The 57,671-nt window shown below is 36.7% G+C and carries 56 protein-coding genes, 3 tRNA genes and 3 rRNA genes (1 of these 62 running past the window's edge); 13 read left to right on the top strand and 49 right to left on the bottom strand.

Annotated elements, in window-relative coordinates:
• The 4 genes from VMW81_03990 to VMW81_03975 all read left to right on the top strand — a co-directional run.
• Window positions 1-115: the 3' portion of an ABC transporter permease gene (locus VMW81_03990; protein HUU50096.1), read on the top strand. The gene continues 656 nt to the left of window position 1, outside the view; 115 of the gene's 771 nt are visible here — the last part of the coding sequence; its start codon lies beyond the left edge, outside the window; it ends in the stop codon at window positions 113-115.
• A gap of 5 nt (window positions 116-120) precedes the next feature.
• Complete coding sequence (locus VMW81_03985; protein HUU50095.1) at window positions 121-1,521, top strand: Gldg family protein; 1,401 nt, start codon at window positions 121-123, stop codon at window positions 1,519-1,521.
• Window position 1,522: 1 nt separating this feature from the next.
• Window positions 1,523-3,289 (top strand): DUF4340 domain-containing protein, encoded by a 1,767-nt coding sequence (locus VMW81_03980; protein HUU50094.1) that lies wholly within the window; start codon window positions 1,523-1,525, stop codon window positions 3,287-3,289.
• 327 nt (window positions 3,290-3,616) lie between these two features.
• A complete protein-coding gene (locus tag VMW81_03975; protein HUU50093.1) occupies window positions 3,617-3,898 on the top strand; it encodes an integration host factor subunit alpha in 282 nt (93 codons plus the stop codon).
• 14 nt (window positions 3,899-3,912) lie between these two features.
• Here VMW81_03975 and queA read toward each other — a convergent pair whose 3' ends face one another.
• The 17 genes from queA to galU all read right to left on the bottom strand — a co-directional run bounded on the left by queA (window position 3,913) and on the right by galU (window position 22,084).
• A complete protein-coding gene (queA, locus tag VMW81_03970) occupies window positions 3,913-4,965 on the bottom strand; it encodes a tRNA preQ1(34) S-adenosylmethionine ribosyltransferase-isomerase QueA (protein HUU50092.1) in 1,053 nt (350 codons plus the stop codon).
• A gap of 34 nt (window positions 4,966-4,999) precedes the next feature.
• Window positions 5,000-5,218, bottom strand: coding sequence for a DUF2905 family protein (locus VMW81_03965; GenBank protein HUU50091.1), 219 nt, complete (start codon window positions 5,216-5,218; stop codon window positions 5,000-5,002).
• A gap of 15 nt (window positions 5,219-5,233) precedes the next feature.
• Window positions 5,234-6,289, bottom strand: coding sequence for a Holliday junction branch migration DNA helicase RuvB (gene ruvB, locus VMW81_03960; GenBank protein HUU50090.1), 1,056 nt, complete (start codon window positions 6,287-6,289; stop codon window positions 5,234-5,236).
• 1 nt (window position 6,290) lies between these two features.
• The gene (gene ruvA, locus VMW81_03955; protein ID HUU50089.1) at window positions 6,291-6,893 is read right to left on the bottom strand and encodes a Holliday junction branch migration protein RuvA; all 603 of its coding nucleotides are present in this window, start codon (window positions 6,891-6,893) and stop codon (window positions 6,291-6,293) included.
• A 39-nt stretch (window positions 6,894-6,932) separates the two neighbouring features.
• Window positions 6,933-7,424: a crossover junction endodeoxyribonuclease RuvC gene (gene ruvC, locus VMW81_03950; GenBank protein HUU50088.1), complete on the bottom strand. Its 492-nt coding sequence runs from the start codon at window positions 7,422-7,424 to the stop codon at window positions 6,933-6,935.
• A gap of 21 nt (window positions 7,425-7,445) precedes the next feature.
• Window positions 7,446-8,195, bottom strand: a complete 750-nt coding sequence (locus VMW81_03945; GenBank protein ID HUU50087.1) for a YebC/PmpR family DNA-binding transcriptional regulator — start codon at window positions 8,193-8,195, stop codon at window positions 7,446-7,448.
• A gap of 148 nt (window positions 8,196-8,343) precedes the next feature.
• A 5S ribosomal RNA gene (gene rrf / locus VMW81_03940) occupies window positions 8,344-8,460 on the bottom strand.
• A gap of 44 nt (window positions 8,461-8,504) precedes the next feature.
• Window positions 8,505-11,561 (bottom strand): 23S ribosomal RNA (locus tag VMW81_03935).
• 150 nt (window positions 11,562-11,711) lie between these two features.
• A tRNA-Ala gene (locus VMW81_03930) sits at window positions 11,712-11,787 on the bottom strand.
• Window positions 11,788-11,825: 38 nt separating this feature from the next.
• Window positions 11,826-11,902 (bottom strand) — tRNA-Ile (locus VMW81_03925).
• A gap of 166 nt (window positions 11,903-12,068) precedes the next feature.
• Window positions 12,069-13,628, bottom strand: a 16S ribosomal RNA gene (locus VMW81_03920).
• Together the 16S, 23S and 5S rRNA genes with 2 tRNA genes alongside form the textbook arrangement of a ribosomal RNA operon.
• 237 nt (window positions 13,629-13,865) lie before the next feature.
• Entirely contained in the window at window positions 13,866-15,092 is a 1,227-nt protein-coding gene (tyrS, locus tag VMW81_03915) for a tyrosine--tRNA ligase (GenBank protein ID HUU50086.1), read from the bottom strand.
• A 35-nt stretch (window positions 15,093-15,127) separates the two neighbouring features.
• On the bottom strand, window positions 15,128-16,375 hold the full coding sequence (locus tag VMW81_03910; protein ID HUU50085.1) for a hemolysin family protein: 1,248 nt from the start codon (window positions 16,373-16,375) through the stop codon (window positions 15,128-15,130).
• A gap of 4 nt (window positions 16,376-16,379) precedes the next feature.
• Window positions 16,380-17,627: a hemolysin family protein gene (locus tag VMW81_03905; protein HUU50084.1), complete on the bottom strand. Its 1,248-nt coding sequence runs from the start codon at window positions 17,625-17,627 to the stop codon at window positions 16,380-16,382.
• A gap of 35 nt (window positions 17,628-17,662) precedes the next feature.
• Complete coding sequence (gene thiL / locus VMW81_03900) at window positions 17,663-18,682, bottom strand: thiamine-phosphate kinase (protein ID HUU50083.1); 1,020 nt, start codon at window positions 18,680-18,682, stop codon at window positions 17,663-17,665.
• 118 nt (window positions 18,683-18,800) lie between these two features.
• Window positions 18,801-21,173 carry an endopeptidase La gene (gene lon, locus VMW81_03895; protein ID HUU50082.1) on the bottom strand — a complete coding sequence of 791 codons (2,373 nt, stop codon included), beginning with the start codon at window positions 21,171-21,173 and terminating at the stop codon, window positions 18,801-18,803.
• A 47-nt stretch (window positions 21,174-21,220) separates the two neighbouring features.
• Window positions 21,221-22,084 (bottom strand): UTP--glucose-1-phosphate uridylyltransferase GalU, encoded by an 864-nt coding sequence (gene galU, locus VMW81_03890; GenBank protein HUU50081.1) that lies wholly within the window; start codon window positions 22,082-22,084, stop codon window positions 21,221-21,223.
• A 120-nt stretch (window positions 22,085-22,204) separates the two neighbouring features.
• On the opposite strand from galU, the gene anmK reads away from it, so the two are divergent.
• The gene (gene anmK, locus VMW81_03885; GenBank protein HUU50080.1) at window positions 22,205-23,401 is read left to right on the top strand and encodes an anhydro-N-acetylmuramic acid kinase AnmK; all 1,197 of its coding nucleotides are present in this window, start codon (window positions 22,205-22,207) and stop codon (window positions 23,399-23,401) included.
• 56 nt (window positions 23,402-23,457) lie between these two features.
• Here anmK and VMW81_03880 read toward each other — a convergent pair whose 3' ends face one another.
• The 32 genes from VMW81_03880 to VMW81_03725 form a co-directional block, all read right to left on the bottom strand.
• A complete protein-coding gene (locus VMW81_03880) occupies window positions 23,458-23,826 on the bottom strand; it encodes a TraR/DksA C4-type zinc finger protein (protein ID HUU50079.1) in 369 nt (122 codons plus the stop codon).
• Window positions 23,827-23,853: 27 nt separating this feature from the next.
• A complete protein-coding gene (gene speB, locus VMW81_03875) occupies window positions 23,854-24,693 on the bottom strand; it encodes an agmatinase (protein ID HUU50078.1) in 840 nt (279 codons plus the stop codon).
• 148 nt (window positions 24,694-24,841) lie between these two features.
• Entirely contained in the window at window positions 24,842-25,747 is a 906-nt protein-coding gene (gene secF, locus VMW81_03870) for a protein translocase subunit SecF (GenBank protein ID HUU50077.1), read from the bottom strand.
• A gap of 29 nt (window positions 25,748-25,776) precedes the next feature.
• Window positions 25,777-27,324 carry a protein translocase subunit SecD gene (gene secD / locus VMW81_03865; GenBank protein HUU50076.1) on the bottom strand — a complete coding sequence of 516 codons (1,548 nt, stop codon included), beginning with the start codon at window positions 27,322-27,324 and terminating at the stop codon, window positions 25,777-25,779.
• A 134-nt stretch (window positions 27,325-27,458) separates the two neighbouring features.
• On the bottom strand, window positions 27,459-27,776 hold the full coding sequence (yajC, locus tag VMW81_03860; protein ID HUU50075.1) for a preprotein translocase subunit YajC: 318 nt from the start codon (window positions 27,774-27,776) through the stop codon (window positions 27,459-27,461).
• A 102-nt stretch (window positions 27,777-27,878) separates the two neighbouring features.
• Window positions 27,879-29,006 carry a tRNA guanosine(34) transglycosylase Tgt gene (gene tgt / locus VMW81_03855; GenBank protein HUU50074.1) on the bottom strand — a complete coding sequence of 376 codons (1,128 nt, stop codon included), beginning with the start codon at window positions 29,004-29,006 and terminating at the stop codon, window positions 27,879-27,881.
• Between the two features lie 27 nt (window positions 29,007-29,033).
• Window positions 29,034-30,311 carry a TRAP transporter large permease gene (locus VMW81_03850; GenBank protein ID HUU50073.1) on the bottom strand — a complete coding sequence of 426 codons (1,278 nt, stop codon included), beginning with the start codon at window positions 30,309-30,311 and terminating at the stop codon, window positions 29,034-29,036.
• A complete protein-coding gene (locus VMW81_03845) occupies window positions 30,308-30,802 on the bottom strand; it encodes a TRAP transporter small permease (protein ID HUU50072.1) in 495 nt (164 codons plus the stop codon). The genes VMW81_03850 and VMW81_03845 overlap by 4 nt, the downstream gene beginning before the upstream one ends.
• A gap of 148 nt (window positions 30,803-30,950) precedes the next feature.
• The gene (gene dctP / locus VMW81_03840; protein HUU50071.1) at window positions 30,951-31,952 is read right to left on the bottom strand and encodes a TRAP transporter substrate-binding protein DctP; all 1,002 of its coding nucleotides are present in this window, start codon (window positions 31,950-31,952) and stop codon (window positions 30,951-30,953) included.
• Window positions 31,953-31,966: 14 nt separating this feature from the next.
• Window positions 31,967-32,836, bottom strand: a complete 870-nt coding sequence (locus tag VMW81_03835) for a TRAP transporter TatT component family protein (GenBank protein HUU50070.1) — start codon at window positions 32,834-32,836, stop codon at window positions 31,967-31,969.
• A 133-nt stretch (window positions 32,837-32,969) separates the two neighbouring features.
• Window positions 32,970-34,478, bottom strand: a complete 1,509-nt coding sequence (locus tag VMW81_03830) for a hypothetical protein (GenBank protein ID HUU50069.1) — start codon at window positions 34,476-34,478, stop codon at window positions 32,970-32,972.
• Between the two features lie 21 nt (window positions 34,479-34,499).
• Window positions 34,500-35,579 (bottom strand): MlaD family protein, encoded by a 1,080-nt coding sequence (locus VMW81_03825; protein ID HUU50068.1) that lies wholly within the window; start codon window positions 35,577-35,579, stop codon window positions 34,500-34,502.
• Window positions 35,580-35,620: 41 nt separating this feature from the next.
• Window positions 35,621-36,367 (bottom strand): ABC transporter ATP-binding protein, encoded by a 747-nt coding sequence (locus tag VMW81_03820; GenBank protein ID HUU50067.1) that lies wholly within the window; start codon window positions 36,365-36,367, stop codon window positions 35,621-35,623.
• Between the two features lie 20 nt (window positions 36,368-36,387).
• Window positions 36,388-37,158 carry an ABC transporter permease gene (locus VMW81_03815; protein HUU50066.1) on the bottom strand — a complete coding sequence of 257 codons (771 nt, stop codon included), beginning with the start codon at window positions 37,156-37,158 and terminating at the stop codon, window positions 36,388-36,390.
• The gene (alr, locus tag VMW81_03810; protein HUU50065.1) at window positions 37,142-38,284 is read right to left on the bottom strand and encodes an alanine racemase; all 1,143 of its coding nucleotides are present in this window, start codon (window positions 38,282-38,284) and stop codon (window positions 37,142-37,144) included. Before alr ends, VMW81_03815 begins: the two co-directional genes overlap by 17 nt.
• Before the next feature lie 7 nt (window positions 38,285-38,291).
• Complete coding sequence (gene dnaB, locus VMW81_03805) at window positions 38,292-39,650, bottom strand: replicative DNA helicase (GenBank protein HUU50064.1); 1,359 nt, start codon at window positions 39,648-39,650, stop codon at window positions 38,292-38,294.
• Window positions 39,651-39,656: 6 nt separating this feature from the next.
• A complete protein-coding gene (rplI, locus tag VMW81_03800; GenBank protein HUU50063.1) occupies window positions 39,657-40,100 on the bottom strand; it encodes a 50S ribosomal protein L9 in 444 nt (147 codons plus the stop codon).
• Window positions 40,101-40,111: 11 nt separating this feature from the next.
• Window positions 40,112-41,086 carry a DUF2232 domain-containing protein gene (locus tag VMW81_03795; GenBank protein HUU50062.1) on the bottom strand — a complete coding sequence of 325 codons (975 nt, stop codon included), beginning with the start codon at window positions 41,084-41,086 and terminating at the stop codon, window positions 40,112-40,114.
• 30 nt (window positions 41,087-41,116) lie between these two features.
• A complete protein-coding gene (rpsR, locus tag VMW81_03790; protein HUU50061.1) occupies window positions 41,117-41,365 on the bottom strand; it encodes a 30S ribosomal protein S18 in 249 nt (82 codons plus the stop codon).
• A gap of 30 nt (window positions 41,366-41,395) precedes the next feature.
• A complete protein-coding gene (locus tag VMW81_03785; protein ID HUU50060.1) occupies window positions 41,396-41,791 on the bottom strand; it encodes a single-stranded DNA-binding protein in 396 nt (131 codons plus the stop codon).
• A gap of 11 nt (window positions 41,792-41,802) precedes the next feature.
• Window positions 41,803-42,141, bottom strand: coding sequence for a 30S ribosomal protein S6 (gene rpsF, locus VMW81_03780; GenBank protein ID HUU50059.1), 339 nt, complete (start codon window positions 42,139-42,141; stop codon window positions 41,803-41,805).
• Window positions 42,142-42,246: 105 nt separating this feature from the next.
• A complete protein-coding gene (ychF, locus tag VMW81_03775; protein HUU50058.1) occupies window positions 42,247-43,341 on the bottom strand; it encodes a redox-regulated ATPase YchF in 1,095 nt (364 codons plus the stop codon).
• A gap of 102 nt (window positions 43,342-43,443) precedes the next feature.
• Complete coding sequence (locus tag VMW81_03770) at window positions 43,444-45,414, bottom strand: sodium-translocating pyrophosphatase (GenBank protein HUU50057.1); 1,971 nt, start codon at window positions 45,412-45,414, stop codon at window positions 43,444-43,446.
• A 24-nt stretch (window positions 45,415-45,438) separates the two neighbouring features.
• Window positions 45,439-45,993 carry an aminoacyl-tRNA hydrolase gene (gene pth, locus VMW81_03765; protein HUU50056.1) on the bottom strand — a complete coding sequence of 185 codons (555 nt, stop codon included), beginning with the start codon at window positions 45,991-45,993 and terminating at the stop codon, window positions 45,439-45,441.
• Window positions 45,994-46,014: 21 nt separating this feature from the next.
• Complete coding sequence (locus tag VMW81_03760; protein ID HUU50055.1) at window positions 46,015-46,743, bottom strand: 50S ribosomal protein L25; 729 nt, start codon at window positions 46,741-46,743, stop codon at window positions 46,015-46,017.
• Window positions 46,744-46,756: 13 nt separating this feature from the next.
• A complete protein-coding gene (locus VMW81_03755) occupies window positions 46,757-47,698 on the bottom strand; it encodes a ribose-phosphate pyrophosphokinase (GenBank protein ID HUU50054.1) in 942 nt (313 codons plus the stop codon).
• A 59-nt stretch (window positions 47,699-47,757) separates the two neighbouring features.
• Window positions 47,758-47,832 (bottom strand) — tRNA-Gln (locus VMW81_03750).
• A gap of 22 nt (window positions 47,833-47,854) precedes the next feature.
• Complete coding sequence (gene spoVG, locus VMW81_03745; GenBank protein HUU50053.1) at window positions 47,855-48,118, bottom strand: septation regulator SpoVG; 264 nt, start codon at window positions 48,116-48,118, stop codon at window positions 47,855-47,857.
• A 55-nt stretch (window positions 48,119-48,173) separates the two neighbouring features.
• A complete protein-coding gene (ispE, locus tag VMW81_03740) occupies window positions 48,174-49,040 on the bottom strand; it encodes a 4-(cytidine 5'-diphospho)-2-C-methyl-D-erythritol kinase (protein HUU50052.1) in 867 nt (288 codons plus the stop codon).
• On the bottom strand, window positions 49,021-49,881 hold the full coding sequence (locus VMW81_03735; protein HUU50051.1) for a DUF4292 domain-containing protein: 861 nt from the start codon (window positions 49,879-49,881) through the stop codon (window positions 49,021-49,023). The genes ispE and VMW81_03735 overlap by 20 nt, the downstream gene beginning before the upstream one ends.
• On the bottom strand, window positions 49,862-51,634 hold the full coding sequence (locus VMW81_03730; protein ID HUU50050.1) for a tetratricopeptide repeat protein: 1,773 nt from the start codon (window positions 51,632-51,634) through the stop codon (window positions 49,862-49,864). Before VMW81_03730 ends, VMW81_03735 begins: the two co-directional genes overlap by 20 nt.
• 8 nt (window positions 51,635-51,642) lie before the next feature.
• Window positions 51,643-51,942, bottom strand: coding sequence for a DUF721 domain-containing protein (locus tag VMW81_03725; GenBank protein ID HUU50049.1), 300 nt, complete (start codon window positions 51,940-51,942; stop codon window positions 51,643-51,645).
• Window positions 51,943-52,346: 404 nt separating this feature from the next.
• Between VMW81_03725 and VMW81_03720 the strand changes: the two genes are divergently transcribed.
• From VMW81_03720 to VMW81_03685, 8 genes are all read left to right on the top strand, one after another.
• Window positions 52,347-52,739 carry a carbonic anhydrase gene (locus tag VMW81_03720; GenBank protein ID HUU50048.1) on the top strand — a complete coding sequence of 131 codons (393 nt, stop codon included), beginning with the start codon at window positions 52,347-52,349 and terminating at the stop codon, window positions 52,737-52,739.
• Window positions 52,740-52,845: 106 nt separating this feature from the next.
• The gene (locus VMW81_03715) at window positions 52,846-53,088 is read left to right on the top strand and encodes a hypothetical protein (protein ID HUU50047.1); all 243 of its coding nucleotides are present in this window, start codon (window positions 52,846-52,848) and stop codon (window positions 53,086-53,088) included.
• A gap of 312 nt (window positions 53,089-53,400) precedes the next feature.
• A complete protein-coding gene (locus VMW81_03710; GenBank protein HUU50046.1) occupies window positions 53,401-53,865 on the top strand; it encodes a hypothetical protein in 465 nt (154 codons plus the stop codon).
• An 82-nt stretch (window positions 53,866-53,947) separates the two neighbouring features.
• Window positions 53,948-54,673: a hypothetical protein gene (locus VMW81_03705; GenBank protein ID HUU50045.1), complete on the top strand. Its 726-nt coding sequence runs from the start codon at window positions 53,948-53,950 to the stop codon at window positions 54,671-54,673.
• A 91-nt stretch (window positions 54,674-54,764) separates the two neighbouring features.
• The gene (locus VMW81_03700) at window positions 54,765-55,697 is read left to right on the top strand and encodes an FRG domain-containing protein (GenBank protein ID HUU50044.1); all 933 of its coding nucleotides are present in this window, start codon (window positions 54,765-54,767) and stop codon (window positions 55,695-55,697) included.
• 31 nt (window positions 55,698-55,728) lie between these two features.
• Entirely contained in the window at window positions 55,729-56,610 is an 882-nt protein-coding gene (locus VMW81_03695) for a hypothetical protein (protein ID HUU50043.1), read from the top strand.
• Between the two features lie 145 nt (window positions 56,611-56,755).
• Window positions 56,756-57,124 carry an STAS/SEC14 domain-containing protein gene (locus VMW81_03690; GenBank protein ID HUU50042.1) on the top strand — a complete coding sequence of 123 codons (369 nt, stop codon included), beginning with the start codon at window positions 56,756-56,758 and terminating at the stop codon, window positions 57,122-57,124.
• Between the two features lie 397 nt (window positions 57,125-57,521).
• A partial coding sequence (locus VMW81_03685; protein ID HUU50041.1) for an RNA-binding protein occupies window positions 57,522-57,671 on the top strand: 150 nt, incomplete at its 3' end.

Genomic DNA, 57,671 nt, shown 5'->3' with positions numbered 1-57,671 from the left:
GAATTTTTCTAAAGGAATAATCGATACCAAGGATATTATTTTCTATATCAATTTCACTATCTTCTCTCTCTTCCTCACCTCGAGATCTCTTGAATCTAAAAAATGGAGGGGTTAAAAAATATGAATCCCAAAAAGGGCCTACTGACAAATTTTCTCACAAAGCGTTCTACCAGATACGGTGTGAATATGTTATTGATGATACTTATCTTTTTGGGTATCATTATCTTTATCGAGGCTATCTCGGTAAGACATCATAAAAGAATTGATTTAACAGAAGATAGTAGATACTCACTGTCTCAACAATCCCGCCAAGTCCTCTCGTCTCTTCAAAAAGATGTTAAAGCAACCGCTTTTTATAAAGAGGGACAGAGAGATAAAGATTCAATCAGGGACCTTTTAGATCAGTTTGTGTATCATTCTAAACGATTCAAGTTTGAATTCATTGACCCTGATCGAAATCCTGTTAAAGCCAATAAATATAAGATTGATTCTTACGGAACGATAGTCGTGGAAAGCAACGGGAGACAAGAAAAGGTCTATATGGGAGATGAGGAAAAGATTACCAATGCTATTTTAAAGGCCACAAGCGATAAAAAAAAGACGATCCATTTTGTCAAAGGGCACGGAGAAAATGAAATATTAGATTTTGGCAAAGATGGTTATAGTGCTGCAAAAATGGCTTTAGAGGATGAAAACTACTATGTCAAAGAGTTATTCCTTCTAAGAGAAGAGATGCCTCATGATGCTTCTCTTTTGGTTATAAGCGGTCCTAAAAAAGACTTTTTCGAGCCAGAGATAGAGAAGATTGAGACTTACATAGAAAAAGGGGGAAGGGTTTTATTCATGATAGATCCTTATACCTCTTCTCGTATTAAAGAGTTTTTAAAAAAATACAGTGTTATATTAGGGGATGATATTATTGTTGATGTACTGAGTCGTTTGTTTGGGGCAGATTATCTGACACCTGTTGTTTCAAACTATAGATATCATCCTATCACCAAGGATTTTAACATAGCATCCTTTTTCCCTGTATCTCGTTCTGTAGAAGTAGATAAAGAAATAAAAGAAGGGATCTCAGCAGAAATTCTGGTCTCCACAGGTGATGGAAGCTGGTCTGAAACGGATAAAAAGAGTATAGAAGAAGGAAAACCTGCCTTTGATGACAAAAAGGATCGTAAGGGGCCTATACCTGTTGCTGCGGTGGTAACGATTGAAAACAAATCGAAAGGGGAAGATGATAAAAAAACTCGAAAGGCAAGCCTGGTTGTTTTTGGAGACTCAAATTTTGCAAACAATACTTATTTTAGGCTCTCAGGGAATGGAGATCTTTTTCTTAATACAATAGGCTGGTTGGCTGAAGAGGGAGAACTGATAGCAATCAGAAAAAAAAGAAAGAATATAAGCCCCGTTGTTTTAACCAGATTCCAAGGAAAAGTAGTATTTTGGTCCTCGGTAATTTTCCTCCCCTTGACCGTCCTTCTGATTGGAGCTGTTGTATTCCAAAAAAGGAGAAAGAAATGAAATGAGTTTCAAAAAGACTTTGCTCTTAGGCCTTTTATTAATAATAATAGGAAGTTATTTTTATCTTTATGAATTCAAAGGAGAAAAAGAAAAACAAATAAAAGAGGAACAGGCGAGAAAGGTTTTTCTCTTCTCTACAGAAAACATAGAAAAAATTAATTTAAAAAGAGCAAAAGAAAAGATTATTCTTAAAAAAAAAGGGTCTGACTGGGAATTAGAAAGCCCTGTTCAATATAAGGCTGATTTAAAAGAAATCAATACGATTATTGAAACATTACTGAATGCTGAGAAAGAGAGGACAATAGAAGAAAATCCATCAGATCTATCTCTCTTCGGTCTTAAAGATCCAAAAATAGAAATCCTTATAAAGTTAAAAGATAACCCAACCCTTAAAGGTATCTTATTTGGAAATAATAACCCCACCAATGAATTTATCTACGTAAAGACTACGGACAATCCCGAGGTTTTTCTTACCGATATCTCCATTGAAAAAATCATTGATAAGGGAAGTTATAATCTTAGAGACAAGTCCCTTGTTGATATAGATATAAATGAGATAAATAAAATCGATTTTATCTCTAAAAATTCTAAAAAGTTTACTGTTGAAAAAGAGTCTGTGGATAATTGGAATATCAAAAAACCTTTAGAAACAAAAGGAGATAAAAATAAGATAGAAAATCTATTAGTAAAATTTAAAAATGCCGCGGTCAAAGAATTTATTGATGAACCAAAAACTCTCTCTTCTTATGGACTGGACAAACCTAATTCTAAAATAGTTTTTTGGCTTGGAGATAAAGAAAAAACTCGATCACTTCTCATTGGTAATGAAGATAATGTTAAAAAACAATTCTTTGCCAAAAGAGAGGATATGCCAACTGTATTTCTGATTGAAAAAGACTTGATAAAAAACCTCCCAAAAGTAGCAAATGATTTGAGAGATAAGACAATCCTGGTCTTTAATAAAGAAGATGTTTTAAAAGTAGAATTTAAACAAGATAAAGAAAAACCTATTGTCCTTAAAAAAGAGAATGATATCTGGAATATCATCCAACCTATTGAAACAAAAGCAGATGAATTAGAAATTAATAATATCTTGTGGACATTGGAAAACAGCATGATAAAAGATTTTATAGATGATCATCCAAAAACTCTAAGCCCTTTTGGATTAGATGAACCGCTAAGAGAACTGAAATTATGGCAAAAAGGGGAAAAGAAACCAGGGGTGCTATTGTTTGGCTCAAACACCCCTAAAAAGGAAATATACTCAAAGCTTAAAAATAAAGACTCTGTATTCATGCTTGAATCAAATATTGTGGATAAAATTTTTAAATCACTGTTTCATCTTAGAGACAGAAGGCTTATAGTATTTAAAGACGAGGAATTAGAAGAAATTTCTATTAACTTAGAAACAAAGAATATATCTTTGAAAAAGAAAAAAGGGAAATGGGAGCTTAAAATTTCTGATAGGAAAAGAAAAAAGATTAATGAGATCAATGTAAAAGAAATATTATGGGGTTTAAACGACATTAAATTTCTTGACATTCAACATATTAAAGACCCCTCTCTTCTTAAACTGGGAAATTTTGAATTAAAGATCACATTGTTACAGAAAAAAGGAAAAGAACTAGACACAATGTTTTTTTATAAAGATATTTCTCAAGATCATTTTGCACTTGCTAAAGTTAAGTCTAAGAATATTGTTTATAGTATAAAAAGAGAATCGCTGGATAGCTTGAAAAACTCGATAAAGAAGCTTTCAGAACCCTAAGAATATAGAATCCATCTCTCTATTAAGTTTTCTTACTCTTAGCGTCTCCTTTTAAAAAACTTTTTTAAATTTCCCCTTTTGCTTCTCTTATTTTTATCTTCTCAATTTAGTTGTTAGCTTTTTATTTTAATGATAGAGAAAAATTTCATAAATTTTAAAAAATTTAGAATTTTTCACTTAAAAATACCCACTGAGAGAAATCATTAAATTTAAAAAAATATTTGATTTTACTTGACAAATATGTTATTTATTTCTTATCTTAAAAAAAAGATCATTAGTAATCTTTTTTAAAAACATCTATTATTCATTATTAAAGGGGAGATTGCTATGACAAAGATAGATGTAATAAACAAAGTAGCGGAACAGACTAGATTATCAAAGGTTAAGGCTGAAGAGGCTGTAGAATTGGTTCTCGATTTAATGAAAAAGACTTTAAAGAATGGAGAACCTATTATCCTAAGAAGATTCGGTTCCTTTCAGGTGAGACAAAAAAGGGAAAGGGTCGGACGAAATCCAAAGACAGGTCAAGAGGCAGGAATTCCGGCACGAAAGGTAGTAAGATTTAAATACGGGAAACACTTTAAAGAAGCTGTCAATAGCAATCCATAAAAAATCTTTTAATTTTAGAGTAATAACATAGCATCTCCATAGCTGTAGAATCTGTATTCTTTTTTTATTGCCTCTTTATAAGCCCGTAATATAAAATCTTTTCCACCAAAGGCACAAACGAGCATCAAAAGGGTTGATCTAGGTAGATGAAAATTCGTCAGGAGGGCATTGACGAGTTTAAACCTATACCCTGGATAAATAAAGAGATCCGTATAACCTGATGGTTTAATTACCCCCCCCTCCGAATTAACCGATGTTTCCAAAACCCTCAAACTAGTCGTGCCAACTGCAATTACTCTTTTACCATTTCTACTAGCCCTATTAATCCTTGATTTTGCAAACTCATCTATATTATAAAATTCTTTATCCATCCTATGATCCTCAACCTTTATAACTCTAATAGGTTCAAATGTCCCATAACCGATATGTAATGTAATGGTTATGATTTCAATTCCCCTCTCTCTTATATTGTTAAGAAGTCTTTTGGTAAAGTGTAAACCTGCTGTAGGCGCTGCCACTGATCCTTTTTGATTTGCGAAAACTGTCTGATAAGCTCTTTTGTCTAAAGCATAAAAAGGAGTATAGCCTGATTCACCATAATTTCTCTTGATATAAGGGGGAAGAGGAACAAAACCATATTTAGATAGAGTTTTATAGAAATCTTTATCATATTCAAACAGTATTACACCTCTATCAGGTTTCTTTTCAATGATCTTTCCTACTAATTCCCCCTTCCCAAATATGATTCTTGTCCCCTCTGAAACCCTCGCAAGGGGTTTTATCAAAACCTCCCAAATATCTTTTGATCTCTTATTAATCAATAAGACTTCAATTCTCCCTCCTGTATTTTCCTTTTTACCAAGAAGTCTGGCAGGTATGACCTTTGTATTATTCAAAACGATGATATCTGTCTCTTTCAGATAATCTATAATTCTGAAAAATAATGTATGTTCAATAGCTTTTTTTCTCCTATCTAATACCATAAGCCGTGATTTTTCCCTTTCTTTTATTGGGAACTGGGCAATACGGCTTTTAGGAAGAATATAATCGAATTCAGATACTTTCATTGATAAAGATAATTTAACGAAAAAACTAAATTAGTCATTTACCTCTAAAAAAGATTGAAAAGAGGAGGGTTAAAATAATACTGATTAGGATTGAAGTGGTTAAAGGAAAATAAATAGTAAAATTTTTTCTTTGGAGATATATATCACCAGGAAGTTTGCCAATAAAAGGAGTTCTGCCAATAAAAGCTAAAATAATTCCAATGATGATGAAAAGAAAACCTAATAAAATTAATATTTTACCGAAATAACTCACTTTTTAAGATTATATCTATAACAATTTTTCCTGTAAATTGTTGATAGAATTATCCTCTTGAGAACAGATTCCAAGATGCTTATAGGCCAGTGGAGTAGTTACTCTTCCCCTCTGTGTCCTACACATATACCCACATTGAATGAGAAAGGGTTCATATATATCTTCAATAGTATCCTTTTCTTCATTCAATGCTGTTGCTAAAGTCTCTATACCAACCGGACCCCCATTAAATTTTTCTATTATGGTCAATAACAATTTTCTATCCATCTTGTCCAACCCTGACTCATCTACCTCTAACATTTGCAATGCTCTCTTCGCTACCTCTTTAGAAATCTTGCCGTCTTCCTTAACCTGTGCGAAATCTCTAACCCTTTTTAAAATTCTATTTGCTACCCTTGGTGTACCTCTTGCGCGTTTTGCTATTTCACTTGCGCCTTCATGGTCTATTTGAATACCAAGTATATCTGCAGACCTCTTAACAACTAAGAGTAATTCCTCCTTGTTATAATATTCTATCCTGTGAATCACCCCAAATCTATCTCTTAAGGGAGATGTTAAAAGACCAGCCCTTGTTGTGGCTCCAATAAGGGTGAATCTTGGTAAATCTAATTTTACTGTTTTCGCACTTGGCCCCTGTCCGATTATTATATCTAACTTAAAATCTTCCATGGCAGAATAGAGCATTTCTTCGATAATATGAGGTAATCTATGGATCTCATCAATAAACAATATGTCATGGTCAGCCAAATTCGTCAGTATTGCTGCTAAATCACCTGTTCTATCAATCAATGGTCCAGATGTACTTCTTATATTCACTTTCATCTCAAAAGAAATAATATGGGCTAAGGTTGTTTTTCCTAATCCAGGGGGACCATACAAAAGAACATGGTCCAAAGATTCAGACCTTTCCCTAGCAGCCTGAATAAAAATTTTTAAACTTTCCTTAATCTTCTCTTGACCAATATATTCATCAAACGTTCTTGGTCGAAGCCTTAGATCAAGGCTTCTATCTTCTTTACTGATAACCAAACTATCCTTTTCTGTATCTAATTTTTTATCTGATTTTTTCATCCTACCTCGCTAAGGATTTTAGAGAGCTTTTTAGAATTTCTTCAAATGTTGCATCTTCTCGTAAATTTTGTCTGATTTTTTTTATAGCTTCCAGAGCTATTTTTTTATTATAACCTAAATTAATAAGTGCTGAAATACAATCTAAAAGCTTTTGATCAAAATCTTTATCCTCTTGTGTTATGTCTTCTTTCTTACCAAAATCATGAGAGATTCTATCTTTAAGCTCTAAAGTAATTCTTTCCGCTGTCTTTCGACCAACCCCTGGTATAGAACTTATCCGTGCAATATCATTTCTTAATATAGCCCTATATAATTCTTCTACAGATGATCCTGATAAAATATTTGTAGCCAGTTTTGGACCTATTTTTGATATTCCTATAAGAGATTCGAACAAACTTTTCTCTTGAGTAGTAAGGAAACCATAAAGAGATATTCCATCATCTTTAACATGGGTATATATATTGAGACTTAGATGTAAATTTTTGTCTGGAAGATTATAGTAAGTTGAATAGGGAACAAAAATCTTATAACCGATACCATTGACATCGATAATAATATACTCGATGGATTTGTATGACAATACTCCTGAGATTTTAGCTATCATTTATTATTTCAAATATGATAAAGACAATATTAGAAAAAGTTAAGAATTCTTCAAATATCTATTAAAAGTCGAGGTATGAATATGACATATTGCTATTGCTAGAGCATCAGCTGCATCTTCAAGAACTGAATCATTTTTTAAATTTAATAATCTCAATATCATACTCTTAACCTGCTCCTTATCCGCCCTTCCATATCCAACAATTGATTTCTTTATCTCCAGAGGAGTATATTCTACCACATCGATATCCATACATGCTGCTGCTAGTATTGCTACTCCACGGATGTGACCTAATTTAAGTGCTGTTTTAACATTCTTTGAATAAAACAAATCCTCTACAGCTACAGTATCAGTCTTATAACTTGATATTATTTCTTCTAACTCATCTTTTATAGACTTTAAACGTTTAGGAAAAGATAAATGAGAAGATGGAGAAATAACACCCCATTTAAGGGCTCTTAATTTTTTATCCTTCTCTTCTACGACACCATATCCTGTCTTCATCCCAGGATCGACTCCTAGAACAAGCATTTAAAATCCTTTTCAAATAAACTATACTTCTATTGTCTCCATAACCTCTTTTGGTATATCAAAATTGGCATATACTTGTTGCACATCATCGTGATCTTCAAGGCCTTCCATCAATTTCAGCATTTGCTGGGCTTCTTTCCTCTCCAATCTTACCGTACTTTGAGGCACCATAGTAATTTCTGCAAAAGATATTTCAATATTATTTTGTTTTAAGCAATTCTCAATATTCTCGAAGCTCTCTGGAGTCATGGTTATTTCATACTGGCCTTCTGATCTCTTTACATCTTCTGCGCCCTCATTCAAAACAATATCTATTAATTCATCTTCATTTACCTTATCTTCTTCAATCATTATCAGACCTTTTTTCGAAAACATCCATGATACACAACCTGTTTCACCCAGACTCCCTCCATTTTTAGAAAATATATATCTTATTTCTGAAACAGTCCTATTTTTATTATCAGTAAGCACATTAACCAGAACAGCTACCCCTCCTATTCCATATCCTTCATAACTCACCTCTTCATAATAAGTTCCTGGCAATTCTCCTGTTCCTTTTTGTATCGCCTTTTTAATGTTATCATTTGGCATATTTGCATCCTTTGCAGCCTGGATTGCTGTCCTCAAACGAGGATTTCCATCAGGATGCCCTCCTCCTATTCTTGCAGCAGCAGTAATCTCCTTAATCAATTTCGTAAATATCTTTCCTTTTTTAGCATCCATAGCAGCTTTTTTATGCTTAATACTTGCCCATTTTGAATGGCCAGACATAAATACTTCACCTCTTAAAAAATAAGAAAATTAATACTATTCATAAAACCTTTTTAGCAAATTTAAAAAATAAAGTAAAGAAAAAAGCTTTTTTAAGATTCTTAACAAAATTATAAAAAAAACCTGCAAGATATTGCAGGTTTTTTTATCCCGGCAGTGACCTACTCTCCCACACCGTCTCCAGTGCAGTACCATCGGCGCTGGAGGGCTTAACTTCCGTGTTCGGAATGGGAACGGGTGTTTCCCCTCCGCTAAGACCACCGGAAAATATAATTTCTAAAATTTGGATCTAAAAGAATATTTTATATTATGGTCAAGCCTCACGACCAATTAGTACTGGTAAGCTTAACACATTACTGTGCTTCCACATCCAGCCTATTAACCTTGTAGTCTTCAAGGGGTCTACCGTTCCTCTCGAAAAATCGAGAAGAAAGGGATATCTTATCTTGAGGTGGGCTTCCCACTTAGATGCTTTCAGTGGTTATCCCTTCCGAACATAGCTACCCAGCAATGCCCCTGGCGGGACAACTGGCACACCAGAGGTTCGTCCATCCCGGTCCTCTCGTACTAGGGACAGCTCCTCTTCAAATATCCTTACGCCCCACGACAGATAGGGACCGAACTGTCTCACGACGTTCTAAACCCAGCTCGCGTACCGCTTTAATCGGCGAACAGCCGAACCCTTGGGACCTGCTTCAGCCCCAGGATGCGATGAGCCGACATCGAGGTGCCAAACCTCCCCGTCGATGTGAACTCTTGGGGGAGATCAGCCTGTTATCCCCGGCGTACCTTTTATCCGTTGAGCGACGGCCTTTCCACACAGAACCGCCGGATCACTAAGCCCTGCTTTCGCATCTGCTTGACCTGTAGGTCTCGCAGTTAAGCTCCCTTATGCCTTTACACTCTACGGCTGGTTTCCAATCAGCCTGAGGGAACCTTTGGGCGCCTCCGTTACTTTTTAGGAGGCGACCGCCCCAGTCAAACTGCCCACCTGACACTGTCCTCACCCCGGATTCACGGAGTTAAGTTAGAATTCCGTAACAATAAGGGTGGTATTTCAAGGTTGACTCCACCTCAACTAGCGTTGAGGCTTCAAAGTCTCCCACCTATCCTACACATACTGCAACAAAATCCAATGCCAAGATACAGTAAAGGTGCACGGGGTCTTTCCGTCTTGTCGCGGGTAACCGGCATCTTCACCGGTACTACAATTTCACTGAGTCCCTCGTTGAGACAGCGCCCAAGTCGTTACGCCATTCGTGCAGGTCGGAACTTACCCGACAAGGAATTTCGCTACCTTAGGACCGTTATAGTTACGGCCGCCGTTTACTGGGGCTTCGGTTCAAAGCTTCTTCCTCAGTTTCCCTCAGAATAACCTCTCTCCTTAACCTTCCAGCACTGGGCAGGCGTCAGTCCCTATACATCGTCTTGCGACTTTGCAGAGACCTGTGTTTTTAGTAAACAGTCGCCCAGGCCATTTCTCTGCGACCTCTTCATGCTCCCCGAGCAAGTCGGTTTACACTAATGAGGCACCCCTTCTTCCAAAGTTACGGGGTTAGATTGCCGAGTTCCTTAACGAGGGTTCTCTCAAGCGCCTTAGGATACTCTCCTCACCCACCTGTGTCGGTTTACGGTACGGTCACCCTAGTAGCTCGCTAGAGGTTTTTCTTGGCAGCGTGGGATCAACCAGTTTATGTCCCAAAGGACTCCTCATCGCCTCTCGGAGTTAGTGGTTCAACGGATTTGCCTATTGAACCCTCCTACTGGCTTAAACCGGGACATCCAGCACCCGGCTGGCCTACCCTTCTGCGTCACCCCATCACTCAAACGCTACTTTGGTGGTACAGGAATATTAACCTGTTTCCCATCACCTACGCCTTTCGGCCTCGGCTTAGGATCCGACTAACCCTGAGCGGATTAACCTTCCTCAGGAAACCTTGGGTTTACGGCGAACGGTTTTCTCATCCGTTTTATCGTTACTTATGCCGACATACTCACTTCTATTTCGTCGACCAGTCCTTTCGGTCTGGCTTCAACCTATAATAGAACGCTCCCCTACCGCCCATAGAGAGCCTTAGCTCTTTACGGACCCGCAGCTTCGGTAATAGGCTTAAGCCCCGTTAAATTTTCAGCGCAGGAGCACTTGACCAGTGAGCTGTTACGCTTTCTTTAAAGGATGGCTGCTTCTAAGCCAACCTCCTGGTTGTCTAAGCATTCCAACAACCTTCTCCACTTAGCCTATATTTCGGGACCTTAGCTGGCGGTCTGGGCTCTTTCCCTCTTGACTATGGAGCTTATCCCCCACAGTCTGACTCCTACAATAAAAGTTAATGGCCTTCGGAGTTTGGTTGGGTTTGGTAACCTGGTAGGGCCCCTAGTCCATCCAGTACTCTACAACCATTACTTAATTTGTAAGGCTATACCTAAATATATTTCGGGGAGAACCAGCTATCTCCGGGTTTGTTTAGCCTTTCACTCCTACCCACAGTTCATCCCCCAAGTTTTCAACCTTGGTGGGTTCGGGCCTCCACAGACTGTTACATCTGCTTTACCCTGACCATGGGTAGCTCACCCGGCTTCGGGTCTACTCAATGCAACTAAACGCCCTATTAAGACTCGCTTTCGCTACGGCTACACCTCACGGCTTAACCTTGCTGCACAGAGTAACTCGTCGGCTCATTATACAAAAGGCACACGGTTACACTGTTCAGCTACTGGTTGCCCAGCAGCATTCCATAGTGCTTCCATTGCTTGTAAGCATTTGGTTTCAGGTTCTATTTCACTCTCCTCACCGGAGTCCTTTTCACCTTTCCCTCACGGTACTTGTTCACTATCGGTCGCCAGTAAGTATTTAGCCTTAGGAGGTGGTCCTCCCAGATTCCCACAAGATTCCTCGGGTCCCGTGGTACTCAGGAACTCAGTTCAAAGAGAATGTTACCTTTCGTTTACTGGACTATCACCGTCTATGGTAGGTCTTTCCAGACCTTTCAACTAAATAACATTTTTATAACTCTTCGGCGAAGTCGTACCTTCACCTAACTGAGTCCTACAACCCCAATTCTATAACACGTACGAGTTATTGCATAGAATTGGTTTGGGCTATTTCCTTTTCGCTCGCCGCTACTGGGGAAATCGCTTTTGCTTTCTTTTCCTCAGGGTACTTAGATGTTTCAGTTCCCCTGGTTCTCTCCCATACCCTATGAATTCAGGTAAGGGTATCTTGAGATTAATCAAGATGGGTTTACCCATTCGGATATCTCCGGATCAAAGCCTGTTAGCGGCTCCCCGAAGCTTATCGCAGCTTACCACGTCCTTCATCAACTACTAGCGCCAAGGCATCCACCAAATGCCCTTAGTAGCTTGACCATAATTTTTTTTAAATGTAAGCTACATTAAGATGCTTTTGATTACCCAAATCTATTCAATTTTCAAAGAACAATAACAATTCCTTTTAGTCAATACTCAGTATCCAGTAACCATTTTTTAGGTTCCTGGATACTGATTACTGGCTAAAATTGGTGGAGAATACCGGGTTCGAACCGGTGGCCTCCGCCTTGCAAGGGCGGCGCTCTCCCATCTGAGCTAATTCCCCAGATATCTAATAATCTTGATATTAAATAGCAAAAATAATGGTGGGCCTACCTGGAGTCGAACCAGGGACCTCACGCTTATCAGGCGTGCGCTCTAACCATCTGAGCTATAGGCCCTACTAATTCTATAGGTTGTTAAATTAAGGCCTATGCCCTAAAAAAAATTGCTATATATTACTTTTTAAACAATAAGAGATGCATTACTTCATTATGAGTTATCGATCTAGAAGAACAATCAGATAAGAAAGATTTCAATCTTTCTTTCTCATCGTTTTCTCCTTAGAAAGGAGGTGATCCAGCCACAGGTTCCCATACGGCTACCTTGTTACGACTTCACCCCAATTACCAATCATACCATCGGCACCTGCCTCCCTTGCGGGTTAGCTCAGTGACTTCCGGTACAATAGACTTTCGTGGTGTGACGGGCGGTGTGTACAAGGCCCGGGAACGTATTCACCGCACCATGCTGATATGCGATTACTAGCGATTCCTCCTTCATGAAGTCGAGTTGCAGACTTCAATCTGAACTGAGACCTGTTTTCTGGGATTAGCTCCCCCTCGCGGGTTCGCAGCCCTTTGTACAGGCCATTGTAGCACGTGTGTAGCCCTGGATATAAAGGCCATGAGGACTTGACGTCATCCCTACCTTCCTCCGGATTATCACCGACAGTCCCCTTAGAGTTCCCGGCATGACCCGCTGGCAACTAAGGGCAAGGGTTGCGCTCGTTGCGGGACTTAACCCAACATCTCACGACACGAGCTGACGACAGCCATGCAGCACCTGTGTATCTGCCCCGAAGAGAATTTCCATCTCTGGAAACGTCAGATACATGTCAAACCCAGGTAAGGTTCTTCGCGTTGCGTCGAATTGAACCACATGCTCCACCGCTTGTGCGGGCCCCCGTCAATTCCTTTGAGTTTCAGCCTTGCGACCGTACTCCCCAGGCGGGGCACTTAATGCGTTAACTTCGGCACAGAAGGGGTCGATACCTCCTACACCTAGTGCCCATCGTTTACGGCTAGGACTACCGGGGTATCTAATCCCGTTTGCTCCCCTAGCTTTCGCGCCTCAGCGTCAGTAGTGGTCCAGAGAGCCGCCTTCGCCACCGGTGTTCTTCCCAATATCTACGCATTTCACCGCTACACTGGGAATTCCACTCTCCTCTCCCATACTCAAGTCAGAGAGTTTCAAACGCCCTTCCTCTGTTAAGCAGAGGGCTTTCACGTCTGACTTTTCTGACCGCCTACGCGCTCTTTACGCCCAATAATTCCGAACAACGCTTGTCCCCTCCGTATTACCGCGGCTGCTGGCACGGAGTTAGCCGGGACTTCCTCTGGCAGTACCGTCAGATCCATGAATTATTCATTCTTAGATGTTTCTTCCTGCCTGACAGAAGTTTACGACCCGAAGGCCTTCATCCTTCACGCGGCGTTGCTGCGTCAGGGTTTCCCCCATTGCGCAAGATTCCCCACTGCTGCCTCCCGTAGGAGTCTGGACCGTGTCTCAGTTCCAGTGTGGCTGGTCGTCCTCTCAGACCAGCTAACCATCGTAGCCTTGGTAGGCTATTACCCTACCAACAAGCTAATGGTGCGCGAGCTCATCCTTGAACAATAGCTTCCATGTAGAGGCCATCTTTTACCACCCCCCGCTTACGGGGTGTGGTCTTATTCGGTATTAGCATTCCTTTCGGAATGTTATCCCCAATTCAAGGGCAGATTACTCACGTGTTACTCACCCGTTCGCCACTTTACTCACCCTCCGAAGAAGGCTTTCTCGTTCGACTTGCATGTGTTAGGCACGCCGCCAGCGTTCGTTCTGAGCCAGGATCAAACTCTCCAATTGTTAGATTAAATTTAAATGGAATTGTTTGAACCCACAAATTGGCAATGCATCTCTTATTAAGCTTTCAAAGAACAATAATTTAAGAAAGATAATTATATTAACTTTACCTCTCAAGTTTGTCAAGAAAAATATCAATTATACAGCAGAATGAATGAGAATCTGTCTTTAAAATATAATAACTTTTACTCTCCTTGTCAATATGTCAAAGTATTATAATAACTTATCTTAAATTATCTGTTATTTATACTTCCTTGGAAATATCTTAAGAAACTGCCTTTTACCAACCTTTATTCGATATTCTTCATTACTATTTAATTTATAATCTATATCACTGATTTTTTGCTCATTTACTGTAATAGCCCCTTGTTTTATAAGGCGTACGGCTTCAGAGCTGCTCCCTACATCAACATAGTCATTTTCTTTCAAAATGATAGTAAGCTTTTTTTCCTCCTCTTGATATGGCCAAGTTGTTTTTGGGGCATTTTCAGGAAAATCCTTTTGAGTAAAAATCTTATTAAATTCTTCCTCGGCTTTCTCAGCCAATTCTTTATTGTAAAACCTTTCTACAATTTCTTTTGCTAACTTTATCTTTGCTTGTTTTGGATTTAATCTGTTTTTTTCTATATCTTTTCTTATTTTTTCTATTTCATCATCGGTTAATTCACTTATTGTCTCATAATATGTCATCATCAATTGATCATTTATGGACATAATCTTCCCAAATATTTCTTTGGGAGATTCATCAATACCTATATAATTTCCAAGACTTTTACTCATTTTTTGTTTTCCATCAATTCCTACTAAAATAGGCAACGTAATGATGACCTGAGGCTCTAATCCATATGTTCTTTGTATTTCTCTGGCAACCAACAGATTAAATTTTTGGTCTGTTCCACCTATTTCTATATCTGCTTTTAATTTTACTGAATCATATCCTTGGATTAGAGGGTAGAGAAACTCATGAATAGTTATCGGCCTTTGTTCTTTATATCTTTTCAAGAAATCATCCCTCTCTAACATTCTTGCAACCGTATAAGTAGCACATAATTTTATGAGGAACTCTGCACTCATTTCCTCCATCCAATCACTATTATAGACAATTTTTGTCTCTTGGGGGTCTAGGATCTTAAATATCTGATTTTGATATGTTTTTGAGTTTTTTATAATTTCATCTTTTGTTAATACCGGCCTTGTCTCATTCTTGCCACTTGGGTCTCCAATCATGGCTGTAAAATCTCCAATTAAAAAAATTACATTGTGCCCTAATTGTTGAAATTGCTTTAGCTTACTTAAGAGGAGTGTATGACCTAAATGAATATCCGGAGAAGTTGGATCAAATCCCGCCTTGATATTTAAAGGCCTCTTTGATTCTTGCGATTCTTTTGCCTTTTTAATCAGCTCCTCTTTATTAATAATCTCAACCGTGCCTTTTTCTATTATTCTTAACTGTTCTTTAAGATTCACGAATAATCTCCAAATCTTAATGTAAAAAACTTTCGTTATCCCTCTTTATTTCTGCTGATCTTGATACTCTTTACTCTCCTATCACTTGCATCTTCAATCTTTAACGATAAATCTTCATATTTAATAATGCGACCTATCTTAGGAATCCTCTGGAGGTAATCAATAACAAATCCTCCAAGGGTTTCATAATCCCCTTTTGGTAGATTAAAACCTAATCTTTCATTTATGGCATCTATCTCCATCCTCGCATCGATTAAACAACTTCCATCAGCAAGTCTTTCATAAAGAATCTTTTCTGAATCATATTCGTCATGTATCTCCCCGACGATCTCTTCCAATAGGTCTTCTAATGTAACAATTCCTATTGTTCCCCCATATTCATCGACGACAACAGCTAACTGCAATCCTTCCCGTTGAAATTCTTTTAACAGATCGTCTATTCTTTTAGATTCAGGAACATAATAAACTGGACGAATAATATTAGAAATCTTTTTCTCCTCTTTTGGCAGTAATAAAACATCATACACATTTATTATACCAATAATATTATATATTTTTTCGCTATATATAGGAATCCTCGAGTAGCCAAATTTCTCAGCTATATTGACCACATCTTCCACTAAAGATGTTTCTCTTAGTGCAACAATATCTACTAAAGGAACCATAGTCTCCTTTACTGTTGTATCACTAAAGCCAAATATCTTCTTTATCATTTTCTTTTCTTCACCCTTTATATCACTCCCTTTTTTGACACCCGTTCTAACAATATGCTCTAACTCTTCCTTTGTAACAAAAGGATTTTTAGAACTGATCTTTCCATGTGTGAATGTAATGATAAAATTTGTTATTCTTGTCAGGATAAATATAACTGGATAGAACAAATAAGACATAAATCTTATAGGGTAAATGACTCGAAGAGAGAGTTTATCAGCATAATGTTGAAATATGGTTTTTGGGAGAATTTCACCAAAGTTTAAAACTAAAAGAGACATTAGAATAAGAGAATATAACTCGCCTTTTGCACCAAATAGATAAATCATTGTTGATGTAGCCACTACCGTATTGATTACTAACGATAAATTTGTCCCTACCAGAGTAGTAGCTAATAGATATTCCGGTTTTTCTAACATTTTTTCTACAAGCTTAGCAGATCGTAATCCCTCTTCTGATTTATTTTTTAATCTGATTTTATCGGAAGAAACAATTGCAATCTCTGAACCAGAAAAAAATGCCTCGCTTGCCAAGCACAATAAAATAATGATTATTGTTAAGAGAAAATCCAAAACTTCATTTCCTCCTTTCAACCCTCAGCTCTAATATTCTCGTGCCTTTCATCCTTTCAACTTTAAAAACAAAATCATCATAGCTGATTAAATCCCCTTTTTTAGGCAACTTACCAAAGAGATGAAAGATATAGCCTCCAATTGTATCGAAATCTTTGCTTTCGATCTTACAATTCATTACTTCATTAAATTCATCAATCGGCATCATTGCAGACACCTTATATATATTTCCATCTATTTTCTTTATCAGACTCTCTTCTTTATCAAATTCATCGGTTATCTCTCCAACCAACTCTTCTAATAAATCCTCCATTGTAACCAGTCCAGAAACCCCTCCATACTCATCCATTACGATTGCCATGTGGATCTTATTTGCCTGAAATTCCTTAAGCAGCTCATTTACATTTTTTGTTTCAGGAATAAAGTATGGCGAATGTAAAAATTCTTTCAATTTGAATTCCTTTACATCTTTCCTATAGAAGGTTAAGAGATCTTTTATGTAGAGTATGCCAACTATTTTATCAAGGCTCTCCTCATAAACAGGAATCCTAGAAAAAAGGGTATCTTTACACTTCAAGAATATCTCTTCTGGCTTTTCTTCGATATCAATACTAAAGATATCTGTTCTGGGTGTCATAACCTCAGAAACCTTTGTGTCTCCAAACTCAAATACCTTATGTATCAATTCCTTTTCTTCTACCTCTAAGACACCCTCATCATGTCCTACATCAACAAGGGTTCTAAACTCATCCTCTGTAATTGCATAACCCAAATCCTTTGATTGAAAACCAAATAGGCGCCCCACCAAATCAACAAATTTCGCAAGAGCTTTTCTCAAGGGTCTGATTAATTTAGAAAAAAGTTTCAAGGGGCCTGCAACTAATAGGGAAAACTTTTCAGGAAAGATTATCCCAAGAGTCTTTGGCACTGTTTCACCAAATATTAATAAAAGGGTTAATCCGATTATAATAGCCAGATATACATTTCCGTAAAAACTTAAAATGATTGATGTGATTGTAACTGAGACTGCTACATTTACACACTCATTGCCTATCAATAGGGTGATAATTAAATTTTTTGGATTTTTCAATAAAGAGTATGCCCACCGGCAGGAAAGCTTATTGCTTGCCTCAAACTTTCTTATCTGATGTTTATTAATTGAAAAAAGGGCTGTTTCAGAACCAGAGAAAAAGGCAGATAACAAAAGCAAAAAGATTAAGAGAATTAAACGTAATAAAAGGGATGGATCCAAATCCTTATTCCTTATTCCTTATATAGAGAAATTACTTAACTTTTGAAATGTTCATACCCTGTCCTGTTCAGAGGGAATAAAGTATTATCCTTCTGTACGAGATTTATCCCCTCTTCCAATTTCACTATTTCTCCAATATGAGATATAGGAGTATTGAGAGATTCTTTCAATGTCGTCAATCTTTCTAAGTCTTGCTTCCTGACCGTAAATAAAAGCTCGTAGTCTTCTCCTCCGTAAAGAGCAAATTCTAAAGGGTCTTCTCCAAAAGAATTAACCAACTCTTTCATCTCTTTAGAGATTGGAATAGATTCTGTAAGAATTCTTGCACCAACCTTACTCTGCTCAGATATTCTCTTTATATCTGAAGCGATACCATCACTCAGGTCTATCATAGAAGAGGCTAATTGATTCTCTGCTAAAAATTTTCCCTCCTCAATTCTTGGAGATGGAAAAGAGTGTCTTTTGATAACAAAATCTGCAGATTTTTCAAGTCTCGGGCTTATCTTATCTTTCTTCTTTATATCAAAAACTTTTAACCCTGCAAAAGAATCTCCTAAAGTACCTGTCACAAAGATACTATCTCCGACTTGAGCTCCCCCTCTGGTAATGATAAGATCTTGAAACTGCCTCCCTAATAATACAATATTAATTATCAATCCTGATTTTGATAAAGCAGTATCTCCTCCAATAATCGATACATTGTATTTTCTGCTATACTCACTCAACCCTTTATAAAAATCGTCTATAAACTCTACCGTTATATATGAAGGGATACCCAGAGAAACTAGTGCATAAAGAGGCACTGCTCCCATGGATGCAATATCGCTTAGATTGACTGCGAGGGATTTTAAAGCCAGTTGTTGAGGTGAGATTTGGTCTAATTGAAAGTGAACTCCCTCAATCAATATATCTGTGGTTGTTATTAGTAAAGAATTAGAATCAAACTTTGTAACAGCACAATCATCTCCGATACCCAGAAAGACCCTCTCGTCAGTTTCAATATGTCTATTCATCTTTTCAATTAACTTAAACTCTCCTATCTCTTTTATTTCCATTAAAAGCATCCAACCATGCGTCTCAATTGACTTAAAACATACTTTCTTATCTCTTTAGAGCTAGGCAATTTTATCGCTAATCTTCCGTTTTTAAATAATGAACTTATATGAAACATCTCTAAGCCCTTATTTTTCTTTTTAATCTTTTTGCCAAAAACTTATCTAAAATCTCATCCATTTCCTCTGCAAAAATGAGTTCTAATCCTCTCTTTACATTATGAGGCACTTCTTCTAAATCCTTTTCGTTTAACTTAGGTAAAATTACTTTTTTAATTCCTGCTCTCTTTGCAGCCAATATCTTCTCCTTTATCCCACCAATAGGCAATATCCTGCCCCTTAAGGTTATCTCTCCTGTCATTGCCACACCATTCTTTATAGGTATCTTTATCAAAGAAGAGATTAATGCTGCTGCCATGGTAATTCCAGCTGAAGGGCCGTCTTTTGGTATAGCCCCTGCTGGAACATGGATATGAATATCTGTTTTTGAATAGAGATCGTCTCTTAATCCCAGTTCTTTTGACCTCGAACGTGTATAACTCAAAGCTGCCTTAGCCGACTCCTGCATAACTTCTCCCAACTGTCCTGTAAGGGTTAATACTCCTTTCCCCTTCATTGATGTTGCCTCAATATAGATAATCTCTCCCCCTGCAAGGGTCCATGCCAATCCAGTAGCAACTCCTACTTGGTCTTTGCTCTTATCTATTTCTGATGGAAATTTTCTGACCCCAAGATATTTTTGGAGATTTTCAGTATTAATTCTATAAATCTTCTTTTCTCCTTCAGCGATCTTCATTGCTACTTTTCTGCATATAGACGCTATCTCCCTTTCAAGATTCCTAAGACCAGCCTCTCTTGTATACTGATTTATTATCTTTAGTAAAGCCTTGTTAGATATCTTTAGATAATCTCCTTCGATTCCATTTTCATTCGTTTGTCTTGGTATCAGATACTTTTGTGCAATCTTCAGCTTTTCTTCATCAGTATATCCCGAAATATTAATAATCTCCATCCTATCCTTGAGAGCAGATGGTATGGGATCGCTCAGATTAGCAGTTGTTATAAACATCACATTAGAGAGATCCAGGGGAACCCCTAAATAATGATCAGTGAAGGTATTGTTCTGTTCTGGATCTAAGACCTCCAATAATGCAGAAGCGGGATCACCTCTAAAATCTGTCCCAATTTTATCAATTTCATCCATCATAAAGACTGGATTATTAGAATCTGCCTGACGAATTCCCTGAATAATCTTTCCTGGTAGGGCCCCAACATAGGTTCTTCTGTGTCCCCTAATTTCAGCTTCATCCCTTATCCCTCCTAAAGATATCCTTATAAATTCTCTACCCAAAGCTCGAGCTATAGACTTGCCGAGAGAGGTTTTACCTACCCCAGGAGGTCCAACAAAGCACAAGATAGGACCTTTCATTTTCTCTTTTAATTTTCTAACCGCTAAGTATTCTAAGATTCGCTCTTTTACCTTTTCCAAATTATAATGATCTTCCTCTAATACTTCAGAGGCTTCTTTTATCTCTAAATTATCCTTCGTTTCTTTACTCCATGGCATTTCAACCAACCATTCTAAGTATGTTCTCACAACAGAAGCTTCAGAAGCGTCAGGATGCATTCTCTCTAACCTTTTTAATTGCCTTTTTGCCTCTTTCTCAACCTCTGGAGGCATTAATGATTTCTCTATCTTATCTTTAAACTCATTTATCTCTTCTGTCTTTTCATCTACTTCTCCTAACTCTTTTTGAATAGCCCTTAACTGTTCTCTTAAAAAATATTCTCTTTGGGTCTTTGACATCTCTTCCTTTGCTTTGTTTTGAATCTTGTGTTGCATGTTCATAAGTTCCAATTCTTTATTTAACAACTCAACTACCTTCTTTAGCCTTTTCTCTGGATCGGTTATCTCAAGAATAGACTGACTTTCTTGACCCTTCAGTCCGATATTAGATGCTATGAGATCTGCGAGTCTACCTGGTGATTCCAAGCTATCAGCCACTACTAAAGTATCTGGAGAAATAACCTTCCCCAAAGAAATAATCTTATCTAATTGGTCTTTTATACTCCTCATCATTGCTTCTAGTTTTAATGATTTTTTAGGTTCTGGTGGTTCTTTTATGGATTCTATGTCAACAATGGAAAAAGGATCCTGCTGAATGTATTTCAAAATCCTCGCCTTTATTAAGCCCTGTACTAAAATCTTTATCCTTCCATCTGGTAATTTTAGCATCCTTACAATCGTAGCAACGGTTCCAATATTGTACATATCTTCTGGTTGGGGATCTTCTATATCTGGTTCTTTCTGACTAACCAACATTATCATCCTATCATTAGCAAGCGCATAATTCACCCCTTGTATAGAACGTTCTCTCCCAACAAATAAAGGAGTAACCATATAGGGAAATATAACTATATCTCTTACAGGTAAAAGAGGTAATGTTTTGGGAATCTTATGATCTGTCTTCTTTCTGGAGTTTTTTTCTTTCATAAATGAAACTCTTCTAAAAAGATCCTTTAAAAAATTCTGCTAATACTTTATAATTTTAAACCCTTAAGATAAGCTCGAAATTCACTACCCAGATCAGGACGCATGAGAGCATATTCCACTGTTGCTTTTAAAAAGCCAAGCTTATCACCTGCATCATATCTCTTGCCTTCAAAGTGATAACCATATATCTTTTGAGTTTTGAGTAATAGCTTCAATCCATCAGTCAGCTGTATCTCTCCTTTTCTGTCCGGCTTTGTTTTTTTAAGTAAATCAAATATCTCTGGTGTTAATATATATCGTCCAATGATTGCCATGTTCGATGGGGCATTGCCGATCTTTGGTTTCTCAATGAGATCTAATATCTCCCAGAGTCTTTCTCCTGATTTCTTAGGTTTTATGATACCATATTTATGAACTTCCTTTTTATTTACTTTCTCTACAGCTATAATAGATGATTGAATCTTTTCGTAAATATCCATCATCTGTTTTATACACGGTTTCCTGGAATGAATAATGTCATCACCCAATAGGACTGCAAAGGGTTCATTTCCAACAATATCTTTGGCACACAAGATCGCATGACCAAGACCAAGCGCCTCTTTTTGACGAACATAACAGAGTGTAACCATGTTTGAAATTTTTTGGACTTCTTTTAGACGAGAGTAGTCACGGTTTGCCTTTAATACATATTCTAACTCAAAAGAGGTATCAAAATGATCCTCGATCGCCCTCTTATCCTTACCCGTTACGAGTATTATATCCTCAATACCAGCAGCCACTGCCTCCTCAATCACATATTGAATTAAAGGTTTATCAACCAAGGGTATCATCTCTTTTGGCGATGCCTTAGTCGCTGGAAGAAATCTTATTCCTAATCCTGCTGCTGGGAAAACCGCCTTCCGTATCTTCATATCATGTTCTCCTATTTTCAAGCCGAAACTCTCTATTTACATAAGAGAAGATTAGTGTTAATATTTTCCTAAATTTATGTAATATACTATATTACAAAACGTTATACAAAGTCAAGAACTATGGATGATAAAAACGTGATTGGCCTTGTTTCAGGAACTTCTGCTGATGGAGTCGATGCAGCTATCGTAAATATAAAAGGCTTTGGATTAAATTCAAAGGTTAAATTAGTCGATTTTCAGACCTTTCCCTACCCAGCTAAAATAAAAAAGGAGATACTGAAGGCATCATCTCCAGATAGTTCAAGGGTAGACCAAATCTGTTCTTTAAATTTCCTTTTAGGGAAGGTATTTGCTGGAGCAGCTTTAAAAATTATTAAAAAAAGCAAAATGAAAAAAAGAGATATAGCCCTCATAGGTTCTCATGGACAAACTATCTATCATATGCCTCATCAATCATCTAAAAAAAATGCAAAAACACCCTCAACTCTTCAGATAGGTGAGCCATCTATAATAGCTGAAATGACAGGAATAACTACTGTATCTGATTTCCGACCAAGAGATATTGCTGCTGGAGGAATGGGGGCTCCCTTAACGCCTTATGTACACTACCTCCTTTTTAGGAATAAAAAAGAGACGAGGGCTGTCCATAATATAGGAGGAATAAGTAATGTTACTGTAATTCCTGACAATAATGATATTGACAAAGTCATTGCCTTTGATACAGGACCAGGTAATATGGCTATTGATGGAATTATTTCAAAACTTACAAGAAATCATAAAAAATATGATGAAATGGGAGAGTGGGCTTCAAAAGGGAAGGTTGACAAAAGGCTTTTTGATATCCTTATGAATCATCCCTATATTACAAAACCTCCTCCAAAATCTACTGGTAGAGAAGAATTTGGAAATCACTTTATTGATAGGATTTTAAAAATTGCAGAGAAGTATAATATAAGTGATAATGATCTGATAAGTACGGTAACTGCTTTTACATCAGATTCTATTATTTTAAATTATAAACTATTTGTTCTCCCAAGATTTAATCTCTCGAGAATTATCTTCGGGGGTGGAGGAACTAAAAATCTTACTTTACTATCCTGGTTAAAAAAGGGGTTGGCACCTCTATCAATTCATACAATGGAGGACTATCATTATTCTTCCGATGCACTCGAGGCTATGGCATTTGGCATTCTTGCTAATGAAACAATCTCTGGGATTCCAAATAATCTACCCCTTGTAACTGGTGCAAAGAAAAAGACAATCTTAGGAAAGATTGTTCCTGGAAAGCTTAAGAATTCTTTTCTGTTTCAAAGATAAAATAGCGGATTTTAAAAAAGATTCGTAATACACGAATTCTTATGATTGTTAAATTCTCATATCTCTTTAGATTCCATTTCCATTTCTGACTGACAGTCTCTGCAATAGGGTGTTAAAGGTAAAGCCAACAGTCTCTTTTTGCTTATCTTCTTACTACACATGTCACAAATGCCATACGTTTTATCTTTGTCTTCTATCTTTCTTAAAGCCTCATCTATTGCCTTTAACTCTTCTCTTTCTCTACTGCTTAACATATAATGTATCTCTAAATCTCTTGAAGCCGATGCTTTATCTAAATCATCTCCATGACCCAGTTCTAAGGCACTATCTTCAGTAGACTTTTTTTCAGATATTTTCTTTAAAAGATATTTCCTCTTTTCTAATAATACCTTCTTTTGTCCCTCCCATTCTTTGCTTGAAACCATTTTTGTTCTCCAAATTAAAGATTAAATCTAATTTCCTTTAAATATGTACCCTATTAACTTATATATGAGTCTTGCTGCTAAAAAATCAGGGGAGACATTGCCTGATATTGGAGCCAATTCAACAACATCGAATCCAACAATTTTTTTTCTTTGAGAAAGAGTGTGAAGGAAATTCAATATGTCATACCACTGGAATCCACCAGGTTCAGGAGTCCCCACAGAAGGCATAATAGAGGGGTCAAGGACATCAAGGTCTATAGTTAGATAGACCTCTTCAGAGAGAGAAGACATAATCTCTTCAAAAAAGGTCTTATTTTTAAAGATGTCTTTAGCAAAAAACACTACTCTTTTTCTCTTTTTGACAAAGTCTGCCTCCTCTTTAGAAAGGCTTCTTATACCCACCTGAGTAACAGGGGTAAAATCCAGTATTCTTCTTATCACGGAGGCATGACTATATTTTGTTCCACAATAGGAATCTCTTAAATCGGCATGAGCATCTAATTGTAATACTGAAAGATTTTTAAATTTTTCTCTATGAGCCTTAACAGAAGCAATCGTAATAGAATGTTCACCCCCCAGAGTAATAACTAATCTCCCCACCTTTACCTCTGGTGAAATAATTTCAAATACCTTTTCAATCATCTCCTTTGGATCATCACAAAGAGGTTTTATTTCATTTAAGGTATGAATTCCTATTTTATATATTTCCTCCTTGAGTTCCTCATCATAAAGCTCAAGATTTTTTGAAGCCTCAATAATGGCTCGAGGACCCTTTCTTGTTCCTTTTCTATAAGAAACGGTTCGTTCATAAGGAATGGGAATAATTAGTACTCTTGAACCTTCATGATTTGAATATTTTAAAGGCAACCCCCCAAAATTATTGGGTATGAAGAAATCTTTTTTAGACATTTATAGATGAATAAATTATTCTCTATTTTTAAAAAAGTATTAATATACATCTTTTTTTTTTCTTGTCAAGGAGAAACTTGAAATACAGAAAATGTTTAAATAATCTTTATAAAGCTTTACGTTTTGACTTAGACCGCCACATTACTAAGATGGGGCTGGCAATAAAAATAGAAGAATATGTTCCGACGATTACCCCTACGATGAGGGCAAAGGAAAAATTATTGATTACCTCGCCCCCCAAGAAAAAGAGGACCACGAGAACAATGAGAGTCGTTAGGGAAGTCAACAATGTCCGACTGAGGGTCTCATTAATACTATTGTTAATTGTTACCTCATAGGCCTCTTTCTTTCGAACCTTTAGGTTCTCTCTGATTCGATCAAAGACAACTATTGTATCGTTTAGAGAATAGCCGATGATAGCCAATAGGGCTGCAATAATAGGAAGATTAATCTCTCTATTTGTCAATGAAAAGGCAGTTAAGGTAAACAAAACATCATGGAGCAATGCAATAATAGCAGCCACTGCATACTTAAACTCAAATCTCCATGCAACATAAAAAACAATCCCTAAAAGGGCATAAGATATAGCTAATAATGCTTTTCTTCTCAAATCCTTTCCAACCTGGGGACCAACCATTTCTGTTCTCTCAACCTCAAATTTTCCTAGATCAGGAGATTCCGCTAGAGCTCTCTTAATATCTCCTTGCATCCCCTCAAGGCCAGATTCTGATTTCTCTACCCTGATTAAGATTTCCTTTTCATTACCAAAATGTTGGATAACACTGTCTCCTAAATCTACACCTCTAAGTCCCTCTCTAATTTCATCTATTTTAATATCTTTTTGAAATCTTAACTGAACTAAAGTCCCCCCTACAAAGTCAATCCCGTAGTTAAATCCCCCCTTTATTAAAAATGAGCTGATTCCGACAATAATGATTGCAGATGATAAAATGAGAAAAGTTTTCCTTTTGCTAATAAAATTAATATTGATACCTGGCTTTATAATTTCCATATTATTCTATTTCTCACTCCTAAAAGTCATTATATGCTTAACTTTTTCACCCTTACTCTGCTGAGAACAAGATCAAATACAACCCTAGAAACAAAGATAGCTGTAAACATGCTGGCGATTATTCCTATTATAAGGGTAACCGCAAAACCTTTAACTGGCCCAGTTCCAAATTGAAAGAGGAAAATGGCAGCTATCAGTGTCGTCACATTTGCATCAAGAATCGTTCGAAATGCCTTTGAAAAACCTCCATCCACAGCTGCCCTCACTGTTTTTCCTAACCTTAATTCCTCTCGAATCCTCTCAAATATCAATACATTGGCATCAACTGCCATTCCGATTGTCAATATAATTCCTGCTATACCTGGAAGGGTCAAGGTAGCCCTAAAATATCCTATTGCACCCACAAGGAGTAAAATATTCAATATGAGCGCTCCGTCCGCTACTAAACCCGATAACCTGTAATAAATAAACATAAAAACTATTACTAAAATACCCCCCAATATCATGGAGTTTATCCCTTTTTCAACAGAATCCTTACCAAGAGATGGTCCAACAGTCCTGTTTTCCAGAATCTTTACTGGAGCAGGCAAGGCACCTGCCCTTAAGACAATAGCAAGATCATGAGCTTCCTCCATCGTAAAAGAACCAGATATCTGAGCACTTCCGCCAGGAATTTTTTCTCTAATCACAGGGGCTGAATAGACATTTCTATCTAAAATAATAGCAAGTCCTTTTCCTACATTGTCACCTGTTATCTTCTTAAAGATACGAGCCCCTGTTTTATCAAAGTTTATAAGGACATAAGGTTCATTGAACTGTCGTGAATCTATTCTTACCTCGGCATTGGTAAGATATTCTCCTGTAAGGAGTGTCCTCTTTTTTAAGAGATGGGGTCTTTGTGTTACTTTTCCAGACACTTTATCAATCTTTTTTTCATATAAAATTTCATATCCTTGAGGGATTTTTCCTTTTAAAGCCTCCTCTATACTATGATCTTCATCAACCAGTTTAAACTCTAACAATGCTGTTTTTCCTATTAAGTTTATAGCCCTATCAGGATCTTTCACCCCAGGAAGTTGAATAAGAATCCTCTTCTTCCCCTGTCTTTGTAGTGTTGGTTCTGCTACTCCAAACTGGTCAATACGGTTGCGAATCGTTTCTAATGCCTGGTCAACTGCATTTTCTTTAATTCTTTTTACATTTCGACCCATAAAGGAATAGGCTATATGACCTTCCTTGTCCTCCCATGCTCTCTCTAAAGAATAACTCTTTATTATCTTCTCAATCTTTTTTAAGTCCCGATCAGATATCGGTTCAAAAATAATATTGTTTTTTTCATCTTTCTTTATACTTACCTGTCTTATCCTTTCTTTTCTGAGATCACTTCTTATATTATCCACTATCCTCTCAACAGCGTTTTCCACTGCCTTTTCCGTCTCTACCTCCAGAATAAGATGCATACCACCTTGGAGATCTAAACCTAATTTTATCTTTTCTTTTAAAGGCGTGGCAGACCAAAGAGAGATTACAAGAATAAAAATGATGAGTAATATTCTCCACATCAAATTCCTTTTCATACCCATTCCCTACTTCTAAAAAAATTGTTTTTTAAGTAATAGAAATTATAAAGAACTCGACCGATTATATAAAGTTAATGATCAAAAACAACGGTTAACCGGTATAATTCTCAACTTAAAGATAAAATATTTATCTATTCACTTTTCTTCTTGATCATGGCTATGGCTGACCTACTGACTCTCAGCTTCACCTGTTCAGACACCTCAAGATGTACTATGTCGTCTTTAACCTTTGCTATACTCCCGTGAATTCCTCCTGATGTTACGACTTCATCACCCTTTTTTAAGCTATCGATCATCCTTCTATGATCTTTCTGTTTTTTCTGTTGTGGCCTGATCAAAAGAAAATAGAATATGACAAAGATTAAGATAAGAGGTACAAAAGCACTGAAAGTACTTCCACCTCCTTGAAGTGGTGAACCACCCATGGCATAAACTGAATCAATGAACAATATCCTCACCCCCTTATTTGCTGAACTCGTTAGTTATCAACAAGATTTTAAAAGTGAAAAAATATCAAATTCTCAAGAGATTGTCAACTATTTAACAAAAAACTATTTTTGGTATATCTTTCTGGTATTATTGATCTGTTCAAAATTATCAATAAAATCTGATAGTTTATCCATCTCTATTGCTTTTCTCGTTTTTTCCATCAGTCTTGTGAAGAAAAAGATATTATGGATGGTATTTAATCTTAAGGCTAAAATTTCCCTCGAAATAAACAGATGTCTTAAATAAGCCCTTGAATAATTTTGACATGTATAGCAATCACATAATGGATCGATTGGACGATCATCTTTTATATAACAAGAATTTGTTATTGCTATCTTGCCATTATGGGCAAAAAGGCCTCCATTCCTGGCATTTCTTGTTGGGATAACACAATCAAACATATCCGCCCCATGAACAACCGCTCTCAATATGTCTTCAGGTTCTCCGAGTCCCATAATATATCTAGGTTTATCATAAGGAATAAAAGGTAAAGTAAACCCCAGCATTTCATACATTAACTCCTTAGGCTCTCCAACACTCAATCCCCCAATAGCGTACCCATCAAAATCAAGGGATACTAAGTCTTTTGCGCTCCTCTCTCTTAGATCTTTAAACATTCCCCCCTGTACTATTCCGAAAAGAGACTGGTTTTTATTTCGATAAGCCTTTTTACAGCTTCTTGCCCATTTTGTTGTCAATTCTGTAGATGCAAGGGTATATTCATATAGGGAAGGGTAAGGAATACATTCATCAAAAGCCATTATGATATCAGCACCCAAAGCTTCTTGAATCTCAATACTTTTTTTTGGAGAAAATTGATGATCTGTTCCATCAATATGGGATTTAAACCTCACCCCATTTGAAAAGACTCTTCTAAGCAAACCCAAGCTGAATACTTGAAATCCCCCACTATCCGTCAATATAGGCCCATACCAATTCATGAACCTATGGAGCCCTCCCATTTCCTCTATTATTTTATGACCCGGTCTTAAATAGAGATGATAAGAATTGCCTAATATGATATCCGCATTACACTTTGTTATATCTTCAGGGGTCAATGTTTTTATTGTGGCCTGAGTTCCTACTGGCATAAAGGTAGGGGTTATAAATTCTCCGTGAGGTGTGGTTATCTTGCCAAGCCTCGCTTTTGTATATTTTTCTTGATGAATAATTTTAAAATTATGTGACATTACTGTTATCCTACAAACAAGATAATTTTAATAACTCCCCCAGATTATTTCTACTAACTTCAAGCTTAAAATAGGTAGATATGTTATGAGAATAAGGATAGGAAGGCGTATGGCAACAAAGGGTAAGGTCGCTCCGTATAATTTTAAAACAGGCTCTTTAAATCTAAAACTGGAGATAAAGAGATTGATGCCCACAGGAGGTGTAGAATATCCGATCTCTAAATTGGTGAGAAAAATGATGCCTAAATGTATAGGATGTATTCCAAAGTCTTTTGCAATAGGGATGATGAGGGGTACCACCACGATGATAGCAGAAAATATATCCATGAGGCACCCCACCATAAGGAGAAAAATGTTTAATAAGATTAAGAATACGATCTTATGTGTTACATAGGTCTTCATAAAACCTAGTAATTTCATCGGTATTTGCTGGTCAATGAGGAAATTAGTGAGACCCAAGGCTGTACCTAAGACAATCAGGATACCACCAACAAGCAGCATGCTCTCTTTGGTGATGCGCGGGATATCTTTAAAGAGATTGAGGTCTTTATATATAAAGACCTCTACAATCAGGATATAAAAGGCTGTTATTGCAGCAGCCTCACTTGCCGTAAAGTAGCCTCCATAAATACCAATAAGAATAATAAAGGGAAGGGGAATCTCCCAGACAGCTTCTTTAACAGATTTTATAGCATTTTCAAAAGAAAAGGGTTCCTTCGGCACCTTTGATGAGTAACCTTTTTTGACACTATAAAGAGAAAGAACAGCTATCAAAATAAGGCCTGGGATGATACCAGCCACAAATAGTTTATCTATACTGGTTTGAGCGATAAGACCGTACATGATAATCGGGAGGCTAGGAGGAAAGAGAAGGCCCAAACCTCCAGATGATGTGATAAGCCCAAGAGAAAATCCCTCGGGATACTTCTCCTTTAGGAGTATGGGATAAAGAATACCGCCTAGAGCAATAATGGTAACACCAGAAGCCCCAGTAAAGGCCGTAAAAAAGGCGCATGCTACTAATGTAACTATAGCCAACCCGCCAGGTAGCCAACCGAAAAAGGCTTTTGAGAGATTGACAAGACGAAGAGGCGTATTGCTTTCAGCCATAATATAGCCCGCTAATGTAAAGAGGGGAATGGCTATAAGGGTGGAGGAACTGGTCATCCTGTACATCTCAACAATGATAGCAGCTGAATTGATATCGATGCTGTAGAATCCCAAGAGAGCAATCGAAGATATCACAACAAAAAGGGGGACACCAAGCAAAGCCAATAAAAGGATCAATCCAACAAGAAATGTCATCGAGATTCCTTTCTTACAATTTCATAAATCCCCTCAAATATCCTGATTAAGAAATGAAGAGATATAAGGGCAAAGGCAATCGGTATGATTGATTCCATTACCCATGTAGGTATATTTAAAAAGAGAAGGCTTCCTCCGAGTTTCTCTGATACTACAAATGTGTAGGAGGCCTTTGTAAGCAAGATCGTAACAAAGAGGGAAAGGGTATCCATGCCTAGATAAATCTTGGGTTGTGCTTTTTCGGAGAAGAATTTTGAAAAAATATCTATTTTGATATGTCTTCGCTCACTGGTTACCAAAACCGCGCCCAAAAGACCGATCCAGAGTACAAGGTGCCTTAAAAATATATCTGCCCAGATAATGCCAGCTGAGAAGATATTTCTAAGAACAACTTGGAAAAATGCCAAGAAGACCATAAGTATCACAAAAGATATTAAAATGGTCTCCTCAACCCTTTTCAAAAATTGATCAATATCTTTAAAAATTTGCATATAAAAATAATTTCTTTATCAAGAAAAGTTGAAAAAACATAAATTTATAATCTCTTAACAATTTAAGGATAATTTCCAAAAGGGCCTTAGATAATAAAAAGAAAAAGGCCAAATTGAATGGGGAAAATAATTCTGCCCTAAATTTTTTTCAGGGCTTCTTTCTAAATTCCTCTAAGTTATGAATCACCTTTTCGAGAAGCTCCCTGTTATAAAGCTTACCTATAAGCATCTCCCTCACACTCTTTCCCGCTTGATTGTATTCTTCAATTTGACCCTTTGAAGGGGACACCAATTCTATCCTATTCTTTTTTAAAACCTCAATGGATTGATTATTATCCTTTCTCGTAAGAGTAACCAGTCTTCTCATATGCTCTTCTGTCTTTTGCTTAAGGATATCCTGCATCTCTTTGGGAAGTTTATCAAAGGTGTTCTTTTTTATAAGAATAGCAGCCGTAGCATTGGTCATAGGAAGATCGAGCATAAATCTTATCTTTGTAAACCACTGAAGCACAATCACACCGAGGGGAGAGGTATAAGCTGCCTCTATGAGTCCTGTCTGCAAGGATGTATGCACATCAGGAACAGAGAGAGGAATAGGGTTGACATTAATGGCCTTAAAGAACTCACTGGCTAATGGGTCTCCTTCCCACACCCACATCTTGAGTCTTTTCATGTCTTGGATCGAAGCTATCTTTTCCTTGGAATAGAAATAGACAAAACCGACCTCTGCCCAGGCAAGCAGGACAAAACCCTTTTTCTCAAAGGAATCATAAAAAAACGGATATAATTTTTGACGGAGATAATCGACCTCTTTATAACTTCGAACAAGAAAGGGAAGATCGAGAACCCGAATTGAAGGGAGGACCTCACCCAAACCCACACCGGTAAAAGCAGCGGAATGGACTTGTCCCAGTCTCATCTTGCGTAGAACATCCTTTTCATCACCTGAAACACCCCCAGGAAAGATCTTAAATTTTAAATTTCCCTTTGTGGCCTCCTGAACACTCTTATCTAACTCTCTCATCACCTTCATCCATGTAGATCCCTCAGGGGCTAGTGTGGAGAATTTGATTTCATACTGCGATGCATGGAGGGTATCATTAGCCATAAGAAATAAAGCGAGTAATACAATCTTTATAAAGAGTTTCATTTGAATACAATCTCCTAAAAATATTGAGCCATATCCCTTAGAGACCCCTTTGCCTTTCTCTTTGCTACTTGATTAGATAATCTCTGTTCAGGTAATATATCGGGTGAGGTCTCCAATACTTTATCGATTAATCTCTTAAATAGTTCTTCGTCTTGCACCTGAACCGCATAGAATCTGGCATATAGAAAATAGCTTATTAAAAATTTTCCTTTACTCAAAGAAACAGCCCTTTCAAAATGATGCTTTGCCTTTTCAGGGTCTCCACCAAGCATCCTTGGTCTGCTTGAGTAGTAGGTTGCCAATAAAAGATGCGGACTCCCATAATAATACTCTTCATTTAACACTAAGATCCTCTCCATTAAGAGCTTTACTTTTGGAATACCTACCAATGCCTGAGGAGAATCCCTGTTCAGATTGATCCATCCCCCCCAGCAATAGGTTGTCCAAAAAAGGGAGGATATATCCTCCTTATCAAAATCCTTCAAAGAGCTTTTAAATTCTTCAATGTCTCCCTTAAGCGCCTTTTTGAAACCTCCCTTCTTTTTTAATACCCTCAACCCGTAATCCGCCCCTCTTTTATAAAGCATTTCTGCCCTTTTAGAATCATCGTCTTCAACGAACAAAAAAGCATAACCGCCAAAAGCTTGTGCAGCCCAGATTAGAAGCCTTTCATTTGAAGGATCGGCCTTAATCAATCCTTCTAGAAGCTTTAGGTTTGAGGCACCTGCTATCTTAGCTAATTCTGGATCCTCTTCTTCATTAAAAGAGATAAGATTAAAATCGATAAGGGAAGCCGCTGCATTTATTGCTAATCTTTGAGGAGTACATCCATAGATACTAAGGAAGAATCCGAATATAATGATCATCATTCTCTTTAACATCATTCTTTTCACCGCTTAAGCCATTATAAAATTACACAATTATTATTATCAAAGCCCTCTTTGTCAAGCATAAGTTTATCTTGCTTTATTAACATAAGATTTTAAAGAGTAATGAAAATTGACCAGAAAGGAGAAGTTATTCTTGGTTAGAACTAGAGCTTCCCCATTTAAAACCCCAAGGAAGATAAAAGAGATGAAGAGATTTTCTATCGGCATTATTTCTAAACTTGATCAATCCCTTTAACAAAGATAGATCAAGATTATTATCTAAGCCATTTTTATAATAATCAAAGATATAAGCAAGCTCAAAACGAGAATTTTGATTTGATTTTTCTCTGCTCATTAACTTCCATAAAAGATCCCATGATGAAGACCCATCAACATCCTTCTCATATCTGTAAAGAGTCAAAAAAGGATAGTTTCTCTCAATCCCTTCATCTCGAATAGGAAAGAGATAGGGAAGAGAAAACTTGATTGAACTATCTTCTTTTCTTTTATAATTGAATAAAGGCCAGAAATGAACCTCTCTTTTGCTCTTATTCTTTTCCTGCCAGACCTTCTGTTGATCTTTATTAATAAAGAGAAATCTCTTTGTTGTCCTTTTATAATCTGCCCCATCCTCTTCCTGAGACCAGTATAGGGGTGCAAGAAAAAATGATTTTTTGTAATCCTTCCTCTCTTTATATCCATAGATAGGAAAAATCCGGAAGCCCTTTCTATCATCCCCCTTTGTCTTTGAAAAAATAGGAAAGAAGCTATGATTCTCATATCTTTTCTCTCTATCCACAGTATGGGAAAAGAACGGCCAGAGTATGGTTGTTGAAGTTCGATCTTTGGATTTCATAGAACTGTAAAAAGGAAAAAATATCCTTGTCTTTGTTGGACTTTCAGTATTTAAACCTGTATCCTCTGAAAAAAAGAAGGGCCAGAGATAAAAATTCTTTCTATAGATACCCTCTTTTTCTCTATACCCAAAAAAAGGCCATAACTGCAGACCTTTTTGGTTTTCTCCCTTTTCATGCTCAAATATAAACCACAAGATATTGGTCTTTTTTACATCCCCCTTTGTTGATCTCGAATAGAGCGGCCATAAAAAAAAGTGGGCGTCATCCTTGCCGAACCTATCCTTTAAGTTACCAGCAAGGGGGAAAACCCCTCCATAATTCTCTCCTTTTTCTGTCTTTCCCCCGTAAAGAAGTAAAAAATTAAATCTTTCGTCCTCTCTCTTTTTCGATGAAATTAAAGGAGTAATCCTAAAGTCTTTTTCCCCATCCCTTACTTTATTTTTTCCAAGAGGATATAAGAACTCTGTATCTTCTTTTTCCGCAGCTTTATCTTTAATTTTATAGAAAAATGGGCTAAGACCAACCTCTCTCTTATCAGGGTTATCTTTATAGGTAAAAAAAGGGCCCAAGAGATTTATTTCTTTAGCATTCTTTTTTTTATCCTTGTCATAATATATAAAAGGCCAGAGGTTAATGATTTTTCTTTCATCTTTTTCCTCTAAATATATTTGCGGATTATCCTGCTCTTCACTGGTGGGGTTACCATATAACTTAGGGGGTAAGGTTAAAAAAGAGAGAATAAAAATAAGGGATAAGTAACGATATCTTGATATAAAAGTTGTAAAATTTCTTATGATCACGACTCCTGTTAGGTTTTTTTATTAAAAGAGAAAACCGAGCATAACACCCAGAACCGATACAGGTGCTTGTTCTTCCATTCCCTCAGCGGTTCTATTCAGCTTTTTTAGGGCATTTCTTGCTTCGACATACAGGGAATCATCCGTATAGAGCTTCCCGATAGTCCCTTCTCCTTTGATGATCTTCTTTGTAATCGTGTTTAAATTTTCAATGGCATCTTTGGTCTCATTATAAAGGGTTTCATCATTGATCAACTTTGCCAAACTCCCCTCTCCCTTGCCTACCTTCTGGGAAATCTCATAAAAATTATCCAATGACTCCTTTAATTTAGGAACACTCTCTCTTAAATTATCCAATGTCTTTTTAGCCTCATTGTAGAGCGTATCGTCATTAACCAATTTCCCAAGGGTTCCCTCTCCACTCTCTATTTTCTTGGCAATACGATCTAAACGTGGAACCGTATTTTCGCCTAAGAACCTAAAGTCCTCTGACATCTTATCAAAATTATCTACGATTCTATTTAACTTCTCCTTATCAGAAAAAACAGTTTCATTAAGACTCTTAACCGCGGAATTCAAATTTTTAAAAAGCCCTTTAAAATCCTCTTTTCCTTCTTCAGAGGCAAATATCTCCTTTAGAGGTTTGATAACTGACCTTATGTCTTCAGCCATTCCATCAAACTTTTCCATCAATCCATCTAAATCAGCACCTCCTTCGCCAACCTTTATTATACTTCCAGGCTTCAGCACAGGCTTATCAGGAGAACCAGGACTGACCTCCACATACTTTTCACCCAAAAAGCTCTCTGACTTGATATACGCAATAGCGTCTTCTCTCAAAATGACTTTCTTATCAAACCGCAATGCTACCCTTGCTTTGCCCTTGTCCAGGGTAATGCTTTCTACCTTGCCCACCTCCACACCTGAAACCCTAACAATCGACTTTCTATCCAATCCTGCAACATTATTAAAATAGGCAATGATGACATCTCCTTTTTCCTTAAAAAGACTGAGCTCTCCAACCGTTATTGTCATATATAAGAGAATCAAAAAGGCTAAAAGTCCAAACAGTCCTACTTTAGCCTCTGAGGTTAACAGTCTCATTCTCATTCCTCCCTATGATTTAAGATTATACGCCCTCATTATTACTTTACAGATATGGGTCCTTCAGAACTCCCTGTTACAAATTGTTTGACCACAGGATTATCAGAAGCTTTTATCTCATCTGGTGTTCCCGTGGTGATGATTTTGCCTTCATGAAGCATGGCAATCCTATCAGCAATCTTATAGGCACTTGTTATATCATGGGTGATTGTGATAGAGGTAATATTTAGCCTTTGCTTCATTTCAATGTTCAAAACATTAATCGAGTCGGTCAAAATAGGGTCAAGTTCAGCCGTCGGCTCATCATACAATAAAATCTCTGGTTCCATGGCAATAGCCCTGGCAAGCCCTACTCTCTTTTTCATTCCTCCGCTTAACTCTGATGGAAAGAGACCTTCAATATCCTCTAACCCCACCATCTCTAATTTTTCCTTTACCTTAATCCTTATTTCCCTTTCAGAGAAATCTGTATGCTCTCTTAGGGGAAAACCAACATTTTCTCCTATGGTTAAAGAATCAAAGAGGGCAGCCCCTTGAAAGAGCATGCCAAACTTTTTTCTGAATTCATTTAACTCCTTCCCGTTTAACGAGGATACTTCAACATTGTCCACGATAATCTTTCCCTTATCAGGTTTCAATAATCCAATAATATGCTTAAGAAGGACACTTTTCCCCGATCCGCTCATTCCGATAATTACCATGCTTTCCCCTTTATGAATTTCGAGGTCAATCCCCCGTAAAACATGATTGCTATCAAAGGACTTATGAAGGTCTATTATCTTAATCATAGATAAGTTATCCTTAAGTATCAAAATAATAATGCCGTTAGGATATAATCGAATATCAGGATCAACATAGAAGATATAACCACCGCCTTTGTCGTTGCCCTACCAACACCCTCTGCTCCTCCCTTAGTATAGAAGCCTTGATAACAGGCTATTAAAGCAATAATCATTCCAAAGACACATGCCTTTAAGAGACCTGAATAGATATCATTGAACTCCAGATACTGCTCGGTTCTTCTAATATACGAGATTGGATTCGCCCCTAGGATATTAACAGAGACAAAGTAACCTCCTAATATGCCTGTAATATCACATATAATAGTCAGAAGAGGAAGCATGATGAGCCCTGCAATGAACCTTGGAACAATCAAATATTTAACAGGGTCTGTGGCCAAGGTATAAAGGGCATCAATCTGCTCTGTTACCTTCATCGTGCCCAGCTCTGCAGCCATAGCAGAACCAGCCCTTCCGGCCACTATCAAACCTGTTAGAACAGGGCCTAATTCCCTAGTCATTGATAATGCCACTACCGTTCCAACCATACTTTCTGCATTAAATCTCTTAAAGCCTACGAAGCTCTGAAGTGCTAAGACCATACCTGTAAAGGTTGCTGTTATTAAGATTACAGGTAATGAGTTTACTCCTACCTGTTCCATCTGTTTAAATGTAAGCTTGGCTCTTAGAGGAGGCCTGAATAACCATGTGAGTGTTGTCCATGAAAGAAGAAGAACTCTTCCCACCTCGTTGACAAAATTTATGATTGATTCACCCAACAAATCAAGCCATCTTAGCATATACCTTCCTCTCCTTATATACCCTTGGAACTCTCTTGCTCACTTTACAAAATACTTCGTATGATATAGTATTCATGAGATCTGCTATCTCTTCAGCGGTTATTTTTTCATTCTCCTGTCTTCCCATAAGTACAACCTCATCCCCTACCTTAGCATTGGGGATATCCGATACATCAACCATACACATATCCATGCAGATCGTTCCTACAATAGGGACTTTCTTCCCATGTATAATAACCTTTCCTTTATTAGAAAGGAGACGGCTGTATCCGTCCGTATACCCTACAGGAAGGGTGGCAATCGTGCTTTTCCTCTTGGTGAAATATCTCTGTCCGTAACCTATGCCTTCCCCCTTGCCGACTTTTGAAATATCAATTATTCTTGTTTTCCATGCCATAACCGGTTTTAGTTCTATATCCCTTTTTTTCTCTCCTGGGCAGGAACCATAAAGCATAATTCCAGGCCTAACCATAGAAAAATATGACTCTGGATAGTTGATAATCGCTGCGCTGTTAGCGGCATGAATTAAAGGCACCTTAAGCCCTATCGAATCTATCTCCTTTAAGACCTTATTAAAACTTGATAGCTGAGTATCTGTAAAGCCGCTTTTTATTTCATCAGCACATGATAGATGAGTCAAAATCCCTTCTATGTCTATTCCTTGCAAATCCCGTATCCTTTTAATAAACTCCACAGCCTCATTACAAGGAATCCCAAGGCGCCTCATGCCTGTATCAATCTTAATATGAACCTTAACAACCTTTCCTTTTTCCTTAGCCTTTGAAGATAAGAGATCTGCAATTCTTCTAGAAAAAAGAACAAAGGAGAGATTGTAATCGATAATATATTTAACCTGATTCTCTAATGCGCCTCCCATAACAAGTATAGGAGCATCAATCCCCTTTTCTCTTAGCTCTATTCCTTCCTCAACAATAGTAACACCGAGCATATCTGCTCCCACCTCCAATGCCTTCTTTGAGAGCAGAAAGGCACCGTGACCATAGGCATCAGCCTTGACAACCGCGAGAATCTTTATTCCAGAACCAACCTTTGCTCTAACTTTCAATAAATTTTCTTTAAAGGCATCTAAATCAATCTCTACAAATGTGGAACGGGTATTTTGCATGAAAACCTCAAACGATCTCTTTTCGCATGGTTAAGTTTTCAAATCTTGTACATTTCTCAAGAAAGGCAAGTTTGATAATTCCTGTTGGACCATTGCGTTGTTTTCCAATGATAATCTCTGCTATATTACTATAACCAGAATGATCATCTTCATGATCCATTTCTTTTTCTTCTTGATCCCTGTGAATAAAAACAACAACATCACTATCCTGTTCAATAGACCCTGATTCCCTTAAATCTGATAATTGGGGTCTGCCCCCTCTCTGTATAACGGCCCTGCTGAGCTGAGACAAGGCAAGCACAGGTAATCTTAATTCTTTTGCCAAGGACTTCAAGGAACGTGTTATCTCTGCAACCTCCATTTGTCTGTTCTCAGCTCTTCCTCTTCCTCTTATAAGCTGAAGATAATCTACGACGATGATACCTAGATCAGGGTATTCAGAAAGCAGCCTTCTTGACTTAGCCCTTATCTCCATTACAGATAATGCAGGGCTATCATCAATCAATATCGGGGCTTCAGATAAGTCTCCAGCTGCTCTTGTTAGATCTGGCCAGTTTTCCTTTGAAAGATATCCTGTCCTTATTTTGTGAGAGTCTACCCTGGCCTCGGAACAGAGCATACGTATTGCTAGCTGTTCCTTAGACATCTCAAGACTAAAGATAGCAACAGGTTTACCCCCCCTAACACCAATATTTGCAGCTATGTTTAGAGAAAGGGCTGTCTTTCCCATACTAGGTCTTCCAGCAAGAATAATGAGTTCAGATGGCTGAAGCCCGGAGGTCTTTTGGTCAAACTCAGTAAATCCTGTTTGCACACCGGTAATAATCCCCTCTTTATCAAAAAGTTTTTCTAATCCTTTAAAGCCCTCTTTTATTATCTCTTTAATGTGATAAAAACTGGGCTGAATCTTTTTTTCTGATATCTCAAATATAGACTTCTCAGCCTTATCTAAAAGTTCCTCTACATCATCAGTATCTTCATAACTCAGTTTGATTATATCAGTAGAGACTCGTATTAGATCCCTCACAATTGCATCTTCTTTTATCAGCTTTGCGTGGAATTCAATATTGGCAGATGTTGGACTAGACTCTAATAGGTTTGAAAGATAAGAAGCCCCTCCAACCCCTTCAAGCTGGTTTCTCTTTCTTAACATTGCTGTTACTGTCAAAAGATCTATAGGTTCATTTTTCTCAAAGAGGTCTAGCATCACTGAATATATCTTTCTATGTGCCTCTTTATAAAAATTTTTCTCTTCCAAAATCTCTATGGATTTCGTTAATGCCTCATTGTCTTGAAGAATTGCTCCCAAAACAGCTTGTTCAGCCTCTATATTTTGAGGAGGGACCTTATCAGAAAAAGTACCCATAATAAATTATTCCTTCACTACCCAAACTTTTAATGAAGCATTCACTTCAGGATGAACCTGGATTGACGCTTTATAAACACCTAAGGTTTTTATTGGCTCTTCTAAGACAATCTTTTTCTTATCTATTTCAATTCCCTCATTTCTTAAACCCTCTTGGATATCTTGAGGGGTAACCGATCCAAAAAGCTTATCCTTCTCCCCTGACTTTTTAACAATGGTACACGAAATTTCCTCAAGCCTTTTTGCAAAAAGTTCCGCTTCTTTTTTTTCCTTCATTAATTTGTTCTTTCTCTCTTTTGACTCTTGATCCAACAATTTTATGTTTTGAGGTGTGGCCAGCTTTGCCAACCCCTTAGGAATAAGATAATTTCTTGCATATCCATCAGATACCTGAATAACATCCCCTGCATTGCCAAGATCTTTAATATTTTCCTTTAAAATTAATTTCATATACTCCTCCGTCATAATTTTGTTTGACTTTTATGATGACTAACCTTTCTGACTTTCCTAAAATCTATCCATATATCAAACAGCCCAATAGCTGTTACGATAATAGCGATCAATGGCTGTATGAATATTAAAAGATAACCAATCCCCTGAAAAAATTTAGGAATCTTCGATTTTCTAAAAAAGAAGATGGTTACAGCTAATCCTTGAAAAAAATATATTAGAGATATGATTATTAAAAGATTTAAACCAACTCTTTTAGAGAAATCCAATGGTAAAAAAATCATGAAACCAGCTATTATAAATAACCAGACATAATAATCTGGCAGATACCAGAGGGTGACAGGTCTATTATTGGAAGCATGTTTAGATATATATTTTATCCAAAGATGTCTTGCTATTATATAGTTGAGAAGGCTGGAGATTATAGAACCAACGACAATAAGAGCAGGGAAAGTATAGATAAACATCCCTTTTAAACGTTCAAAGGATTCTTTCAATTCCTCTGAGGATTTACTTTTTCCCATACTATAATTTTTATAAATTTCCAAGGAACTATCTATATTGTTTTCCATTTGTTCTATTAAAAATGTAAAGGGATTTTTACCTTGAATAAACAAATATATTAATAAAATGATTGGAATACTTACTAAAGTAAAGAGAACACAGAAAAGAATGGTCTTTTCAATAGAAAAATCTCTTCTTATGGACTCAGAAATAACTATCGCAATAATACCATACTCAACAAAAAAAATCAAACCATGCCTTATGCCAATTAATATAATCAAGACAGAAATTACGATTGCTAAAGTAAAAAAACCTATTTTCTGGCCATTCTGTAGGGAGGTATAAATAATAGGAAGAGGTGAAAAAAGACTTATTAATGCACCTATGATTGGGACATATAATACAAAGAGAAATAAAAAAAGTGTAAGAATCGCTGGAAATAATATATCAAAAGCAGGGTTAACCTTTCCAACTGTATTCACCTCTATATCTCCGTATAAGGAAAGGGAATCCTAAGATCTTTCAACAGTAAAAGGAAGCAGAGCTATATTTCTTGCCCTTTTTATCGCAACGGTCAGTTGCCTTTGATGCTTAGCACAATTTCCAGAAATTCTTCTAGGAATAATTTTACCTCTTTCGGTTATTAAACTTCTTATCTGTTTTATGTCTTTATAATCAATCAATTCAGTATGTTCCGCACAGAACCTACAGATCTTTCTTTTTATAAATCGCCTCTTTTTTCTCTGAACCTTTACTCTCATGTCATCTCCTGAGATGTAATTTTTTATTTATTAAAAGGGGATATCGTCTTCTACTAAATCACCGCTTTCATCTTTATTCTCTTCAAAGCCCCCTTCTTTTCCTTTTGGAAGAAATTGAATATTGTTTGCTACAACTTCATGTTTACTTCTTTTCTGTCCACTTTCATCTTCCCAACTCCGCCACTGAAGTCGTCCTTCGATAAAGGCAAGACTTCCTTTGTTAAGATACTCTGTACAATTCTCAGCCTGTTTACCAAAACAGACGATATCTATAAAACAGACATCATCTTTCCATTCATCTTTCTGCTTATATCTTCTATTAACAGCTAACCCAAACGTAGAAACCGCTGTTCCGCTCGGGGTATAACGTAGTTCAGGATCTCTTGTTAAGTTACCTAATAAGAAAATCTTGTTTAAATTAGCCATGGATTATCCCCCTACTTCTTTATTTTTTCTTTTTCTCTTTCTTTATCTGATTCCAATTTAGCTAATTCTCTTTTATTGAGACGGATGATAATATATTTCATAACCTCACCCATTAACCTGTAATTTCTCTCTAATTCGCGAATAAGTTTTCCTTCACCTTCAAAGTGGATGAGAGCATAAATCCCATATCTTTCCTTATCAACCTCATAGGCCATCCGCCTCTTTCCCCATATTTCATTGTCCATTATCTTTCCAGAATGATCTTTTACAATCTTATGTATCTTTTTTACCACTTCATCTACATTCTCATCCATAAGATCAGGTTTTAAAATAAAGATGCTCTCGTACATAGGCAAGTCGATCACCCCCTTTCGAGTTATAGCCCTAATTATAAAAAATAGAGCAAGGAGAAGTTTCAAATTTTTATCACAATCACCTTCATAAAGCAAGGATTTTTAAACATTGAATCGAAAAAATACTATATCTCCATCCCTAATAATATAATTTCTTCCCTCAATTCTAAGCAAACCCCTTTCTTTTACATTAGCCATCGAGCCATACATGGAAAAGTTATCAAAAGATACCACCTCTGCCTTGACAAAACCCTTTTCTATATCAGAATGGATCTTTCCTGCTGCTTTCTCGGCCTTTGTACCCTCTAACAATGTCCAAGCTCTTAACTCTTTTCCTACTGTAGTATAGAAAGTTATGAGATTTAAAATCCGATATCCGACTTTAATAATATCATCTATACCTAAATGATTAATTCCCAGAGTGCTCATGTATTCCATAGCTTCCTCGTTCTCTAACTCACCCAATTCTAACTCCAGCTTGCCATAAATCTCTACCACTTCTTTAGACCTTTTTTGGGCATATTGCTTGATTTTATTCAATAATATATTATCTTTGCCAATATCAGAGTCATCTAAATTTGCTATATAAAACGAGGGTTTACTCGTCAAAAAACAGAGTTTCTCAAGATGTTTCTTCGAATCTTCTGAGAGCTCTATATCTCTAACATTAAAACCTTTTTCCAAACCCTCCTTAACAGATAAAAGGACCTCATATTCCTCTTTAGTCTCTTTATCTCCCCTTAAAATTTTACCTTTACTCTTCTCAATATTTTTTTCTACGGTTGATAAATCTGAAAGAATCAACTCTGTTTCTACTATCTCGATATCTGTCTCAGAAGAGAGATCCTTGCTGACAGATGGCGCATTAGGCTCTTTAAAGCACTTTACTACATGGGCAATCGCATCAACATCTCTTATATGACCTAAAAATTGATTGCCAAGTCCTTCTCCTTTACTCGCTCCTTTCACAAGACCAGCAATATCAAAAAATTCTAATGTTGTATAAGTAGTTTTAGGAGGAGTGAATATTTTTTTAAGATATTCGAGGCGTTTATCAGGAACTCTTACTTTTCCTACATTAGGATCTATAGTGGTAAAAGGATAATTGGCCACATCAGCTGAAGCATTGGCTAGAGCATTAAACACAGTAGTTTTCCCAACATTTGGTAAACCAATAATCCCACATCTAAAACCCATTCTAACTCCTTTATTCAAAAATCTCTTTAACTCAAATAAAAAGAGAGGGTTGAACTTCCTATTATCAACCCCCTCTCTCTAACAAATGATTACCTAAATAACTTAACGAATAAATAACGGAGCTAATACGAGTGAAACGACAGACATTAATTTGATTAATATATTCATTGATGGACCTGACGTATCCTTAAAAGGATCACCAACAGTATCGCCAACCACAGAAGCCTTATGGGCTTCAGATCCCTTACCCCCTAAGTTTCCTTTTTCTATATATTTCTTCGCATTATCCCAAGCTCCCCCCCCATTTGCCATCATCAATGCCAGAAGCACACCTGTCAATGTTGCCCCAGCCAGCATCCCTCCTAAAGCTTGGGGACCTGCAAAATATCCAATAAGAACAGGAGAAATAATAGCTATTATACCTGGAATGATCATCTCTTTTAGGGCCGCAGTTGTACTAATATCTACACACTTGGCTGAGTCAGGTTTTGCCTTTCCTTCCATGATACCCGGAATTTCTCTGAACTGTCTTCTTATCTCATTGACCATCTTGAAGGCAGCCTTACCAACTGAGGTCATTGTTAGGGATGCAATAAAAAATGGGATTGCACCCCCGATAAACAACCCTATAACAACCTTGGCATTAGTAATATCTATAACCTCAAGATTTACAGCCTTTGTATAGGCAGAGAATAAAGCAAGGGCGGTCAGAGCAGCTGAACCAATAGCAAAACCTTTACCTATGGCTGCAGTAGTATTCCCTAAGGCATCTAATCCATCTGTTATCTTCCTTGTCTCTTCACCAAGACCAGACATCTCAGATATGCCCCCCGCATTATCCGCAATAGGACCATAAGCATCAACAGACATAGTTATTCCTACAGTGGAGAGCATACCAACAGCAGATAGTCCTATACCGTAAAGCCCGGCAAACTTTGCAGCAATATATATTGCCGCACAGATTACCAATATTGGTAAGGCAGTGCTTTCCATTGCTACTGCAAGACCAGTTATTATGTTGGTTGCTGGCCCTGTTTGAGAAGACTTTGCAATTCTTATTATTGGGCTACCGCCGGTATAATACTCTGTTAAAATTCCTATTAAGATACCCGCAAGGCTTCCAGAAAATAGAGCCCAATAGATACCAGAGGCAAACCCCATTCTTTTCATTAATAAATAAGCTGCTATCAATAAAATAAGAGCACTAAAGATTGTTGAATATCTTAAGATTGATGCTGGATCGAGCTTGCTAAAAATCTTTATGGTAAGGACACCCAAAATTGAGGCAATCAGGCCCAACATGACGATTAATAGAGGCAGAGCCATAAATTTAAAGGTGAGGGGGCTTATTGTGGAGCCTATAGCTATTGTAGCAATGATGGAACCAACATATGACTCAAAGATATCAGCTCCCATACCAGCGGTATCACCAACACAATCTCCTACATTGTCAGCGATAACCCCAGGATTTCTAGGATCATCTTCTGGAATCCCGGCTTCGACTTTTCCTACAAGATCAGCACCCACATCAGCTGTCTTGGTATATATCCCTCCTCCTACTCTTGCAAACAAAGCTATGGAACTGGCACCCATTGCAAATCCATTTATGATGGAAGGGTCTTTCTGACTAAAGAGATAGAAAAATATACCTATTCCTATCAGTCCGAGACTAGCTACGGATAGCCCCATGACAGATCCACCAGAAAAGGCTATCTGCAATGCCTTCATCTGACCTTCCTGATTAGCTGCTTGTGACGTTCTGACATTGGCCCTCGTTGCTGCCTTCATACCGAAAAACCCTGCTAACATAGAACACAAGGCCCCAGATAGAAATGCCAATGCTGTGAAAAAACTAATGGTGGCAGATAAGATGATAAATACAAATATGATAAAAATAGAAATTATCTTATACTCCTTTTTAAGAAATACCATGGCCCCTTCATGGATTGCCTCAGATATTTCTATCATTACCTTTGTGCCTGAAGGTTGCCTTTTTATATAAAAATAAATAAGCGCTGCTGTAATTAAACCGATGACTCCAAAAACAGGTGCATATACTACGTATCCTTCCATGAGTCCCCCTCTCTAAGAATAATTCTAGACTGTTTCCTTTTCCACCCTTGTTTTCGTCTTTATGATAGCTGTAACCTCATCTGCAGATTTTTTTATTATCTCAGTATATATCGGGAGGTATTTATCAAAGATGGGCTCAAGAAGATAATCTGAAGCATCTTCTCCTTTCTCGGGTCTTCCCACTCCTATCCTCAGCCTTGAAAATGTCCCGCTCTCAAGATATTGAATAATAGAACGTATCCCTTTGTGTCCTGCATCACCACCTTTTGTTTTCTTTCTGATATTCCCTAATGGAATATCTATATCATCATGAATGATCAGTAAATCTTTTAAGGAAGAGCTACAATTTTTGACTAGAGAATGAACTGCTCCACCACTTAAATTCATATAGGTCACGGGCTTAACCAGCATAACATCTTTTTCAGCAATCTTACCCCTTCCATATATTGAATAATATCCTTTTTTATCTAAAGCAATCTTATACTTTAATGCTAACTCATCTATAATTAAGAAACCGATGTTATGTCTTGTTATCTCATACTGAGCTCCAGGATTCCCTAGACCAACAATGATTTCCACAGAAATATTGCCCTTTTATCGCTAATCTTTCTTGCCACTGTCTTTTTCAGGTTTTTGAGATTGTTCAGATTTTTCTTGTTTTTCAGTTTTTTCTGGTTTTTCTGGTTTTTCAGATCCTTCTTCAGCCTCTTTTGCTTCTCCTTCAACACCTTCACCTTCTTCTTCAGCAGCAACTTCAACCACTTCTTCAACTATCGCTGCAACGGAAGCAACCGGCTCTTCTAAATCATCCAAGACCTTAATCCCCTCTGGAATGTTAATATCCTTTAAATGAAGAACATCACCGATCTTCAACTCTGATACATCCACTGTAATCTCATCAGGGATCTTGGTGGGAAGACATTCTATCTCTATCTCTTTTAGTAAATGGTTTAACATTCCTCCTTCTTGTTCAACCCCAAAAGCCTTTCCAGTCAAAGTTATTCCTACTGATACCGTTATCTCTTTATCCATGGATATTTCATATAAATCAACATGGAGTAGCTCGCTCTTGACAGGATCATTCTGGAATTCTCTCGCTATGACTTTGCGATCCCTTTTTTTAGCATCTTCAATATTTAACTGAAAAATCGTATTTTCTCCACCACTTGTACTCAAAATTCGCTGCAGATCTTTTAGAAGAAAACTGATAGGAACGACCTCAGACCCTCCATAGAGGATGGCTGGAACGAGACCTTTTTTTCTTAATCTTCGAGCTTCTCCCTTACCTGTTTTTGTTCTTGTTTTTGCTGTTAAAATTAGATCTTCCATAGAAACACTCCTTTTAAACAAATAGTGAACTTACAGATGCCCCATTATGAATTCTAATGATCGCCTCTCCTAAAAGCTTAGCCACAGATAACACCTTGATTTTTTTATTATTCCGGCCCTCTTTCCTCAAAGGAATTGTATTTGTAACAATCAGCTCCTTGAGAAAAGATTTTGATATCCTCTCAATAGCAGAACCGGAAAGGACTGCATGCGTACAGCAAGCATATATATCCTTTGCACCATTATCCCTCAAAGCCTTTACAGACTCTACGAGTGTCCCAGCTGTATCAACCATATCGTCAATTAAAAGAACATTTTTGTCTTTAACATCCCCAATGATATTCATTACCTTAGAAACATTTTTTTCTTCTCTTCTTTTATCTATGATGCTTAAAGAAGCATTAACCCTTTTTGCAAAAGCCCTGGCCCTCTCTACACCACCAGCATCAGGAGAGACAACAACCGCATTTTTTATCTTTTTCTTTTTTATATAATCAATAATATCCGGCGAGGCAAATAAATGATCAACAGGAATATCAAAAAAACCCTGTATCTGACCTGCATGAAGATCAATTGCTAAAACCCTATCTGTCCCAACAGCGGTTAATAGATTGGCCACTAATTTTGCTGTTATAGGAACTCTAGGCTGAACCTTTCTATCTTGACGGGCATACCCATAGTAAGGAATGACAGCAGTTATTCTCTCTGCTGAGGCCCTTCTCATAGCATCAATCATAATCAAAAGCTCCATCAGATTAGAGTTTCCAGGATTACAGGTCGACTGGATAACAAATACATCAGCTCCTCTAATATTTTCTTGGATCTGGACATATATCTCACCATCACTAAAGTCAGTTATCAAGATATCTCCCAGAGGAATCTTCAGATATTTACTTATCTCTTCGGAAAGTTCCTCACTTGCTCTGCCTGAAAAGATCTTTAATCCATTAAACATATATGACCACCTTCTTTAAACAAATTTTTAGTTTTAAAAAATTTTTGGATTTATTTTTATGGCTGGGGCGGGAGGATTCGAACCTCCGAATGCAGGTTCCAAAGACCTGTGTCTTACCACTTGACGACGCCCCAAAAGAACTAAAGAGAATCTGTATTATCCTTTTTTTTCTACTTCTTTTCTATATTCTTCCAAAACTCTGTCTTCTATCATTTTCCTCGTCTCTTTGTTCAACGGATGGGCAATATCTATAAAGTTACCGTCCTTTCTCTTTTTACTCGGCATAGCGACAAACAGCCCATTTGTACCATTAATAATCTTCAAGTCCTTTATCACAAAACAGTCATCAATAGTTATAGCAACATAAGCCTTCAACCGTTCCTCATCTATAGGTACGACTCTTACTTCGGTAACCTCCATTATCCCCTACCCCTGTCTCCCAAAATTTTTTTAGATGAAATCAACTTTAAAAATGTTAATGATAAAATTCCCTTGCATCTGTAAGGGTCTCTGTAAAGATGATTCTCCATCTCTCCTTTTTCATGATTTCATAGGCCTTCAAACACATATCATATTCTTCAAAGATACCATAGACTGAGGAACCACTTCCTGACATAGCAACGCCTTTTGAACCTAAAGATATGAGTTTCTTTTTAATTTCTGATATATCCGGTAATCTCTCCTTCACAACTTCTTCTAAATCATTGTGAAGATAATCCTGTATGTTATTAATTTTAGAAAGATTTAGTCTGTAAAGAGTACTACCCGATGGGATACTTGTCAACTTCAAATTTAGGTTTTTATATGCCCATTCAGTGGATATAGGCTGAGGAGGAATAACAAGGATAAGATGCATCTTTTCTACTTTTTTAATGGGATTGATAATCTCACCCCTACCCCTAGCAATAGCAACAGGGCCATTGATGAAAAAGGGAACATCCGATCCCAAAAATTTGGCTATTTCCATAAGCCTTTCTTTACTATAATCCAATTCCCACAACCTATTTAAACCTAAAATAACAGAGGCAGCATTACTGCTCCCCCCCCCTAATCCAGAACCAACAGGAATATTCTTTTTTATAAATATGTCCACTCCGCTTTTTCTTTTGCTCTTCTCTTTTATAACCTTAGCAGCAGTGTACGCTAAATTCCTCCTCCCTTTGAGGGTTTCGTCATCACAAAAAACCTTTATTTCTTTATCACTTTCCCTAATTAAAATATCATCATAAAGGCTTATCATCTGCAAGATGGTCTCAATTTCATGATATCCATCTTTCCTTTTTCTCAAGACCCTTAAACCGAGATTTATTTTTGCTGGTGATTTAATCTCTATCTCTTTCATAGAGTTTAGAGCTCTCATTCAATATTATCTCTGTTGCCTTTTTTGGAATAAATAAATGAAAAATATCGTCTGACAATTTTTGATTAATGTATACTTTTTTGTATACGATCTTTATATCTGTATTCTCTTTTGGAAAACTTACCTTGATAGAAAAAGGGAGCAGATAATCCTGAACTTTTTTAAAATGATGATATTCTACATCCAACAGAACCTCTCCTTCAGGGCTAAAAAGAAGAGACCTTGCAGGAATGAACCTGTCAGCCTCTATCCATATCTCTTCTAGGACATCTTCTTCCTTATTATATATCTGTAAGATATATCTTTTCTCACGAGATGTATAAATACCTCTCATTTGTTTTGTATCAATGCTTAAAGGAACCGTTCCTGAAAGAATCTTCATAATCTGGGAAAGGTTCAGGTTGACACCCGTCCACTTATATAAATTTTTCCGCGTTGCCTCTGTTCTTAAGAATTTTCCCTCAAAAGGAAAATAGACTAATAGTTCTTTGTTGTTCGAAACAAGATACATCGTTGGATGTCCAAAAAAGTTTATGGTTTCCACCCTCAAGGCCAAATTCTTTTTTAGGATAAAGACTTCTTTTGTAGTGAGATTCTTATCGGGGGTATTTAAAGTGAGATGTGTAATCGCTTTAAGATTTTCTAATAAACCCTCTCTTTTCCTCAATTCATTTACTAAAGTCCTTGGTGACTCTAGTATCTCATCTGGAAAAGGTTGATAAGGCCTGACTCCTTGGATAACGGTCTCGCATCCGAATAAAAGAAACAAAGAAATTATAAAGAGGGGAAGAATATACCATCTATTAATGATTCGCCTTTTCAAATACTTTCTCCAAATTTTTTAATTTCTTTTCCACCTCTCTGTTATCAGGTTTTATTTCTAACGACTTCCTCCACTCATTTAATGCCTCTTGTTTTCTCTCTAATTTAAAATATATATCACCTAAATGATCTCTGATTACTGGATCATCAGGTACCAAGCTAACAGCCTTCTCTAATTCATTCAGAGCCTTTTCATACCAACCTTTTTTAAAATATGCCCAACCCAAACTATCGACAAAATATCCATTTTCTGGTTCTAACTCCAGAGCCTTCTTGATGATAAGAATAGATTCATCTAAATTAATCCCTCTTTCTACATACATATATCCTAAGTAATTATGAGCATTCGCATAATTGGGATTCAACTCAATCGTTTTTTTCATCTCATGAATTGATAATTCAAACTCACCCATCTTCTCATAAGTCGCCCCTAGATTAAAATGATATTTATCATTTTTTGGTTCTAACTCTATTGCCTTTTTAAAGTTTTTTACTGATTCATTATATTTTTTTTCCTCAGAAAGGATGATGCCCAAATAAAAATAACCTTTTGATTGTTTGGGATCAACCTTTGCTAGTTCCTCCAAGATATCAATAGCATCATCTACTTTATTTAAGATTTTATAAATACGAGCCATAAATAACCGACTATCCACAGAATTTGGATTTATTTTAATAATCTCTTTCAGTTCCAGTAAGGCATCGTCATATTTCTTCATCTCTTCATATAGCAATGCCTTGTAATATCTTATTTTCGTATCTTTTGGTTGAGCAGCAAGAATTATTTGAAACTCTTTGAGGGCCTCTGAATAATTCCCCTGTTTAAAGTAGATAAAAGCCAATCTTTTGTGAGTCAATAGGTTTTCCGGTTCAGACTCTAAAATAATTTTATATTCCTTTAAGGCTTCATCTAAGGACTCCTTTTTTAGATAAATTTGTCCCAGCCTTTCTCTAATAAGATTACTATGAGGATTAATCTCCAGCACTTTTTCATAATGTTTGACTGCTTCCTCATAATCTCCTCTAATCATATAAATATCTCCCAATCCCCTTAAAGCGTCTTCAAAATCGGGAGATATTTCTATTGCTTTTTTAAAATATTCCTCTGCCCTATTATATAAATTCATTATGAGGTAGATCCTTCCTATATAGTAAACGCCCTCAACAGAATCCGGCCTTTTTTCTAATAATTTTTGAAAAGTGAGTATTGCATTGTCGTAATCTTTCTCTTCAGCATAGAGAGTCCCTAAAAAAAGATAGGGTTCTATTTCTTCGGGACTTTGGTCCATAACTTTTTTGAACTGAGTAATGGCTAAATCTCTTTTTTTGAGACCAGAATAGATTTTTCCTAATAGTATCCTGGCTTCTTTATATTCAGGATTGATTGCCAATGCCTCCTGAATCTCTGAAATGGCTTTTGAAACATCTCCTTTTTTTAGATATTCTGAAGAGAGGTTAAAATGGAGATAAGAAGAATTTGAGTCATACTTTATAGCCTCTTTATAAGACTCTATGGATTTCTCTATGTCATTCTTAAGGCTATAAATTTCAGCTAAGATATAATGATAATAAGCCAGTGCCTTCTTGCTAGATGCCCTTTCGTCCTCTGGTTGTATAATCTCAAATTTTATATGACCTTTAATATCCTCACTTTCTTTTCCTTTTAATATCTCATTTATATCTCCGCAGCCAAAAATAATCGAAGCAAAAAGAACGAAAACCAAAAGTTCTTTTTTAAAAAGAGTCTTTTTCATTTTGTCATTTACCTTTCTGTATCAATCTTGAAATAAATATTTTCTATTATCTTACCACCAACTTTATTATTTAGTTTTTCAATAATCATCCTTTCTAAGAATTTCAATTCCTGCAGCCAAATCGAATCTCTTACAAATATATAGAGGGTCTTCCCCTTTATATATCCTGGACGGGTAACAGCAGCTATCTGTTCGCCTACAACTTTGTCCCATATATCCAAAATCCTGCACTGCTTTATTCCCTTCTCCAGCCTAAATTTCTTAAGTGACTTTTTTAAAACAGTGCCTATCTTAACAAAATTCTTCATAACTCTTAATTTCATAAAATATGATATTATTAATTATACATTTAAAACCTCAATATGCAAGCGCAAAATGGATACTGATGGCATAAAATGGATGGATAACTTATTGAAAATATTGAAATTTAAGAAGTAACCTCTTTGAAAACAGGAACACCAGAACGATTTTAAATGCTCTAAAATTTTTCTTTACGGTATTTGACCTTTGGTGCCGCATCCCTGAAAAATCTAAAAGGGGACAAGAACAAAAAGAACTTTCAATTGCAAAAAACCCTTTGATTTTATATAATTACATGAATTTTGATATTTTATTGCATAATTTTCAAAAATACATATAGATTTATCACAATAGAGAAAAAGCATAAACAAGAACTTCGTCTATTAATTGTTAGCCACCAGAAGGAAACGGTATGCGATTCTATACAGTTATCAATTGCATGGATGGGCGAGTTCAATTACCTGTAATTAGATATCTGCAAAAACGATTCAATGTTGAATATGTTGACTCCATTACTGAAGCTGGCCCAAATCTGATTCTATCAGAAGAGAAAAGCATTACCTCTATTCAGTCGATTCTTGAAAGACTGAAAATTTCAATTGAGCATCATAATTCCGTAGGAGTTGCTATTGTTGGCCATCACGATTGTGCCGGAAATCCAGCACCACAAAATGATCAAATTATACACATACAAAAGGCAATACAATTTCTTCGTCAACAATATGAAAACATAGAAATAATTGGAATATGGATTGACAAAAATTGGGAGGTCCATGAAGTTATTGAAAATAAATTAGGTGGCTAACAAAGTGCTGCACTGGACGGGGATTTTGCTGCGCTCCACCCCCGCCAGTGAGCTTTAGCGTTATATGAAATAAATAATAAAATATTTACAGAAAAGGAGAAGACAAATGACAGTTGATATATTGCGTGGAGCATTAGGATGGTGCGCTGTAATTAATATGGGATTATTGCTGTGGTGGTTTTTATTGTTTGCATTTGCTCATGATTGGATTTATCGCATGCATAGCAAGTGGTTCAAGATTCCAGTAGAAACGTTCGATGCAATTCATTATGCAGGCATGGCTTTTTTAAAAATAGCTATATTTGTTTTTAATATTATTCCGTATTTTGCCTTACGAATTGTAACATAAAATAATAACATCTAACAACTCATTCCACTTTATCCTCGCTCCCCTCAGCATAAACCTAAAAAGCAGAAGGGGAAGGAGGAAATAACAAGAACTTTGAATTGAAAAATATCCTTGACTTTTTTCTCTTTTTAAATATATTCTGAATTTAAATTTGTTGTTGATTCTGCTCTACTTCTGGACTGGATTTTAATGTTGGTCTAGAAAGTTGTTACTTATCGTTATTCTGCATTTTTTCCATCTGTTTTGAAGCCTCCACAACAGAGAAAAACGAATAAATAAGAAATCCGTCTATTAATTGTTGGAAGTTGAATTATGAAAAATATAGACATGGAAGAATATTATTTCTATAGGCTTTACTCGATCGACTTCGATTCAACAAAGCATGCTCTTCGGATTCTAAAACGCTATCGGCGTAAAGATATCCGATATTGCCTCCTTAGAGATATTGTAGTTTCTTATGTTCGCCCTTTTTCAGTAAATAAGGGTACACATATTCCAAAACACACATTGACAAAAAAGGTTGTTCCCTCACGACTTCGCCCGCTCCATGATGAATTGGTTGACCTTCGTAATCAATTATTCGCACACACGGATTATCAATACCGAAGACCGAAAGTTGCAAACTGGAGTACACCTGCAAAGAAATGGTTCCCAATGTCATGCCGAGCCTATGACTTCGATAAAATTGACTCACGAATTTCCGAGATCGAATTGCTTGTTAAAGAAGTAGAAAAAAACCTTCAAGATAAAATAAATAAAATTGAAAAGGACTTATAACCTTGCTGCTGCAAGGGACGGCGCTAAAAAACGCACCGCCCCTGAGCAGCCCGTTATGGGCCTTAAACTTGATTGAACTACTATGAAACAAAGCCAATTCAATGAATATATAAAGGTACTGTTAAGGTCAGCTACCAATTATTTTAGTGCAGTTTCCTTAATTATTATTCTTGTGGCTAGTGTCTCTCCTATTGATCTTTCTTCAAAAAGCAAAATTACTGGCCTATTTGCAATACTATGTGTATTTTACGCTGGTTATAAAGCCTGGAAACAGGCTTTAATAAAAATGCCACCTGGTAACGAATTCAAAATTATAAAAAAAACATCATCATTTAGGCCCTATGCTTTTTTAGGAGATGGGCGCGTTGACTCAAAAACACACTTTACGATTGATTTCGATCTTATAAACAATCGTGATGAAATGATAATTTTAAATCGACCTGAAATTATTGGGCTTAAAACAAATAGTGACCTCCTGAGCAATAAACCAGCCGCTATCCACTTTAAACACTTACTAGATTCTTTAAAATCATGTATTTTCCCATATAAACTTGAAAAACACTCCCGGATTTTAATGAGGTGTGAAATCGATGTGGTAATAACGAACAACGATCTTATGCACTTTTCTAAAGAATTAAATTCGCTAAAGTCTTATGAAATTACGTTTCAATTTTCGTATGAAGATATGACCGCTTCTAAATCTGTTGAAAAGATCATAATTGATGGAACATATGACGATTTCAAGGAGGAGGTTTTGAATGTTTGGAAAGAAAAAAAGAAAACCGACTTAATAAAGTTAGTACTATGAGTGCATAAACAAGAACTTCGTCTATTAATTGTTAGAGGTCAAATAAAGAAGATACACACCGTATTAAATCAAGGCAAAGGGAAACATTATTATGCATAATTGGATAGATTATATACCCGAGAAAGACCGGGAAGACGTAAGGGAATTATATAAAAAGGCAAAGACATTAGAATCCAAGATAGCATTGCGCAGAGAATGGCATCCTAAAGGATATTTGAATCTCAGTCCTATTAAGAACCTTGAAGAATATTTCAAATACATCAGATTATGTACGACTGAGTCCACTTGGTTCCGTGGCGAACAGAAGGATTTTGGTAGCCTTGTGCCAAAGCTATATAGAAACATCGATAACGATAAAATATCAGAGCAGCAAAAAAAAGAGCGCAAATACTTTTTTGAATTTCAAAGGCGAGCGCGATCCTTAGTGCCTGAGATTAGCATTTCAGATACATGGTCATGGTATTTCCTTATCCAACATTATGGTGGATCAACTAGACTTCTTGATTGGTCTCAGGATGCAGCTATAGCACTATTTTTCTCTCTAGGAACAGAGATGGAAGATACAAAAAACCCAATAGTTACATGTCTAGCTCCTACAACTTTGCTTACATATGCGTTAGAGGAACTCGGAGGTGAAGACCATTGGTCCAGCGGTACGGTTCTCTATCCAGGAGAAAAATCAACGGATAGATGGTTAGAAAACATCACTACACCAAACGATCACTCTGTTTGGGGACTGCCCGCTTCACCCATAGCATTATTACCACCACATCTGAATCCGAGGATAACAGCACAGAGATCATGTTTTACGTTATTTGGGAACAAACCTGATGGGTTTAATAAGGATGGAAAGCTCATTGTTTGCCCCTGCTGCGGACGACGAATATTTTGCAAATTGGTTATAGATGGCAAGAGAAAAAATGACCTGAGAAAAGAATTGGCAAAAATTGGAATAACGAGTGGTAAAATATATCCTGGACTTGATGGCCTGTGTAAAGAAATCACAGATGAAATATATACATAGAAAAGAGTGCCCTCTAACCAGGCGGTTTCACATGGACCGTAAGGGCCTGCGGCCCTTCCGGCCAGTGAACCGCGATGTTAGATTTTTAAAAATTAAAATGAATGAGCCCATAGATCTGCTACAACATTACTTGCCTTCAATATATGATGCTTTATCTTCATCAAATAAATTGCTTTCTGATATTAGCAGTAAATATTATGAACGTTACAAAAAAGTAGAATCAGACATTAAAGAAAAAGGCGAATTTATTTCAGAAAAGACTATGTTTGATTTTTGGTGGAACGCAAATGAGGGAGATCAAGCTTCTCTGGCATTTCTTAAATTTATTAATAATACGGCAACTGAAATCCTTCAAAAAGTTAAAGGTGATCCGAGAAAGCAGATAATTAATCTATGCCATAAAATGATTATAAATTTTAACGATAATCAGTCACAATTTCAAAGTTTTGTTGCAGAGTTAGCGGTAATCAGTAAGCTTCTAAAAGATGACGGATTAACGCTTATTCAAGTTGAAAAAAAATTACCAAATGGAAAAAGATTTGATTTTGAAGTTGAAAAAGATGGTAATAAAACACTTGTTGAAGTCTTCAATATCAACTTTGATTTTGATCGTATGGAAAGCACAGAAAAATTTCAAAAACTTCTGGAACACAGATTAACAAAGAAACTCAATTCAAAGCTTAATGGATTAACTGGAACATATCCTCCATTTCTATTGGCTCCAGTTCTATGGGGTAATATTCTTGAGCTTGAGCGATTTGCTGGCGCATTTTCTTATTTTAAGGAATTCAATCAAATGATATATCGATTTACAATGATTGCAGAATTCAAAAACCCTGATGGAGAGTATTTATTCATGTTCGCTCATGTTGATGAATTTTTAGAAAGGGCAAGAAAAATAAATAAAATCTAACAACCGGATGCATTCGAATGCACACCAGCAGCGACTTTTTTGAGTGTGATTATTTATAGTCTGCAAATTAGCTTTAATGCCCTTGAGCGTGCTTCATGGTGTGCATCGATGATCCAGACGTTAGACCACAAGAAAAGGATTAAATATGATTTCATTTGAAATTATGAGAGCAGAGGGGATAGTTATTATTGAGCCATTAGGCGCACTTGAACAAACTGATTTTGAACGACTTACCAAAGAAATAGATGCATACATTAATGAAAAAGGCTATGTTAACGGAATCATAATACATACCAAAGACTTTCCTGGATGGAAGAGTTTCGGAGCATTCACACATCATATGAAATTCATTAAAGATCATCATAAAAAAATCAAAAGAGTAGCGGCAGTAACTGATTCAAAACTTATGTCAATTGCGCCAATGATAGCTAATCATTTTGTGTCTGCTGAAGTGAAGCAGTTTGACTATGCAGATATGGATGCTGCAAAGAAATGGGTACGGGAAGCTGTCTAACCAATCGTTGCAGAGGGAACAAGAGCCAGCGATGCCTTTTTAGCGTTTGCTATTATTTTATTGTTAAACATCTTTTTGCTTGTTAATATCGTACTATGGCTCTTGTCCCTGAACTCGACCGTTAGGCTTTAAATTTAAATCCCCCTTAGATTTTTCAGGGATTTTCCTGAGGAATTTTTCGAAGGATTTTCCTTCGGAGATTCACAAAGCGAATTTTCCTTGCAAAGAACCCCAAGGCGAATTTGAAAATGGCAAAATCTGTAAAACCCTATTGACAAAATTTTAGCTTTTTTAGTAGAATATTTAATATAGAAAAAAATCCGATACAAATCAGAAATTCGTCTATTAATTGTTAGGCGATGTGAAAATTTATAATTTATTACAAAAGGAGATTAGAATGAAGATCTATGTAGGAAATTTGTCGTACGAGGTCACCGAAGAGGACTTACGGCTGGCTTTAGAACAATTCGGGCAGGTTGAATCCGCCACCATTATAAAAGACAAGTATAGTGGTCAATCAAAAGGATTTGGATTCGTGGAGATGGCC

The sequence above is a fragment of the Nitrospinota bacterium genome (genome assembly GCA_035528715.1).
In the GTDB taxonomy this organism is placed as follows: Bacteria; JADFOP01; JADFOP01; order DATKYB01; family DATKYB01; genus DATKYB01.
The sequence above is the reverse complement of the archived record's forward strand: the minus strand, read 5'-3'. Positions and strand labels throughout refer to the sequence as shown.

Coding starts and splice junctions, on each gene's coding strand:
- VMW81_03985 (HUU50095.1), top strand. CDS start 121: ATGAATCCCAAAAAGGGCCTACTGACAAATTTTCTCACAAAGCGTTCT.
- VMW81_03980 (HUU50094.1), top strand. CDS start 1,523: ATGAGTTTCAAAAAGACTTTGCTCTTAGGCCTTTTATTAATAATAATA.
- VMW81_03975 (HUU50093.1), top strand. CDS start 3,617: ATGACAAAGATAGATGTAATAAACAAAGTAGCGGAACAGACTAGATTA.
- queA (HUU50092.1), bottom strand. CDS start 4,965: ATGAAAGTATCTGAATTCGATTATATTCTTCCTAAAAGCCGTATTGCC.
- ruvB (HUU50090.1), bottom strand. CDS start 6,289: ATGAAAAAATCAGATAAAAAATTAGATACAGAAAAGGATAGTTTGGTT.
- ruvA (HUU50089.1), bottom strand. CDS start 6,893: ATGATAGCTAAAATCTCAGGAGTATTGTCATACAAATCCATCGAGTAT.
- ruvC (HUU50088.1), bottom strand. CDS start 7,424: ATGCTTGTTCTAGGAGTCGATCCTGGGATGAAGACAGGATATGGTGTC.
- VMW81_03945 (HUU50087.1), bottom strand. CDS start 8,195: ATGTCTGGCCATTCAAAATGGGCAAGTATTAAGCATAAAAAAGCTGCT.
- thiL (HUU50083.1), bottom strand. CDS start 18,682: ATGGAAATAAAAGAGATAGGAGAGTTTAAGTTAATTGAAAAGATGAAT.
- lon (HUU50082.1), bottom strand. CDS start 21,173: ATGAAAGAAAAAAACTCCAGAAAGAAGACAGATCATAAGATTCCCAAA.
- galU (HUU50081.1), bottom strand. CDS start 22,084: ATGAAGATACGGAAGGCGGTTTTCCCAGCAGCAGGATTAGGAATAAGA.
- anmK (HUU50080.1), top strand. CDS start 22,205: ATGGATGATAAAAACGTGATTGGCCTTGTTTCAGGAACTTCTGCTGAT.
- VMW81_03880 (HUU50079.1), bottom strand. CDS start 23,826: ATGGTTTCAAGCAAAGAATGGGAGGGACAAAAGAAGGTATTATTAGAA.
- secF (HUU50077.1), bottom strand. CDS start 25,747: ATGGAAATTATAAAGCCAGGTATCAATATTAATTTTATTAGCAAAAGG.
- secD (HUU50076.1), bottom strand. CDS start 27,324: ATGAAAAGGAATTTGATGTGGAGAATATTACTCATCATTTTTATTCTT.
- tgt (HUU50074.1), bottom strand. CDS start 29,006: ATGTCACATAATTTTAAAATTATTCATCAAGAAAAATATACAAAAGCG.
- VMW81_03850 (HUU50073.1), bottom strand. CDS start 30,311: ATGACATTTCTTGTTGGATTGATCCTTTTATTGGCTTTGCTTGGTGTC.
- VMW81_03845 (HUU50072.1), bottom strand. CDS start 30,802: ATGCAAATTTTTAAAGATATTGATCAATTTTTGAAAAGGGTTGAGGAG.
- dctP (HUU50071.1), bottom strand. CDS start 31,952: ATGAAACTCTTTATAAAGATTGTATTACTCGCTTTATTTCTTATGGCT.
- VMW81_03835 (HUU50070.1), bottom strand. CDS start 32,836: ATGATGTTAAAGAGAATGATGATCATTATATTCGGATTCTTCCTTAGT.
- VMW81_03825 (HUU50068.1), bottom strand. CDS start 35,579: ATGAGACTGTTAACCTCAGAGGCTAAAGTAGGACTGTTTGGACTTTTA.
- VMW81_03820 (HUU50067.1), bottom strand. CDS start 36,367: ATGATTAAGATAATAGACCTTCATAAGTCCTTTGATAGCAATCATGTT.
- VMW81_03815 (HUU50066.1), bottom strand. CDS start 37,158: ATGCTAAGATGGCTTGATTTGTTGGGTGAATCAATCATAAATTTTGTC.
- alr (HUU50065.1), bottom strand. CDS start 38,284: ATGCAAAATACCCGTTCCACATTTGTAGAGATTGATTTAGATGCCTTT.
- dnaB (HUU50064.1), bottom strand. CDS start 39,650: ATGGGTACTTTTTCTGATAAGGTCCCTCCTCAAAATATAGAGGCTGAA.
- rplI (HUU50063.1), bottom strand. CDS start 40,100: ATGAAATTAATTTTAAAGGAAAATATTAAAGATCTTGGCAATGCAGGG.
- rpsR (HUU50061.1), bottom strand. CDS start 41,365: ATGAGAGTAAAGGTTCAGAGAAAAAAGAGGCGATTTATAAAAAGAAAG.
- VMW81_03785 (HUU50060.1), bottom strand. CDS start 41,791: ATGGCTAATTTAAACAAGATTTTCTTATTAGGTAACTTAACAAGAGAT.
- rpsF (HUU50059.1), bottom strand. CDS start 42,141: ATGTACGAGAGCATCTTTATTTTAAAACCTGATCTTATGGATGAGAAT.
- ychF (HUU50058.1), bottom strand. CDS start 43,341: ATGGGTTTTAGATGTGGGATTATTGGTTTACCAAATGTTGGGAAAACT.
- VMW81_03770 (HUU50057.1), bottom strand. CDS start 45,414: ATGGAAGGATACGTAGTATATGCACCTGTTTTTGGAGTCATCGGTTTA.
- VMW81_03760 (HUU50055.1), bottom strand. CDS start 46,743: ATGGAAGATCTAATTTTAACAGCAAAAACAAGAACAAAAACAGGTAAG.
- VMW81_03755 (HUU50054.1), bottom strand. CDS start 47,698: ATGTTTAATGGATTAAAGATCTTTTCAGGCAGAGCAAGTGAGGAACTT.
- spoVG (HUU50053.1), bottom strand. CDS start 48,118: ATGGAGGTTACCGAAGTAAGAGTCGTACCTATAGATGAGGAACGGTTG.
- ispE (HUU50052.1), bottom strand. CDS start 49,040: ATGAAAGAGATAGAGATTAAATCACCAGCAAAAATAAATCTCGGTTTA.
- VMW81_03730 (HUU50050.1), bottom strand. CDS start 51,634: ATGAAAAAGACTCTTTTTAAAAAAGAACTTTTGGTTTTCGTTCTTTTT.
- VMW81_03725 (HUU50049.1), bottom strand. CDS start 51,942: ATGAAGAATTTTGTTAAGATAGGCACTGTTTTAAAAAAGTCACTTAAG.
- VMW81_03720 (HUU50048.1), top strand. CDS start 52,347: ATGCGATTCTATACAGTTATCAATTGCATGGATGGGCGAGTTCAATTA.
- VMW81_03715 (HUU50047.1), top strand. CDS start 52,846: ATGACAGTTGATATATTGCGTGGAGCATTAGGATGGTGCGCTGTAATT.
- VMW81_03710 (HUU50046.1), top strand. CDS start 53,401: ATGAAAAATATAGACATGGAAGAATATTATTTCTATAGGCTTTACTCG.
- VMW81_03705 (HUU50045.1), top strand. CDS start 53,948: ATGAAACAAAGCCAATTCAATGAATATATAAAGGTACTGTTAAGGTCA.
- VMW81_03700 (HUU50044.1), top strand. CDS start 54,765: ATGCATAATTGGATAGATTATATACCCGAGAAAGACCGGGAAGACGTA.
- VMW81_03695 (HUU50043.1), top strand. CDS start 55,729: ATGGACCGTAAGGGCCTGCGGCCCTTCCGGCCAGTGAACCGCGATGTT.
- VMW81_03690 (HUU50042.1), top strand. CDS start 56,756: ATGATTTCATTTGAAATTATGAGAGCAGAGGGGATAGTTATTATTGAG.